Source organism: Sphaerisporangium perillae (assembly GCF_023276435.1).
GTDB classification, from domain to species: domain Bacteria; phylum Actinomycetota; class Actinomycetes; order Streptosporangiales; family Streptosporangiaceae; genus Sphaerisporangium; species Sphaerisporangium perillae.
The window spans coordinates 1-56510 of record NZ_JALLPO010000049.1; the positions used below are offsets into that span (position 1 = coordinate 1).

51 protein-coding genes and 2 pseudogenes (1 of these 53 running past the window's edge) are annotated in these 56510 nt (G+C 71.2%); 31 read left to right on the forward strand and 22 right to left on the reverse strand.

The window, feature by feature from the left end:
• The first annotated feature begins 235 nt into the window (after positions 1 to 235).
• Positions 236 to 760 (forward strand): hypothetical protein, encoded by a 525-nt coding sequence (locus tag MYF83_RS35420; RefSeq protein ID WP_248965122.1) that lies wholly within the window; start codon positions 236 to 238, stop codon positions 758 to 760.
• On the opposite strand, the gene MYF83_RS35425 is transcribed toward MYF83_RS35420, so the two are convergent.
• Entirely contained in the window at positions 728 to 1273 is a 546-nt protein-coding gene (locus tag MYF83_RS35425) for a hypothetical protein (protein WP_248965124.1), read from the reverse strand. The genes MYF83_RS35420 and MYF83_RS35425 overlap by 33 nt on opposite strands.
• An 803-nt stretch (positions 1274 to 2076) precedes the next feature.
• On the opposite strand from MYF83_RS35425, the gene MYF83_RS35430 reads away from it, so the two are divergent.
• Positions 2077 to 2298 (forward strand): Rossmann-fold NAD(P)-binding domain-containing protein, encoded by a 222-nt coding sequence (locus MYF83_RS35430; RefSeq protein WP_248965125.1) that lies wholly within the window; start codon positions 2077 to 2079, stop codon positions 2296 to 2298.
• 1427 nt (positions 2299 to 3725) lie between these two features.
• Here the strand turns inward: MYF83_RS35430 and MYF83_RS35435 are convergent.
• From MYF83_RS35435 to MYF83_RS35455, 5 genes are all read right to left on the reverse strand, one after another.
• A complete protein-coding gene (locus MYF83_RS35435; RefSeq protein WP_248965126.1) occupies positions 3726 to 4004 on the reverse strand; it encodes a MoaD/ThiS family protein in 279 nt (92 codons plus the stop codon).
• Between the two features lie 4 nt (positions 4005 to 4008).
• Positions 4009 to 5094 (reverse strand): WD40/YVTN/BNR-like repeat-containing protein, encoded by a 1086-nt coding sequence (locus MYF83_RS35440; protein ID WP_248965127.1) that lies wholly within the window; start codon positions 5092 to 5094, stop codon positions 4009 to 4011.
• 109 nt (positions 5095 to 5203) lie between these two features.
• Positions 5204 to 5512 carry a DUF6510 family protein gene (locus MYF83_RS35445; RefSeq protein ID WP_248965129.1) on the reverse strand — a complete coding sequence of 103 codons (309 nt, stop codon included), beginning with the start codon at positions 5510 to 5512 and terminating at the stop codon, positions 5204 to 5206.
• Between the two features lies 1 nt (position 5513).
• Positions 5514 to 6254 (reverse strand): ferredoxin reductase, encoded by a 741-nt coding sequence (locus MYF83_RS35450; protein WP_248965131.1) that lies wholly within the window; start codon positions 6252 to 6254, stop codon positions 5514 to 5516.
• A complete protein-coding gene (locus tag MYF83_RS35455; protein ID WP_248965133.1) occupies positions 6251 to 6850 on the reverse strand; it encodes a sulfite oxidase-like oxidoreductase in 600 nt (199 codons plus the stop codon). Before MYF83_RS35455 ends, MYF83_RS35450 begins: the two co-directional genes overlap by 4 nt.
• Before the next feature lie 424 nt (positions 6851 to 7274).
• Here MYF83_RS35455 and MYF83_RS35460 point away from each other — a divergent pair, with 424 nt between their 5' ends.
• The gene (locus MYF83_RS35460) at positions 7275 to 10463 is read left to right on the forward strand and encodes a glycosyl hydrolase 115 family protein (protein WP_248965134.1); all 3189 of its coding nucleotides are present in this window, start codon (positions 7275 to 7277) and stop codon (positions 10461 to 10463) included.
• Positions 10464 to 10686: 223 nt separating this feature from the next.
• Here MYF83_RS35460 and MYF83_RS35465 read toward each other — a convergent pair whose 3' ends face one another.
• Positions 10687 to 11868 (reverse strand): WD40/YVTN/BNR-like repeat-containing protein, encoded by a 1182-nt coding sequence (locus tag MYF83_RS35465; protein ID WP_248965136.1) that lies wholly within the window; start codon positions 11866 to 11868, stop codon positions 10687 to 10689.
• A 311-nt stretch (positions 11869 to 12179) separates the two neighbouring features.
• Between MYF83_RS35465 and MYF83_RS35470 the strand changes: the two genes are divergently transcribed.
• The 3 genes from MYF83_RS35470 (at position 12180) to MYF83_RS43335 (ending at position 13877) form a co-directional block, all read left to right on the forward strand.
• The gene (locus MYF83_RS35470) at positions 12180 to 12647 is read left to right on the forward strand and encodes a hypothetical protein (protein WP_248965138.1); all 468 of its coding nucleotides are present in this window, start codon (positions 12180 to 12182) and stop codon (positions 12645 to 12647) included.
• A gap of 280 nt (positions 12648 to 12927) precedes the next feature.
• A complete protein-coding gene (locus MYF83_RS35475) occupies positions 12928 to 13275 on the forward strand; it encodes an SPW repeat domain-containing protein (RefSeq protein ID WP_248965139.1) in 348 nt (115 codons plus the stop codon).
• On the forward strand, positions 13272 to 13877 hold the full coding sequence (locus tag MYF83_RS43335) for a TetR/AcrR family transcriptional regulator (protein WP_308201559.1): 606 nt from the start codon (positions 13272 to 13274) through the stop codon (positions 13875 to 13877). Before MYF83_RS35475 ends, MYF83_RS43335 begins: the two co-directional genes overlap by 4 nt.
• 37 nt (positions 13878 to 13914) lie before the next feature.
• On the opposite strand, the gene MYF83_RS35485 is transcribed toward MYF83_RS43335, so the two are convergent.
• A complete protein-coding gene (locus MYF83_RS35485; protein WP_248965141.1) occupies positions 13915 to 14079 on the reverse strand; it encodes a hypothetical protein in 165 nt (54 codons plus the stop codon).
• Positions 14080 to 14269: 190 nt separating this feature from the next.
• A complete protein-coding gene (locus MYF83_RS35490) occupies positions 14270 to 14734 on the reverse strand; it encodes a MarR family winged helix-turn-helix transcriptional regulator (RefSeq protein ID WP_248965142.1) in 465 nt (154 codons plus the stop codon).
• A 381-nt stretch (positions 14735 to 15115) separates the two neighbouring features.
• Here MYF83_RS35490 and MYF83_RS35495 point away from each other — a divergent pair, with 381 nt between their 5' ends.
• From MYF83_RS35495 to MYF83_RS35510, 4 genes are all read left to right on the forward strand, one after another.
• Complete coding sequence (locus tag MYF83_RS35495; RefSeq protein ID WP_248965143.1) at positions 15116 to 16663, forward strand: TIGR02677 family protein; 1548 nt, start codon at positions 15116 to 15118, stop codon at positions 16661 to 16663.
• Complete coding sequence (locus MYF83_RS35500) at positions 16663 to 18060, forward strand: DUF2398 family protein (protein ID WP_248965144.1); 1398 nt, start codon at positions 16663 to 16665, stop codon at positions 18058 to 18060. The genes MYF83_RS35495 and MYF83_RS35500 overlap by 1 nt, the downstream gene beginning before the upstream one ends.
• Complete coding sequence (locus MYF83_RS35505) at positions 18057 to 22472, forward strand: TIGR02680 family protein (RefSeq protein WP_248965145.1); 4416 nt, start codon at positions 18057 to 18059, stop codon at positions 22470 to 22472. Before MYF83_RS35500 ends, MYF83_RS35505 begins: the two co-directional genes overlap by 4 nt.
• Positions 22473 to 22630: 158 nt before the next feature.
• Positions 22631 to 22912: a WhiB family transcriptional regulator gene (locus MYF83_RS35510; RefSeq protein WP_248965147.1), complete on the forward strand. Its 282-nt coding sequence runs from the start codon at positions 22631 to 22633 to the stop codon at positions 22910 to 22912.
• A 37-nt stretch (positions 22913 to 22949) separates the two neighbouring features.
• On the opposite strand, the gene MYF83_RS35515 is transcribed toward MYF83_RS35510, so the two are convergent.
• From MYF83_RS35515 to MYF83_RS35540, 6 genes are all read right to left on the reverse strand, one after another.
• The gene (locus MYF83_RS35515; protein WP_248965148.1) at positions 22950 to 23870 is read right to left on the reverse strand and encodes a carbohydrate ABC transporter permease; all 921 of its coding nucleotides are present in this window, start codon (positions 23868 to 23870) and stop codon (positions 22950 to 22952) included.
• A 13-nt stretch (positions 23871 to 23883) separates the two neighbouring features.
• Positions 23884 to 24888 (reverse strand): carbohydrate ABC transporter permease, encoded by a 1005-nt coding sequence (locus MYF83_RS35520; RefSeq protein WP_248965149.1) that lies wholly within the window; start codon positions 24886 to 24888, stop codon positions 23884 to 23886.
• A 70-nt stretch (positions 24889 to 24958) separates the two neighbouring features.
• Positions 24959 to 26383, reverse strand: coding sequence for an N-acetylglucosamine/diacetylchitobiose ABC transporter substrate-binding protein (gene ngcE, locus MYF83_RS35525; protein WP_248965150.1), 1425 nt, complete (start codon positions 26381 to 26383; stop codon positions 24959 to 24961).
• A 141-nt stretch (positions 26384 to 26524) separates the two neighbouring features.
• Entirely contained in the window at positions 26525 to 27277 is a 753-nt protein-coding gene (locus MYF83_RS35530; protein ID WP_248965152.1) for a sugar isomerase domain-containing protein, read from the reverse strand.
• A gap of 5 nt (positions 27278 to 27282) precedes the next feature.
• Positions 27283 to 28158, reverse strand: coding sequence for a MurR/RpiR family transcriptional regulator (locus tag MYF83_RS35535; protein WP_248965193.1), 876 nt, complete (start codon positions 28156 to 28158; stop codon positions 27283 to 27285).
• Positions 28159 to 28769: 611 nt separating this feature from the next.
• Positions 28770 to 29117, reverse strand: a complete 348-nt coding sequence (locus tag MYF83_RS35540; RefSeq protein ID WP_248965153.1) for an ArsR/SmtB family transcription factor — start codon at positions 29115 to 29117, stop codon at positions 28770 to 28772.
• Positions 29118 to 29247: 130 nt separating this feature from the next.
• Here MYF83_RS35540 and MYF83_RS35545 point away from each other — a divergent pair, with 130 nt between their 5' ends.
• Together MYF83_RS35545 and MYF83_RS35550 are read left to right on the forward strand one after the other, a co-directional pair.
• Positions 29248 to 30345 (forward strand): NADH:flavin oxidoreductase/NADH oxidase, encoded by a 1098-nt coding sequence (locus tag MYF83_RS35545; RefSeq protein WP_248965154.1) that lies wholly within the window; start codon positions 29248 to 29250, stop codon positions 30343 to 30345.
• A gap of 143 nt (positions 30346 to 30488) precedes the next feature.
• Positions 30489 to 31004 (forward strand): DUF2087 domain-containing protein, encoded by a 516-nt coding sequence (locus MYF83_RS35550; RefSeq protein WP_248965155.1) that lies wholly within the window; start codon positions 30489 to 30491, stop codon positions 31002 to 31004.
• Here the strand turns inward: MYF83_RS35550 and MYF83_RS35555 are convergent.
• On the reverse strand, positions 30971 to 32491 hold the full coding sequence (locus MYF83_RS35555; RefSeq protein ID WP_248965156.1) for a purine-cytosine permease family protein: 1521 nt from the start codon (positions 32489 to 32491) through the stop codon (positions 30971 to 30973). The two genes, MYF83_RS35550 and MYF83_RS35555, sit on opposite strands and share 34 nt — an antisense overlap.
• A 138-nt stretch (positions 32492 to 32629) precedes the next feature.
• Positions 32630 to 34267 (reverse strand): NAD(P)/FAD-dependent oxidoreductase, encoded by a 1638-nt coding sequence (locus MYF83_RS35560; protein ID WP_248965158.1) that lies wholly within the window; start codon positions 34265 to 34267, stop codon positions 32630 to 32632.
• Between the two features lie 242 nt (positions 34268 to 34509).
• Here MYF83_RS35560 and MYF83_RS35565 point away from each other — a divergent pair, with 242 nt between their 5' ends.
• The 3 genes from MYF83_RS35565 to MYF83_RS35575 are packed head-to-tail and all read left to right on the forward strand — an operon-like array spanning position 34510 to position 37581.
• Positions 34510 to 35814 carry an ABC transporter substrate-binding protein gene (locus tag MYF83_RS35565; protein ID WP_248965159.1) on the forward strand — a complete coding sequence of 435 codons (1305 nt, stop codon included), beginning with the start codon at positions 34510 to 34512 and terminating at the stop codon, positions 35812 to 35814.
• Positions 35814 to 36767 (forward strand): carbohydrate ABC transporter permease, encoded by a 954-nt coding sequence (locus MYF83_RS35570; protein ID WP_248965160.1) that lies wholly within the window; start codon positions 35814 to 35816, stop codon positions 36765 to 36767. The genes MYF83_RS35565 and MYF83_RS35570 overlap by 1 nt, the downstream gene beginning before the upstream one ends.
• Entirely contained in the window at positions 36757 to 37581 is an 825-nt protein-coding gene (locus tag MYF83_RS35575; RefSeq protein WP_248965161.1) for a carbohydrate ABC transporter permease, read from the forward strand. Before MYF83_RS35570 ends, MYF83_RS35575 begins: the two co-directional genes overlap by 11 nt.
• A 31-nt stretch (positions 37582 to 37612) precedes the next feature.
• Here the strand turns inward: MYF83_RS35575 and MYF83_RS35580 are convergent, their stop codons facing one another.
• Complete coding sequence (locus MYF83_RS35580) at positions 37613 to 38470, reverse strand: SDR family oxidoreductase (RefSeq protein WP_248965163.1); 858 nt, start codon at positions 38468 to 38470, stop codon at positions 37613 to 37615.
• Positions 38471 to 38581: 111 nt separating this feature from the next.
• Between MYF83_RS35580 and MYF83_RS35585 the strand changes: the two genes are divergently transcribed.
• From MYF83_RS35585 to MYF83_RS35620, 9 genes and pseudogenes are all read left to right on the forward strand, one after another.
• The gene (locus MYF83_RS35585) at positions 38582 to 38986 is read left to right on the forward strand and encodes a winged helix-turn-helix transcriptional regulator (protein ID WP_248965164.1); all 405 of its coding nucleotides are present in this window, start codon (positions 38582 to 38584) and stop codon (positions 38984 to 38986) included.
• Between the two features lie 88 nt (positions 38987 to 39074).
• Positions 39075 to 40712 carry an amidohydrolase gene (locus MYF83_RS35590; protein ID WP_248965165.1) on the forward strand — a complete coding sequence of 546 codons (1638 nt, stop codon included), beginning with the start codon at positions 39075 to 39077 and terminating at the stop codon, positions 40710 to 40712.
• A gap of 40 nt (positions 40713 to 40752) precedes the next feature.
• Positions 40753 to 41142, forward strand: coding sequence for a DUF1801 domain-containing protein (locus MYF83_RS35595; RefSeq protein WP_248965167.1), 390 nt, complete (start codon positions 40753 to 40755; stop codon positions 41140 to 41142).
• Between the two features lie 885 nt (positions 41143 to 42027).
• Positions 42028 to 43659, forward strand: coding sequence for an MFS transporter (locus MYF83_RS35600; RefSeq protein ID WP_248965169.1), 1632 nt, complete (start codon positions 42028 to 42030; stop codon positions 43657 to 43659).
• Positions 43660 to 44065: 406 nt separating this feature from the next.
• A pseudogene (locus MYF83_RS43340) lies at positions 44066 to 44629 on the forward strand (SNF2-related protein); the annotation flags it as partial.
• An 85-nt stretch (positions 44630 to 44714) separates the two neighbouring features.
• A pseudogene (locus tag MYF83_RS44030) lies at positions 44715 to 44861 on the forward strand (hypothetical protein); the annotation flags it as partial.
• 9 nt (positions 44862 to 44870) lie between these two features.
• Positions 44871 to 45485, forward strand: a complete 615-nt coding sequence (locus tag MYF83_RS35610; protein WP_248965195.1) for a DEAD/DEAH box helicase — start codon at positions 44871 to 44873, stop codon at positions 45483 to 45485.
• 2 nt (positions 45486 to 45487) lie between these two features.
• Positions 45488 to 46048, forward strand: a complete 561-nt coding sequence (locus MYF83_RS35615) for a hypothetical protein (protein ID WP_248965170.1) — start codon at positions 45488 to 45490, stop codon at positions 46046 to 46048.
• Positions 46049 to 46553: 505 nt separating this feature from the next.
• Complete coding sequence (locus MYF83_RS35620) at positions 46554 to 46721, forward strand: hypothetical protein (RefSeq protein ID WP_248965172.1); 168 nt, start codon at positions 46554 to 46556, stop codon at positions 46719 to 46721.
• A gap of 269 nt (positions 46722 to 46990) precedes the next feature.
• Here the strand turns inward: MYF83_RS35620 and MYF83_RS35625 are convergent, their stop codons facing one another.
• Positions 46991 to 48274 carry an NsdA family TPR-like regulatory protein gene (locus MYF83_RS35625; protein WP_248965173.1) on the reverse strand — a complete coding sequence of 428 codons (1284 nt, stop codon included), beginning with the start codon at positions 48272 to 48274 and terminating at the stop codon, positions 46991 to 46993.
• A 166-nt stretch (positions 48275 to 48440) separates the two neighbouring features.
• Between MYF83_RS35625 and MYF83_RS35630 the strand changes: the two genes are divergently transcribed.
• From MYF83_RS35630 to MYF83_RS35650, 5 genes are all read left to right on the forward strand, one after another.
• On the forward strand, positions 48441 to 48920 hold the full coding sequence (locus MYF83_RS35630; protein ID WP_279340510.1) for an ATP-binding protein: 480 nt from the start codon (positions 48441 to 48443) through the stop codon (positions 48918 to 48920).
• 159 nt (positions 48921 to 49079) lie between these two features.
• Positions 49080 to 49607, forward strand: coding sequence for a hypothetical protein (locus tag MYF83_RS35635; protein WP_248965175.1), 528 nt, complete (start codon positions 49080 to 49082; stop codon positions 49605 to 49607).
• Between the two features lie 82 nt (positions 49608 to 49689).
• The gene (locus MYF83_RS35640) at positions 49690 to 50526 is read left to right on the forward strand and encodes a DUF4097 family beta strand repeat-containing protein (protein WP_248965176.1); all 837 of its coding nucleotides are present in this window, start codon (positions 49690 to 49692) and stop codon (positions 50524 to 50526) included.
• A gap of 31 nt (positions 50527 to 50557) precedes the next feature.
• Positions 50558 to 51544: an ATP-binding cassette domain-containing protein gene (locus MYF83_RS35645; protein ID WP_248965177.1), complete on the forward strand. Its 987-nt coding sequence runs from the start codon at positions 50558 to 50560 to the stop codon at positions 51542 to 51544.
• Positions 51541 to 52332 (forward strand): ABC transporter permease, encoded by a 792-nt coding sequence (locus MYF83_RS35650; protein ID WP_248965178.1) that lies wholly within the window; start codon positions 51541 to 51543, stop codon positions 52330 to 52332. The genes MYF83_RS35645 and MYF83_RS35650 overlap by 4 nt, the downstream gene beginning before the upstream one ends.
• 139 nt (positions 52333 to 52471) lie before the next feature.
• Here MYF83_RS35650 and MYF83_RS35655 read toward each other — a convergent pair whose 3' ends face one another.
• The 3 genes from MYF83_RS35655 to MYF83_RS35665 form a co-directional block, all read right to left on the reverse strand.
• A complete protein-coding gene (locus MYF83_RS35655; RefSeq protein WP_248965179.1) occupies positions 52472 to 52864 on the reverse strand; it encodes a hypothetical protein in 393 nt (130 codons plus the stop codon).
• A gap of 241 nt (positions 52865 to 53105) precedes the next feature.
• Entirely contained in the window at positions 53106 to 53654 is a 549-nt protein-coding gene (locus MYF83_RS35660; RefSeq protein ID WP_248965181.1) for a hypothetical protein, read from the reverse strand.
• A 326-nt stretch (positions 53655 to 53980) separates the two neighbouring features.
• Complete coding sequence (locus MYF83_RS35665) at positions 53981 to 54913, reverse strand: PfkB family carbohydrate kinase (protein WP_248965182.1); 933 nt, start codon at positions 54911 to 54913, stop codon at positions 53981 to 53983.
• Positions 54914 to 55240: 327 nt separating this feature from the next.
• On the opposite strand from MYF83_RS35665, the gene MYF83_RS35670 reads away from it, so the two are divergent.
• On the forward strand, positions 55241 to 56188 hold the full coding sequence (locus MYF83_RS35670; protein ID WP_248965183.1) for an alpha/beta fold hydrolase: 948 nt from the start codon (positions 55241 to 55243) through the stop codon (positions 56186 to 56188).
• Positions 56189 to 56285: 97 nt separating this feature from the next.
• Positions 56286 to 56510 carry the beginning of a hypothetical protein gene (locus MYF83_RS35675; protein ID WP_248965184.1) on the forward strand. 348 nt of this gene lie beyond the right edge of the window, so the window shows 225 of its 573 coding nt (coding positions 1-225); its start codon is at positions 56286 to 56288; the stop codon falls past the right edge of the window.

A 56510-nucleotide genomic window follows, 5' to 3' on the forward strand; every position in this document is an offset into this window, starting at 1 on the left:
GGGGTGCGGACCGGTGATGGGTTGTACCGGTTCATCCTGGGTCAGAACGACACGCTGGTGGTCGGGCACCACATCTTCGCCGACAAGGCCGACCCCAAGGCGCTGGAGCAGGCGTGGCAGGACTGGCTGGCCAAGCTCTTCGCCTGAAGACCATCCCGCGTGACGTGAACACGATCAGCACAAGCCGACCCCCAGATCAACGAGAGAAGCGCCGGTACCGAAGGTCACCATGGGCATGGACGAGAACAGGAACCACAGACACGTCGACGAGGGCCGGCGCGCCGACATCGACTCCCAGGCGGCCGAGCCGCGCGGCCGCCTGGGCCGGCACCCCGATACCCCCGAAAACGGCACCTCAGCGAACGATGCTGCAGCGAACGGCACCTCAGGGAACGACACCCCCGCGGCCGGCACCGTCCAGCAGGGCGCCGACAACGCCGGCGACCCCGAAGAAGGCGCCACGACCCACCCCGATGCCAAGCCGGACGCCGGAGACGACCGTGATGGCGAACAGGGTGCCGGCAAGGAGGACGCCGGAGACGACTGTGACAGCGAACACGCTGCCGGAAACGACCAGGCCGGCAAGGAGGACGCCATAGAAGCCATAGAAGCCACAGAAGCCGGCGAAAAGAACGGGCTGGCCGCTCCGTCCTCCGGGGACGATCCGAACGACGACGCGCAACCGGACAAGGGTGACGACGGCGAAGGTCCCCCCGATTCCGGTAAATCATTCCTCCTGGGCCTCGCCTGGTGGCCCTAAACCACCGACCAGTCTCACCCCGGCTGCCCATCCAACTCCTACGCGGTGAGGATGACCATGTTTCCACGCGACGACCACAGCGCTCACCCCGATGACCACAGCACCCCGGCAGGCGAGCACGACGTTCCACGCCACAACAACGACGCACCCCAAGATGCCGACGCCCTCCCTCGAGACCAGTCCCTCACCCCCCAAGCAGACGCTCCCAACCGCGAACAGGAGGATGTCCTGGGCCGGTGGGATGGTCGGCTCTCCCCAGGGAAGCCGGATGCCACTCTTGAGGCAGACGCTCTCAAGCCTGAGAAGGGGGATGTCCTGGGCCGATGGGATGGCCGGCCCGAGCCTGACAAGGAAGAGGATCTCCTCGGCCGGTGGGCTGGTGCGGAATCTCTGAGGGAGGAGGGTCTCTTTCCTGGGGGAGATGCTCGCGGGGCTGAGGAGGAGGATCTCCTCGCTCAATGGGATGCGCACGTCTCCCTGTGGGAGGAAGAGATCGCTCAGTCGGCGGGCCATGTCCCTTCCCAACGCGGGCAGGTGTCTCAGCCGAGGAGTGCGTGCCTACGGGAGATGGCCTGCGCCGGATGTCCCGGTGCCGCCTCCGTCGCCGGCGGTCAGCTTTCCTCCCCGCAGCCGACCTGCTGGTGCTCCCGGCGCCGATACGGCGATTAGGGGTACGGCGAAGCCGGCGCCGCCGTGCGGCGGGAAGGCCGGTGAGTCTCCGGTCCTCCGCCGTGCGGCGGGAAGGCCGGTGAGTCTCCGGTCCTCCGCCGTGCGGCGGGAAGGCCGGTGAGTCTCCGGTCCTCCGCCGTGCGGCGGGAAGGCCGGTGAGTCTCCGGTCCTCCGCCGTGCGGCGGGAAGGCCGGTGAGAGCCCCCCGGTCCTTGGCCTAGGCTCACGTTTCCATTGCCGAGGGACCTCTGAACTGCCAGTCCGAGCATCATCGCGTGGCGGCCTCCCGGAAACGGGTCGGCCGGTGTCGTGGGCTCGTGGTTGGTGTGTGCCCCGGCGAGCTGGTGCCTGCCGCAGGTGCGGTCGGTGGGTACCGGCTCGTCGGCCTTTCCTCGGTGCTGCTGAGGGATGCCGGCCGGGGGCTCGCCGTATGGTGGCGCCGGTTTCACCGTATCCCCGGCTCGCCGTATCGGCGCCGTGGAGCGGAGCCGTGATGGGCCGGGGAGAGGTGCCGGTTCCATCGGGCTGGGCCGGTTGCCGCGGGGGGAGGTGTGGGTTCCATCGGGCTGGGCCGCGGCGCGCCTGTTCCGGCTGGCTTTGGAAGCAGCGCCGGCGGGCGCACGACTGCACGGGGTCGGCGATGAGGGGGTGGCACTCCGTGACATCGCCGGCGTCATCGGTCGCCACCTGAACCTGCCGGTCGTCAGCATCTCCCGCGAAGAGGCCGACGCCCACTTCGGCTGGTTCGCCGCCATCGCGTCGCTCGACATCCCGGCGTCGAGCACCTTGACCCAGAAGCAGCTGGGTTGGCATCCCGTGCACCCCGCGCTCATCTCGGACCTCGCAGAAGGTCATTACTTCAACGACTAGAGACGAGTAAGTCCTGAAGTGCCTCGATGGTCGCCGGGTATGGCGAAGGGTGTCGGTGATCCGTTTGTGACGACAGACCTCAGCACCCTCCTTACCGCCCTGTAGGTGACGATCGGTGACCGGCTGAGGAGACCGCGCAAGGTGGGGCGTCCGCCGAAGCCATCCGACGCAGAGCAGGAGGCTGGGCTGGTCGGTGGGAGGGGTGGGTGGGCGGTGGGTGATTGGGGCTCGGGTGGGGCTCGGGGGAGTCTTTGGTCACAGGGTTTGAGGGGGCCCTTGGTTAATCGAGGACTATTTCGGGGTGTTATCGGCTTGGCCTGAAATGGTATGTCGGAGGGCCCGATCTGGGGCGGTAAACGGTGTCGTTGATCGGATGTGGGCAGATCATTATTTGTCGAAGTCCTTGAATGCGCTGGTAATCCTGCATGAGAAGCGTACCGATAACGACTGAATAGTGGCCCCGAATAGCTTCGCTATTACGACGGCGGGACGGCAGGACGCGAGCCACCGCCACAGACGAGGGGTCAGCTGAAATGAGCGATCACGTCAAGGCCATCGCCGTACCGACCACCGTAGATTTCCCCTTCGATGCCACGGTGAGCGTGAGTCTGACCCCGGCCAAGAACGGCAACACACCCTGGGGGTGATCACCCCGGGAAGAGTCGCGAACCTCATTGCGGCCGGAGCCGTCGGCTCCGGCCGCATCGTTGTTTCCGCAGGACATCCCGGGCTTCCGCAGGACATGCCGGGTCCGGTTTCACAGGACATGCCGAATCCGGGTGCGGCTCGAAGGGAACGGTGGGAAGCGGAGTCCCAGGTGGTGCCGGTGATGGCGGAGGTGCGGCAGGCCGGGGCGCCGTCCAATTGATCGTGACGGTGCGTGGCCGAGATGATGGTGCCGGACCCTTTTCTCGCGAGGTTCCGTGTGACGGGAAAAACAGTCTGGTCCAACATTCTTTCCGGCTCTCTGTCAATGCTGCGTATTGTTCTCCGCAGAAGGATCTGCGGCATTTACGGCCCCGCGAACCGGGCGGCCTGACAGCGGTAGGTTCATGCCGTTGCCCCTTCCGGCCGGCCCGGTCTGCGCGGGTGTCCGTTCATGCCCACCAGGCACAGCCGGCGCACTACAGGCCATCGGCCCGCCGCGCCGGCACGGTACCCGGCGAGGACACCTACTGCCCTTTCACGACTACGCGAATCACCGCCGCCACGACATAGCAAGCTGGAAGCACACAAGCTGGAAACAGGCATGTCGGAACAGGCATGTCGGAAGAGTCGAGTTCGGAGAGCACCCGGGTTGGAACGGACGGCCGCCAAGCCGTCCGTTCCGTGGTGCCCGGGCGTGTTGAGATGGGCGCCGGGGTGTGGTGAGGCGGGCGCCGGGGTGTGGTGAGGCGGGTGCCCGGGTGTGGTGAGGTGGGTGCCGGTCAGCCGCCTGCGACGCTGGGGAGGAGGTGGAGTTCGGCGTCGCCCGGAACGGGGGCGTCGGACCCGCCGATGGACCGGCAGTCGACCCCGTCGATGTAGACGTTCATGTAACGCCTGAGGGCGCCGCGCTCGTCACGCACCCGCCGTTCGAGCCGTGGCCATTGCCGGCCGAGCTCGTCGAGCACGATGCCGAGCGTGCCCGAGGCGTCGACGCTGAGCGATTTGACGCCGCCCACCTCGCCGCGCAGCGTGGAGGGGACGAGGACGGTCACCGCCACGGCGTCACACCTCCGCCGCGCGGACGCAGAGCACGTCGGGAAGGTGGGTGGCCACCTGCGACCAGGAGTCTCCCTCGTCGCGGCTGGCGTAGACCTCCCCGGAGCGGGTGCCGAAGTAGACGCCGGCCGGGTCGGCGTCGTCGGCGCACATGGCGTCGCGCAGCACGGCGGGGTAGAACGGCTCGGCCGGCAGGCCGTCGGACAGGGCCTCCCAGCTCTTGCCGGCGTCCTGCGAGCGGTAGACACGGCAGCGCGCGTCGGGTGGGAACCGCATCGCGTCGGCGGCGAGCGGGAAGTTGTAGACGACGTCGGGGCGTCGCGGGTGGGCGACGATGGTGAACCCGAAGTCGCTCGGCAACCCTTCGGCGATCGACTCCCAGCGGACCCCGCCGTCGTCGGAGCGGTAGACGCCGTGGTGGTTCTGCGCGTACAGCCGGTCGGGGTCGCCGGCGTCCCGGCTGACCTTGTGCACGCACTGCCCGAACTCGGGGAAGCGGTCAGGCATGAACGTGGCCTGGATGCCGGAGTTGCCGGGCTTCCAGGAGGCGCCGCCGTCGGCGCTGTGGTAGACGCCTCCGGTGGACATGGCCACCACCAGCGAGGACGGGTCGTCGGGGTGGGGGAGGATCGTGTGGATCGCCTGCCCGCCGAAGCCTGCCGCCCACTGCGGGCGGTGGGGGTGGTCCCACAGGGAACGCACCAGCTCGAAGGTGACGCCGCCGTCGTCGGAGACGAACAGGGCCGAGGGCTGCGTGCCCGCGTAGACACGGTCGGGGTTTCCGGCCGGGTCGGTCGCCAGTTGCCAGACCCGCTCCAGCGCGGTGCCGGTGTCCTGCGGGAAGGCGACCGGCGGGTGGTCGGGCTCCTGCCAGGTGGCGCCGAGGTCGTCGCTGTAGGCCACGCTCGGCCCGAAGTGGGAGCTCGTCACCCCGGCGAGCAGGCGTGGCACCGCGCGCCGCTTGTCGATGCACACCCCGTAGACGCCTGTCATCGGGAAATGGGGACCGCTGACGTCCCACGACTTACGGTCGTCGTCGCTGCGGGCCAGGAACAGCCCCTTCGCGGTTCCGAGGGCCAGGAGGACGGTCATCGCGGTCCTTTCAATGCGGTGGCATGGTGACTGTCGGTCAGTATCCACCCGCACAACCTCTTCGGGAAGGGTTGGCACCAACTTTTTTAGAACAGGTGTTTGGCTCCGGCTACGGGCGGCCTTCCTCATGGCGCAGCGAGATGCGCAGGCTGACGGTGCCGCGCAGGTCGAGCCAGGCGGCGTCGGGGCCGCGGACCAGGCGCATCACCACTTCCTCGCACCCCGGGCAGCGGGCCACGTAGCCCGGCTCGGGCCCGTAGACCCGAAGGGAGGCGATGGGGCCGGTGAGCCCGCAGCTCGCGCACCGGCCGCCCGCCGCGGTCACGTCGACCGCGAAGATCTCGCTGAGCGGGCCGGCCAGGGCGTTGCCGTCCTGGTAGTCCTGGTCCTGATAGGTGTCTTCTCGTGGTGATGTCATGTCAGCCTCCGGTGGGGCCGAAGCGTTCGGTCCTGATGCGGCGTGCGTCGTGGCCGAGGGCGAGCAGGATGTCGGCGGCGGCCTCGACGAAGCCCGTGGGTCCGCAGACGTAGCAGTCGGGGGCGAGGTCTGGAGACCAGCCGTGGGTGTCGAGGTCGGCCACGGTGAGCCGGCCCGGCGGGCGGGGCCAGCCGTCGGGGACGGCCCGGGTGTAGAGATGGGTGACGTCCAGGCCGGCGTCGCCGGCGGCGAGGTGGCGCAGCTCGTCGGTGTAAAGACCGGCGCCGGGTTCGCGTACCGAGTAGACCAGGCGGAACGGCGTGCGGCTTCCCGCCTGCTCACGGGCGCGGATCATGGCCATCAGCGGCACGATGCCCGAACCGCCGGCCACCAGCAGCACGGGTGCGGTGGCGGTGGGCCGCCACACGAACCAGCCGCCGACCGGCCCGCGGATCTCCACCTCGTCACCGATCTCGAGCACCTCGGCGAGGTACGGCGAGACCTCGCCGTCGGCGACGTTCTGGACGGTCAGCTCGAGGAGGTCGCCGTCCGCCGCGGAGGCCACCGAGTAGCTGCGCTGGGTGCTGTAGCCGTCCTCGGCGGTCAGCCGCACGTCCACGTGCTGGCCGGGAAGGTGACCCGGCCAGCCGGGGACGCGGAACACCAGCGTGCGGGCGGAGCCGGTCTCGTCACGGGCCTTCACCAGCCGCGCGACCCGCCAGACCGGAGTGCGGGCGTTCAATCGCCCTGGTAGCGCTGCTCGCGCCACGGGTCGCCGTAGTTGTGGTAGCCCGCCGTCTCCCAGAAGCCCGGCCAGTCTTCGTTGAGCAGCCGGATGCCGCGCACCCACTTGGCCGATTTCCAGAGGTAAAGGTGCGGCACGAGCAGCCGCGCGGGGCCGCCGTGCGCGGGGGCGAGCTCCTCCCCGTCGTATCGGTAGGCGATCCACGCCTTCCCGTCCAGCAGGTCCTCGAGCGGCAGGTTGGTGGTGTAGCCGCCGTAGGAGTAGGCCAGCGCGTACTCGGCGGCGGTCTCGACGTCCTCCATCAGGACGTCGAGCGAGACGCCTCGCCAGGTGGTGCCGAACTTGGACCACTTGGTGACGCAGTGCAGGTCGACGGTCGGCGTCTCGCTCGGCAGGGCGAGCAGCTCCTGCCAGGACCAGCGGTGGGTCTGCCCCGCCTCGGTGTCGATGGTGAACTCCCACCGGTCCAGCGGGACGCGCGGGGTGGGGCCGGCGGACAACACCGGGAAGTCGTGTGTGAGGTACTGGCCGGGCGGGAGCTGGACGCCCTCGTCCCTCGGCCGGCCTCGGAAACCACGCGAGATGATGCCCATCGGTCCCTTTCTCTCCCACCGCCGACGGCTGTTCCGATGATCTTCCCAGAGGAAGACGGCCTGCCTGGTTACCTGCGGACTGAACCTACGTGAACCAGGTCACACAGGCCCACAATAGCGAGCCCTGTCGGAAGCGAAACGTGGCATCCCTCCACCCCATACGTGGCATCCCTCCACGCGGGGCGCGCCTGCTTCGTGTCCGAGGCCGGCCGGGTCCGCTGGACGTGCCCTTCGTCCGGGCGGTCATGAAAGTCTCATCGGCTTCCGCTTGATCGGGCCGTGCGGCCTCGCCTACGCATTCGAGCTGTTGACCGCCTGTATCGAGCTGGCTAGCATCCGGGTAATTTACGCTGCCACCGAAACTTTCGTAACTCAATAGAAAATTTCAGCCCCGTGCCCTTCCGTTCCCCAGGGAGATCGCAGAATGAGAAGGTACGTCGCCGCGTCGCCGGCACCTCCCCATCCGCGCAGGCGAGCACCGCGGAGGCCGCTTCGGGTGCTGCTCTCGCTGGCGGTCGTCGCCGCCGCGGCCGCGGTGACCTCGCCCGCCCCTGCGACGGCCGTCACCACCCACCACGAGCCCGCCGACTCCGGCGCCTACATCGCCACCACCGGCGGATCAGGCCGCTTCCCCCTTGTGTCGGCCGGGAAGGCCGCGCCGCTCGTCGTCAGCGCCGCCGACCACGCGGGGGTCATCCGCGTGGTCGGCGACCTGCGGGCCGACCTCGAGCGGGTCACCGGCGTCAAGCCCGCCGTCTCCCTCGACCGCGTCCCGCAGGGCGACGTGGTGCTCGTCGGCACCATCGGCAAGAGCCCGATCATCGACGACCTCGTCAAGCGCGGAAAGCTCGACGTGACCGGGATCGCGGGCAAGTGGGAGACCTCCCTGGAGCAGGTCGTCGCGAACCCGCTCCCGGGCGTGCGCCGCGCGTTCGTCATCGCCGGCAGCGACCAGCGCGGAACCATCTACGGCGCCTACGACGTCTCCAAGCAGATCGGCGTGTCCCCCTGGTACTGGTGGGACGACGTTCCTCCCCGCCACCGCGACGCGCTGTACGTGCTGCCCGGCCGGCACACCCAGGGCACGCCGAAGGTGAAGTACCGCGGCTTCTTCATCAACGACGAGAACCCCGCCCTCGGCACCTGGGCGCCCCGCTACTTCGGCCCCGGCCTCGCCGAGGGCTACCCGGGCGGCTTCAACAAGAAGTTCTTCGCCAAGGTCTTCGAGGTCATGCTCCGGCTGAAGGCCAACTACCTGTGGCCGGCGGTCTGGGGCCGGGCGTTCGCCGAGGACGACCCCGAGAACCACAAGACGGCCACCGAGTACGGCGTCGTCATGGGCACCTCGCACGAGGCGCCCATGATGCGCGGCATCGAGGAGTGGAACAGGCACGCCGTGGCCGCGCAGCGCGACAGCGCCGGCAACATCGTCACGCCGGGCCATGACCCGTACGGCGGCACCGGCGAATGGAGCTTCCGCCGCAACGGCGAGGCCATCAAGAAGTACTGGGCCGACGGCGTCCGCCGGATGAAGGAGCAGGACTTCGAGGGCGTCGTGACCCTGGGCATGCGCGGCAACGGCGACGTCGGCCTGCCCGACGGCGACGGCATCGAACTGATGGAGAGCATCCTCGCCGCCCAGCGGGAGATCCTGGCCAAGGAGAGCGGCGAGCCCCTGGAGTCGATCCCGCAGGTGCAGACGCTCTACAAGGAGGTCCAGCGTTACTGGGACAAGGGCCTGCGCCCGCCGGACGACGTGACCGTCGTCTTCTGCGACGACAACTGGGGCAACATGCGCAAGCTGCCCGACCAGGCGCTGCCCAAGCGCAGCGGCGGCTACGGCATGTACTACCACTTCGACTACGTCGGCGGCGGCCGCAACTACAAGTGGGCCGACACCGTCAACCTGGCCAACACCTGGGAGCAACTGCACCTCACCTACGACTACGGCGTGGACCGGCTCTGGGTGGTCAACGTGGGCGACATGAAGAACGAGGAGGAGCCGCTGCAGTTCTTCCTCGACTACGCCTGGGACCCCGGCCGCCGGCCGCTGGACCGGCTCGACGAGTGGGAGAAGCAGTACGCGGCGCAGAACTTCGGGCCCGAGCAGGCCTCGGCGATCGCCGACGTGCTCAGCGCCTACGGCCACCTGCAGTCGCGCCGCAAGCCGGAACTGCTGAACCGCCGGATCAGCCTCGACCCGGCCAAGGACCCCGCCACCGACTCCTCGGCCGTCGTCTACGACGACAAGGGCACCCCGTTCAGCCTGACCGCCTACCAGGAGATGGACCGGGTCACCGACGAGTGGCAGAGCCTGGCGGCCAAGGCCGAGAAGATCCGCGAGGCGCTGCCGTCCGGGTACGACGACGCCTACTACCAGCTGGTCTACTACCAGGTGAAGGCGACGGCGAACCTGTACGCGCTGCGCAGGGCGCAGTTCACCGACATCCTGTACGCCAAGCAGGGACGCGCCGCCACCAACGATCTGGCCGACCTGGCGCAGGCCCGGTTCGACGAGGACCAGGCGATGTCGGCGTACTACAACAAGACCCTGGCAGCCGGGAAGTGGGACGGCTTCCAGTCGCAGCCGAAGATCGGCTACGGGGACGTGGAGCGGTACGGCCCGAACGCCCCCTGGCAGCAGCCCGAGAAGGACAACGTCGCCCTGCCGGACGCCTTCTACCCCCACCTGCAGCGCATCGAGGTCCCCGTCGCGGCGGAACTCGGCGTCGCGATCGACGGCTCCGACGAGTGGTGGCCGGCGGAGACGTCCCCGGCGGTGCTGCCGGCCTTCAGCCCGTACCAGTCCCAGCCGCAGCAGTACATCGAGGTGTTCAACCGCGGCACGACCGCGTTCGACTACACCCTCAAGCCGTCCGTGCCCTGGGTGAGCGTCACGCCGAAGGCCGGACGCGTCGGCGAGCAGGTGCGCGCCACCGTGCGCGTCGACTGGTCGCGCGCCCCGAAGGGCAGGACGGAGGTGCCCATCACCGTCACCGGAGCCGGCGCGAGCGTGGTGGTCAAGGCCGTCGTGGACAACCCCGTCACGCCGCCCTCGCAGGTCAAGGGATTCGTGGAGGCCGGCGGGCACGTCGCGGCCGAGGCGGCCCACCCGACCAGGACGGTCGGCGGCTCCGGCGTCACCTGGACGCGCATTCCGGGCATCGGCAAGACTGGTGACGGCATGACGCCCAGCCCGGTCACGGCGGCGAGCCGGACGCCGGGCGGCGACGGCCCGCGCCTTGAGTACACGATGACGCTGTTCACCACCGGGCCGGTCAAGGTGTCGGCGGTCCTGTCGCCGAGGAACAACGTCCTGCCCGGCGACGGGCTGAAGTACGCCGTGTCGTTCGACGACCAGGCGCCGCAGACGGTGAACGTCACGGCCGTCACCGGAGCCAACGACACCACGATGAACCGCCAATGGGAGCGCAACACCTCCGACAACGTCAACGTGACCACCACCACGCACACGATCAGCACGCCGGGCGTCCACGTCCTGAAGTTCTGGATGGTCGACCCGACGGTGGTGGTGCAGCGGCTGGTGGTGGACACCGGCGGCGTCCTGCCGAGCTACCTCGGCCCACCGGAGAGCAGGCGGGCCGGGCGCTAGCCCGGGTGGCACAGGCGCCCCGCGACCTCGTCCGGTCGCGGGGCGCCCGCACGCCGTCCCGGCCGTCAGGGGCCCGCCCGGGCGCCGCCTCCCAGGACCGACCGGCGGAGCAGGACAAAGACGGAGACCGCCGGAGGTCACCGGGTTGATGGAGACGGGATCAGCGGCTTGAGGCGGTGGCGGTCACCGCGTTGACGGCGGTCACCGGGTCACGGTCGGCGGGTCAAGGGCGGCGGAGCGTCAGCCGGGCGACCCGGCCCTGCTCTCCGGCGGCCCAGCAGGCGAGGTCCGGGGTACAGGCCACGGTGTCGAACGAGCCGCCGTCGAAGGCCTGCCACCGCTCCCCGCCGGAGAACGTCACGTCGCTGCCGGTGGGACCGACCGCGATGGCCGCCGAGGCCAGGTACGGCAGCCAGGTGACGCCCGACCGGTAGGCCTGCGGCGGCGTGGCGGCCTTGGCCCACGTCGCGCCGCCGTCCAGGGTCACTGCGGCGGCGTCGGGCGAGGGACGATCCGGCTGGAAGTCGCCGCCCACGGCGATCCCGTGCCGGGGGTCGCGGAACGCGAGCGCGAAGACGCCCCGAGCCGAATCCGCGGCGGGCAGGGGAGTGTCGGCGACCGTCCAGGTGAGACCGCGGTCCCGGGAGTGGAACACGCGTGAGCGCTCGCCCCCTCCGCTCGCCAGCCACACGTCACGCCCTCCCGCGGTGACCAGGCACTGGCCGCTCGCCGCGAAGCCTGCCTCGCCGGGCAGCGCGTCCGGCATGCCCGTGGAGGGCAGGACCCGCCAGCTGCGGCCGCCGTCGTCGGTGGACAGGATGCGGAACTTCCCGTCGACGGGGTCGCTCATCGCCAGCCCGTGCTTGCGGTCGAAGAAGGCCATGCAGTCGTAGAAGGCCTTGGGGTCGGCGTTGCGGAAGGTCTCCGCCCAGGTGCGCCCGCCGTCCTCGGTCCGGTAGACGCGGGAGGCGTCGCCCTCGCCGATCGACAGTGCGAGGGCGGTGCGGGCGTCGAAGGCCTCGATGTCGCGGAACTGCAGATCGGCGGTGCCCGGCGGGGGGACGGCGTTCCAGCTCTGCCCGCCGTCGTCGGTACGGAGCACGGTGCCGAGGCTGCCGGACGCCCAGGCGACGCGGCGACTCACCGGGGACAGCCCGCGAAGGCGCGCGGTGACGCCGGTCGGCTTGAGCTCCCAGGCGAGGGCCGGCACCGGAACCGTCGTACCAGCCGATCCCGCGGCGGCCGCGGCGGGCACGGTCGGCGCCGATCCGGCAGGCAGGGGCCGCGCCGCATCGGCGGGCGTCTCCTGGGCCGGGTCGGCGGGCGCCGCCTGCGCGGACGCGGGAGTCGCGATGACGAGCGCGGTCACGGCCGAGATCATCCCGAGCGCGGATCGAAGCATCATGTCCGGCAAGTTAGCCCAAAACGATCTATTTCGTCCACGACCCCGCTACCGGCACGGGGATCCGGGCGCCGGCGTGCCGTCGGCGGCTCGTCCGAACCCGCGTGCCGTCGGCCCTATCGACGTCGCGTGGCGTGGCCGGCTTGCTGACACCGAACCGAGGCTTTGGGGTATCTGGGGTGACCGCCCAGATTCCCTTCATCTAGCGTGGTTTCCAGGTAAGACGTCGTCTCGACATCTTCCCGGGAACCGATACGGCGCTCCGTCAGCCCGAGCAGCACGCCGGGCGTAACCCTTCGACACGGAGTGATCTCATGCTCAAGCACGCTCTGGCCGCCGGCGCGGTAGTGGCCTCCAGCCTCATCGGCCCGGCCGCGATGCCGGCCCAGCCCGCGAGCGCAAGCGCCGCCATGACACAGCAGGTGGCCGCCACGCCGGGCCTGTCGGTCATCGTGACCGACGACTGCTATTACCGGCCATGCCGCCATGGCAAGCATAAGAAACGGGACTCCAGTTCCAGCAGCTCCAGTAGCTCGAGCTCCAGCAGTTCCAGCGGTGGCGGCGGCGGTTCGAGCGGGTCCAGCAGCGGATCCAGCAGCGGTTCGAGCAGTGGCTCGGGCGACGGCTGGGACGACGGCTGGGGCGGCGGGTCCAGCTCCAGCAGCTCCAGCAGTTCGAGTTCCAGCAGTTCCAGCGGTGGCCGTGGCGGCGGTGGCAGCGGTGGCTCGAGCAGTTCCAGCAGCAGCTCGAGCAGCAGCAGCTCCAGCAGCAGCGGCGATTAGGCGCGCAACCTCCGCCGGTCGCCCGCCGTACACCGGCGCCGGCATCGCCGCACCACTCCTCGCCGCCACGGCGCCCGCGGGTCCCCCGGCCGTCACATCGAACGGCCGGGTGGGGCCGTCGCGGTGAGGTTCGCACGGGCCGACGGGCGTGGCGGACCGAGTGTCGCACTAGGGGCAGGGACGGAAGGTGAGCAGGACGTAACGTTCGGGTACATTGACCGGGCGGTCAATCAAGACGATCGTCGGGGTCCACGACACCTTTCTCACGATGGAGGCATGGATGGACCTCACGAAATCGTGGGCGGACGTCGTCGCGTTCCTCGCGGGCGCGGCCGCGGTCCTCGCACCGTTCTTCTGGGCGAGCGCCGCCTCGGACGCCACCCAGCCACTGCTCCTGCTCGGCGCCCTGCTGCTGGTGTCCGCCCTCTGGTCGCTGCTCGGGGCCGGCGGCGCCAGTTCCTGGGTCACCGCGGCGTTCGGCGCCCTGCTGGTCGTGTCACCCTGGGCCTTCGGCTTCGACGGTTCGGCCGCCGCGGCCTGGACGGCATGGATCGCCGGTGCCGTGACGGTTATCGTCGGGCTGTGGACGGCGACCCAGACGCGCAGCCGCGTTCTCACGAACGCGTGATCAAGCCCTCCGTGTGGTCCCGGACCGCCCGCCGGCGCTCCGGGACCGCCGGGGGCGAGCCGGACGCGCGCACGCGCATCTTGGACGCGGCCGAGGAACTGTTCGCCGGCGCCGGCTACGACGCGACCGCCACAGCGGAGATCGCCAAGCAGGCCGACGTGCCGAAAGGGCTGGTCTTCCACTACTTCCCGCGCAAGATCGACGTGCTGATAACGCTGGTCGACGAGCGCACCGGCATCGAGGAGCTGGGCGACCGGGCGGTCGAGGCCGTCCCCGGCGACCCGGCCGGCACGCTCGCCGGGCTGGCGCGCCGGGTCCCGCTGCACGCGTCCCCGGCGATGCGGCGCATCCTGTTCCGCGAGGCCGACACGCACGGCTCGGTGCGCGACCGGCTCCGCCACCTGAACGCCGAGATCATCCGCCGTGCCAGCTTCGCCCTGGAGCTGACCCTGCCCGGCAGCCGCGGCGACGCCGCGCGCCTGGAGGCGGCCGCGGCCATGTTCGCCGCCGTGCTCCTCTACCAGGAGAACCTCTGCCTGCTGACCGGCCACCACATCGATCCCGACACGGTGGCCGACCTCATCGTCAGATCCCTCGCCTGACGGCCGACTCATCGTGAGGTGCCTTGCCTGAGGGCCGTCATCGTCGCTCGTGGCCCTCGGCGAACGGCGGCTGGAAGCCGGCCGCCTGGAACTGCCCGGTCGCCTGGTCGTAGACGTCGGCGCCCACTTCGAAGTCCCAGCCGATGATGCCCCGGTTGAACCAGTGCTCGTCGGCGCTGTTCCCGGCGGCCGAGTACAGCACGTCAGGGACCGGCCGGTGCGGCCGGGCCAGATCGCCGTGCCGCGCCAGGCCTGCACCCAGGACAGGATGTGGGCGGAGGCGTCCCAGAAGTAGTTCTCCGTGCCGAAGTCCACCCGGGGGAGCAGTTCGCGGCCGGCGGCCTTGTACGCGCCGGGAGGCCACATGAAGTAGCCGCCGTAGGAGTGGGTGTTCAGCCCGCAGGCGAGGGGGACGCGGCCGGAAGGCGGTGCAGCGCCTCGACCAAGGGGGCGAGCTCGGGGATGGCCTCCGCCTCCGCCAGGGCCCTGACCAGGACCGCGTCGTGGGCCGGGCGGGCCCTGCTCAGCAGATCCCACCCCTCGGCGGTGAGCTCGGTGTAGATGCCCCGCCGGTCGTCCTGGCACAGGATGCGCGTCAGCAGCCCGCGATCTTGCAACCGGTTGACCAGCCGCGTGGTCGCGCTGCTGGACAGGGCCGCGGCGCGGGCGAGCTGCTGCATGCGCATGTGCCAGCCGTCCTGCCTCGACAGGGCGTCCAGCACGGTGTACTCGACGACGGACAGGTCGTGGCCGGACTGCAGCTCGCGTTCGAGGGCGGTCTCGATGAGGCCGTGCAGCGCCGCGAGGGTTCGCCAGCCCTGCGCGCGGACCTCCACCGCGTCGTCGCCGATTCCCATGACCGCTCCCATCGAGGCCCTCCGCGTGGGACGGCCGCTGATTCGCCCAAGGCAGCTTACCAGGCACAGAGCAAATAGGTGCGTGTGCAAATATCTTGTCTCCCGTGCCACCGGGACGGCACGCACGGCCGCCGCCGTCCCGCCGGGCGTCGCCGCGCATGCCCGTCACGCGGAGGCGGATCTTCGTGTATCCATGTGTGTGATCGATCCTGTGTTCGCACGCAAGGCTCACGGAAGGCGTACGGAAGGCGCACGGACGGTCGCCACCCATGTGGTGGGTTTGCCGGGGGAGAGGACGGGCCGCTTCCTCCGCGATGGGCGCTGATCGCCGCTGGAAGGCCGTTCCCGCGAACGGCCTCCCGCCGGCCGGGGGAGTGGGGAATGAAGGACAGAGCCGTCACGGGCGGGTCGCGCGCGTTCGAGCTGGACGCGCTCGCGGTGAGCGACCGGTTCCGGTTGTTCAACTTCACCCGGCGCGACGACCACCTGGTGTACCTGTGGGTGCTGCGCGCGATGGACCGCCTCCGGGCCGTCCACCAGCTCCAGGCCCACCCCGACGACGTCGCCCGCGTGCTCGCCGAGTTGGGCCGGGCCTACGGCGACGCCCCTTCGGCCGACGACAACCTCCGCGCGCGGCTGGACGCCCTCGCCGACGACGGGGTCGTCCACCGCCTCGAGGACGCCTCCCGGGCCGGCAGCCTCGTCAGATACCGCAACCGCCAGTCGGTGTACCAGTTCAGCGAGCTGGGCTACCAGGCGTTCGCGGCCGTCGAGGAGGTCCTGGCCGCGCGGCCCGAGGACGCCAACCTCTCGCGGCTGGTGTTCTCCGACATCCTCGAAGACCTCAAGGCGCTGGCCGAGGCCAACCGCTCGGGCCACGGCGAGCAGGTCTGGCGCAGGCTGTCGCGCCTGGACGCGGTCATGGAGGACATGGCCCGCCGCTCCGCGCGCTTCCACCTCACCCTCGGCGAGATCACCAGGTCCACCGACGCTTCGCCCGAGACGTTCCTGCGCTACAAGAACACCCTGCTCACGCACATGACCGACTTCATGGCCGAGCTCGACCGCTACCTGCCCCGGCTCGACAAGGCCGTCCGCGACGTCGAACGGACCGGCGTCGCCACGATGCTGGGCCGGGCCGCCGCGGCCGACGAGCGGCCGTTCATGGACCACGGGGAGCGGCTCTCCGACTGGCGCCGCCGCTGGATGGTGCTGCGCGCCTGGTTCGCCGCCGACGGCGGCGAGTCCTCGCGGGCGGCCGAGCTGCGCGCCGCGACCAGGACCGGCGTGTCCGGCGTCATCGCGCTGCTCCGGCAGATCGCCGAGGCGCAGCGCGGCGGGGTCAACCGGTCGACCCAGCTCCGGCACCTGGCCGAGTGGGTGTTCAACGCGCCCGACGAGGGCGCCGCGCACGCCCTGATGACCGCCGCGTTCAACGCGCGCACCGCACGCCATCTGGGCGGCGCGCACGACGACGCCGAGGACATCTCGGTCCGCTCCACCTGGTGGGACGCGCCCGGCGTGGAGATCTCCGTGCCGCTGTTCCGCCGGGGCAAGGCCCCGGCGCCGGGTGTCCCGCAGCCCGTCCGGGGACGGGCCGGCATCCGCGGTGAGCTGCGACGCCGCCAGGCGTCCCACCGCGCCGCCGAGCGGGAGGCCGCCGGCGGCCTGGTGGAGGCCGGGGTCCACGGGCGCGTCCTGGACGAGGCCGAGACCAAGGTGGTCCTGCGGCTGCTGACCCGGGCGCTGGAGGCCCGCACGGTCGTCGCCGGCCGGCTGCGCGCCGCGTCCGGAGGGAACGAGGTGATGACGGTCCGCCTGGTCCCGGCGCCGGAGGGCAGCGCGGTCCGCACGGTCCACGGCGTCCTGCACCTGCCCGGCCTGCGGCTGGACCTCGTCCCCGCCACCCACGCCAAGGGGACGCCGTGATGAGCGCGCGCGGCGTCGCGGCGGGCGTCCTGCCGAGCGACCTCGGCTCCTACCAGCAGGCCGTGCGGCTGGCCCTGACCAGCGACCTGATCACCGCGACACGCCCGCGGCCGGGCGCGCTCGACCACGTGCTGCACTGGGCCGACCAGCTCACCCGCGACCTGCGCGAGCTGTTCGGCTACACGGTGATCGCGACCACCCGGCAGGTCCGGGTGGTGCGCCGCCTGGACGCGCTGGACGACACCCAGCGGCACCTGTTCGCGAAGAAGGGCAAGCCGTTCGACCGCCGCCGCCTGGCCTACCTGTGCCTGGTGCTGGCGCTGTTCCAGCGCTCGCGGGTGGAGATCAGCCTCGCCGACCTGGTACGGGCCTTCGCCCCCGCCGCGAACGCGATCGAGGGGCTCGGGTTCGACCCGACCATCGGCGCGCACAAGGCCGCGGTCGTCGACTGCCTCGACTGGCTGGTCGAGCGGGGCGCGCTGCGGCTCTCGGACGGGTCGCTGGACTCCTGGGCGCACGACACCGAGCGGGGTGACGCCCTGTTCGACATCGACCACGACATCTGCGCGATCCTGTTCAAGCCCGCGCGCCCGGTGCAGCACCTCACGAGCGCGGCGGGCCTGCTGGAGGGCTCGGGCGGGGCCGGGCGGGCGCGTCCCGACGAGGCGGCCCGCCGCGCCCGGCGCCTGCTGGTGGAGTATCCGGTCGTCTACCTGGACCAGGTGGAGCCCGAGGTCGCCGAGGCCCTCCGCCACCCCGGCCTCGCCGACGGGCTGGCACGGCTCACCGGGCTGGCCGTGGAGCGCCGCGCGGAGGGTCTCATGCTGGCCGACCCCGGCGGGCGCTTCACCGACAAGCCGTTCCCCGGCCGGGGCGGAGCGGTCAACCGGGCGGCGGGCCTCCTCCTCGCCAAGATGGCCGACCTGCTGGAGGATCCAGGGGAGCGGCGGGCGCTGAGGTTCGTCGAGCCGCCCGCCGGCGCCGACGACCAGCGTGACCTGCTGGCGCGCGTCGATTCGGCGCTGCCGCACGCCGGGGTCGTCCACGAGCTGGCCTGGGCGCCGCCGCCCGCCCCTGACCCCGGCGCGGGCGGCGCGCCGCCGGCCGAGGTCGCGCTGGTGGAGCGGGCCAGGCTGTCGGCCATGGTCGCCGAGCTGTACGAGGAGCTGGGCGCGGCCTCCTTCTCCGCCGCGTGGCAGCACGACCAGGAGGGCCTGCTCGAGGCCGCGGTGACGCTCCTGGCCGAGCTGCGCCTGGTGCGGCGGCATCCCGGCGGGGTGCTGCTGCTCCCGGCGTTCGCCCGCTACCGCAACATCACCCTTGCGCTGCCCGCTAGCGGCAACGAGCAGGACGCCCTGCCGTTCCCGACGTCTCTCCCGGAGGACTCCGCTTCATGACCCCCGTTCGCGGCCGCTTCAAGCCGTCCCGCGCAGGTGTGATCAACATCTGGGACTACATCGACGAGGAGTTCGTCTTCGCCGACGGCCGGCTGGTGCTGCGCGGGCACAACGGCTCGGGGAAGACCAAGGCCCTTGAGGTGCTGTTCCCGTTCGTCCTCGACGGGGTGAGCGACGCGCGGCGCCTGGACCCTTTCAGCGGCGAGAACCGCACGATGAAGTCCAACCTCCTCTACCGGGGCCAGGAGGCCGAGTACGGCTACGTGTGGATGGAGTTCACCCACGAGGACCCCGAAGAGCGGGACGCCGCCTCCTCTGACGGCGACGGCGACGGTGGCCCCGGCCCAGGCCCAGGCGCCGGGCCGGGCGGGGAGGAGGCCGTGACGCTGATCATCGGCCTGCGGGCCCACCGGCACCGCGACGGGGTCACGCCGTCGTTCTTCGTGACCGGCAGGCGCGTCGGCGTGGACTTCGGCCTGCTCTCCGCCGACTCCCGGCCGCTCACCGAGAAGCAGCTCAAGGCCGCCCTGGAGCCCGGGGCCCGCTACAGGACCGCCACCGACTACCGCGCCGCCGTGGACGCCCGCCTGTTCGGGCTCGGCAAGGAGCGGTACGCGCAGCTCCTGGACCTGCTGCTGGCGCTGCGCCGGCCGCTGCTCGCCAAGGACCTCGACCCGGTGAAGGTGTCGGAGACCCTCAGCGCGGGGCTCAGCCCCGTCGACCAGGTCCTCGTCGAGCAGGCCGCGCGGGACTTCGAGAACCTCGCCGCCGTCCAGAGGCTCTTCGACGACCTCACCCTGGCCGACGGGGCGGTCAAGGAGTTCCTGGTCCACTACACCGCCTACCTCCGCACCCACGTCCGCCACCGGCTCGACCGCGTCGGGGAGCGGCTGGAGGGCACGGCCGGCGGCGCCGCGCGCATCGCGCAGGCCGCGTCCGAGCTGCGCCGCGCCGGCACGGCCCGCGCCGAGGCCATGGCCGGGCGGGAGGCCGCGGAGGCCGAGCTGGCCAGGTACGACGCCAGGCTCGCCGCGCTGAAGCAGCACGAGGCCTACCAGGCAAGGGGAGAGCTGGACGGGCTTCGCCGCCGGATCGCCGACGAGGGCGCGGCCATCGGCAAGGAGCGGCGGCGCCTGGGGCAGGCGCGCGAGCACGTCGCCAAACTCGGCGCCGAGGCGGCCAAGGTCGCCGCGCGGCTCGGCGACGCGCGTGCCAAGGCCGACCGGCACCTCAACGAGCTGGTCGAGGCCGCCGGGAGGGCCGGCATCGCGGGAGGCGGCGAGATCGCCGAGGCCGCGCCCGAGGAGGGCCTGGCCCTGGCCAGGGCGCGCGCCGCCGCGAGGCGCGGCGACGTCGAGACCGTACGCGGGCACCTGGCCGCGCTGGAGGCCGCCGAAGCCGGGCGGAAGGGCGCGGAGAGGTCGGCCGAGGAGGTCGACCAGGCGGTCTCCGACGGGCAGGAGCGGCTGTCGGCCGCGCAGGAGGGGGTCGACCAGGCCCGCCGGACGGCGCGCGCCGCCCTGGCCCGCTGGGCGGAGCGATGGGTCACCGCCCCCGATCCGGCCATGGCGACCGCCGCCGATCCGGTCGTGGCGACCGCCGCCGATCCGGTCGTGGCGACCGCCGCCGATCCGGCCGTGGCGACCGCCGCCGACCTCGCGGCGCTGGAGGAGACCCTCGACGCGATCGGTGAGCCGGGCGCGCGGCGGCTGCCGGAGGTCTTCGGCGAGCTGGCGGAGGAGCGCCGCGGCCAGATGATCGAGGCCAGGGCCCGCGCGGGCGCCGAACAGGCGCGGGTCACGGCGCTCGTGCGCGATCTGCGCGCCGAGCGCGAGGCGGTGGCCGCCGAGCGCGACGACGCCCCGCCCGGCGACGACCTGCGCACCGCCGACCGTGAGGGGCGGCCGGGCGCGCCGCTGTGGCGGCTGGTCCGCTTCGCCGGCGCGGTCGGCGACGGCGATGCCGCGGGCATCGAGGGCGCCCTGTACGGGGCGGGGCTGCTGACCGCCTGGGTCCATCCCGATCCCGAGCTGACCCTGGCGGAGCTGGCGGCCGGGCAGGCCGACGGGTACCTGGTCGCCCTGCCCGAGGATCGGCGGCCGGCGGGGCGGACCCTCGCCGACGTCCTGGTAGCCGAGGAGCAGGACATGGTCCCCGCCGGGGTCGTGGCAGCCGTCCTGCGCTCGATCGCCGTCGACGACGATCTCGCGCGGTCCTTCCCCGCCACCCCCGCGGTCAGCGCGCGGGCCACGTTCGGCTTCGGCCCCCATCTCGGCGGCCGGCCCAAGGCGGCGGCGGAGTACATCGGGGCGACCAACCGGGCCGCCCGCCGTCTGGCCCGCCTCGCCGAGTACGACCGGCTCATCGCGGCGCACCAGGCGACCCTGGAAGGCCTGGCCGAGGAGTCCGAACGCCTCGGCGGGCTCGCGGCCGACTTCGGCCGCGCCAGGAAGGAGCTCCCCGAGACCGGGCCGATCCTCACGGCGGCGCGCGGCGTCGCCGACCGGGCCACCCGGCTGGCGGTGGCGCGGGGACGGCTGGCGGAGGCCGCCAAGGAGCTCGACGGCGCGGTCGCGGAGGTCGGCGCGGCGGGCCGCAGGCTGCGTCAGGCCGCCGCCGAGCTGTCGATGCCCCGCGACCCCCGCGAGGTGGACGCCGTCGCCCAGGCGCTGGACGATCTCACCCGCGAGGCCGAGGGGTTGCGCGCCGAACGCGAGAAGGCCGCCACGGCCGAGGGGGACCTCGCCGAGCGCGAGGAGACCATCGAGCGGCTCGGCCGGGAGCACGCCGAGGCGGCCGCCGCGCTCGGCGACCGCGAGGGGGCGCACGCCGTGCTGGTCGAGCGGCTGGAGACGCTGGAACGCACCTTCGACGCCGACCTGACGGAGGTGCTCAGGCAGATCGGCGAGACCGAGGGCCTGATCGCCGCGGCCCGCGCGACCAGGGGCGAGCACGACCGGGCCGCGGCGGCCGAGCGGGAGGCCGAGGTGCTCGCCGGGGCCGAGCTCGAGCACGGCCGCGAGTCCCTCGCGGCCGCCTTCGCGGCGCTCGCCGGGGAGGTCGCCGAGTTCGTCCCCTACACCCAGGCCGATCTGCGCCCGCTGGCCGGTGTCACCGATCCCCGGCCCTGGCCGCTGGAGAACCACCCCCAGGTCCCGGAGCAGGCGGCCAAGGGCGTCGCCGACCTGATGCTCGCCGACCCGCCGCCCGACCCGCTGGAGGCGGTGCGGGCGACCCTGCCCTCCGACGCGCTTGTGCTGATCGACGCCTACGACGCGGCGACGCGGGGAGGTCGGGCCGTGACGAGCGCGGCGCTGAAGAGCAGCTTGGACCGCGTCTCCAACGCGCTGCGCGACTTCCAGGCGGCGCTGGAGGGGTGCCAGGAGGACTACCGGCTCGACTGGGAGCCCGGCGCGGTGCTGGCCGTCCACGTCATCGACGCCGACGGCCGGATGCCGGTGTCGGCGTTCGCCCGCGCCGTCGCCGAACGCGCCGGGGAGCAGGGCGTCCTGCTGGAGGACCGCGAGCGCACGGTCCTTGAGGACGAGCTGCTCACGAGCCTCGCCCAGCAGATCCACTCGCGGGTGGTCGCCGCCAAGGACCTGGTGCGCGGCATGAACGCCGACACCCGTTCCAAGCCCATGTCCTCGGGGACCACGATCGGCATCCGGTGGGTGCAGTCGGACAAGATCGACGACCGGCGGCGCGCCGTGGCGGCGCTGCTGGTGCGCGACGCCGCGGGCGCCGGCCACCAGGGGCTCTCGGCGCTGCGCGGGCACCTCAGGCAGATGATCAGGGACTACCGGGGCCGCAACTCCCGCGCCACCTACAAGGAGGCGCTCGCCGCCGTCCTGGACTACCGCTCGTGGTACACCTTCGAGCTGCTGATGGCCCGGCGCGGCGAGCCCGAGGTCCGGCTGACCCGGGCCAGGCACTCACAGATGTCGGGCGGGGAGAAGTCCGCCTCGATCCACCTGCCGCTGTTCGCGGCGGCCAACGCGCTGTACTCCTCGGGCCGGGCGTCGTGCCCCCGGGTGATCGCGCTGGACGAGGCGTTCGCCGGCATCGACGACAACTACAAGCCCGAGCTGCTCGGGCTGACGGTGCGGTTCGACCTCGACCTGTTCATGACCGGCCACGACCTGTGGTGCACCTATCCGACGGTCCCCATGATCGCCCATTACGATCTGCTGCACGACAGCGAGCTGCGGACGGTGTCGACCATCCTCGCGCTCTGGGACGGGGCCCAGGTCTTCGACGCGGACGCCGGGTACGCCGGCAACGACGAGCTGGTCAAGGAGCTGCTCGGCTTCACCCCGCGCCGTCACGTTCCCCCCGGCTCCCCGCAGGCCACCCTCTACGACGGTGAGGACGACGAGGAGGACTCCAGTGACCCGGACGCAACGGCCTGACCTGCGGGTCCTCTCCGCCCCGTCTCCGTGGGGCTGGACCGGAACCGCCAAAACGGACACCTTAAAGTAATTCCACAAAGACGTGTCAACCCCATCAGAACGGGCACGCGACTCCTCGGCAGAGACCGCATCAGGCCACTCACTCTCATGGGATCGCTATGGTCATCCAGGACACCGTCATACCGGCCGTTTCGTGGCTACGTCGTGCCGCCTGCCGCGGTGAGGACCCCGAGTTGTTCTTCCCGATCTCGGCGAAGGGCCCCGGCCACGCCCAGCACGAGCGGGCCAAGGCCGTCTGCCGTCGATGCCCCGTGCAGAACCCGTGCCTTGAGTACGCGCTGAGGACCGGCCAGGAGCACGGCATCTGGGGAGGCACCGACCCCGACGAGCGCAGGGTGAGCGCCGCGAGGGGGCAGGACCGGCACGTGCGCATCGGATAGCGGCCGGCTCTCGGGTGTGCCGTGGCGCGGGGAGAGGTCACTTCAGCGCGCCCGCGGTGAGGCCCGCCTGGATCTGGCGCTGGAAGATCGTGTACACGACCAGCATGGGGAGGATGGCCATGCTGAGCGCGGCGAACAGGGCCGACCAGTCGGCGTCGTAGCCGGCCGCGGTGGAGATGTCCGCGATGCCCTGGGTCAGCACCCACTTGTCCTTGGCCTGCCCGCTGAGCAGGACCAGCGGGATCTGGTACTGGTTCCACTGGCCGAGCACGTTGAAGATCGTGATGCTCACGATGCCCGGCCGCGCCATGGGAAGCATGATCTGGAAGAACACCCTGCTGTGCGAGGCGCCGTCCACGAACGCCGCCTCGGCGACGGCCTGGGGCAGCGTGCGGAAGAACGCCGACAGGAAGAAGACCGTGAACGGCAGCGAGTAGGCGATGTACACCAGCACCAGCCCGCCACGGGAGTCCAGGCCGATGAACTGGCCGATCAGCGGGACGCTCCCCATGTTCTGCACCACGAAGAACAGCGGGGTCAGCGCCAGATAGACGGGGAAGGCCAGCCCCGAGACGAACAGCAGGTAGATCGCCCGGTTGCCGCGGAACTGATAACGCGCGAGCACGTAGGCCGCCATGGAGCCGAACAGCATCGTGCCGAACGTGCCGAACGCCACGACGACGACGCTGTTCAGCATGTACTGGCCGATGTGGGCGTGGTCCCAGGCGCGGGCCCAGTTGTCCCAGCGCAGCGACGCGGGCAGCGACCAGGCGCTGCCGAAGATCTCGTCCTCGCTCTTGACCGAGGCCAGGAACGTCCACAGGATCGGCACCGCCACGAGCACGGTCCACACGACCAGCGCCAGGTGGGACAGCCCCGACAGCGGGCCGAGCCGGGCCCTGCGCCGCTCGCGCGCCGCGCTGCGGCTGAGCCGTACCTTTCCTGCCTGCGAAACCATCGCCGGGCCCTTTCTAGAACTCGATGCGGTCGCGCCGCGACAGGCGCATGGCCAGTACCGCGAAGGCGACCGTGAAGAAGAACAGCACCACGCCCAGGGCGCTCGCGTAGCCGAACCTGAAGTACTGGAAGGCGTTGCGGTAGATCTCGGCGGCCATCACGGTCGTGGAGTGGTCGGGCCCGCCGTGCTCGGCGGTCATGACCCACACGATGGCGAAGACGTCCAGCGCGGCGATGCCGAGGTAGATCAGCCCGACCTGCACCGTGTCCCACAGCAGCGGCAGCGTGACCTGGAAGAAGAGCTGGACCCGCCCGGCGCCGTCGATCCGCGCGGCCTCGAACATCTCGCGCGGGATGGAGGCCATGCCCGCGGAGAACAGCACCACGTAGAACCCGACGGCCTGCCAGACCAGGACGCCCAGGATCGACCAGAACGCGACGTCGGGGTTGGACAGGAAGCCGACCGGCTCCAGCCCGAGCGCCATCAGCGGCGCGTTCAGCATGCCGCTCTTGTCGGGCCGGAACACCTGCTGGAACAGCACGGCGACGATCGCGACCGCGAGCACCTGGGGGAAGAAGAACACCACCCGGTAGAACCTGGCCCCCCAGATGCCCGACACGCCGCCGGACTCGCCGGCCACGTTGAGCAGGAAGGCGAAGAACAGGGCGATGGCGATCGTCAGCAGCGGCAGCAGGACCAGCAGCAGGGCGTTGTGGCCGACCGCCGTCCAGAAGACGCCGTCGCCGAGGAGCCGCTGGAAGTTCTCCAGCCCGACGAACTGCGGCGTGGCGCTCACGCCCCGCCAGTTGGTCATCGCGATGTAGAAGGCCTGCGCGTACGGCGAGATCACGTAGATCAGGTAGAGCAGCACCGGTACCGCCAGGAAGCCGGCGATGAACCGTGCCCTGGTGTAGTCGGTCCTGTGCGTCATGGCGAACCGTCCGAGCGCTGCCCGGAAGCCGAGCGGGACATAGGACATCTGCTTTCTGTCGGTGACGGCGCGGGCACGGATGGCCATGCTCGCGCGTGGCGGTTCCCTGCCGCCCGGGAGAGGCCGCCGGTCGCGGCCCTCCCGGGCGGGCCCCCGATCAGCGGGTGAACTTCTTCACGGAGGAGTCGTTCTTGATCTCGTCGGCCTTCTTCTGGCACCGGTCGGCCCACTCCGCGACCTTCAGGCGGCCCGACATGAGCTGGCCGGTGGCGGCGGCCACCTCGTCGTGCAGCGGCTGGTACCACTGCCGGAACCGGAAGTAGGTGGTGTTGGTCCCGGCGTTCTGCAGGGCCGTCGACGCGGAGGCCAGGCCCGAGGAGAGCGTGCGGCCCTCCGCGGCGCCCTTGACCACGGTGAGCGTGCTGAGCAGCTCGCTGAACTTGCCCGCGCCCTCCTTGGACAGCATGGCGCGCATGTACTCCATGCCGGCGCGCGGGTTGGCCGACTTGGCGGCGACGAAGTACTCCTCGCCCGGCCGGGAGTGCACGGTGCCGTACGGCAGGGCGTCCGCGTCGGTGAAGGAGGGCAGCGGGAACATCGAGTAGCCGAAGTCGGACGGAGTCGAGTCCTTCTGCTCGTTCTCCAGCCACGACCCGCAGGGCAGCATGGCGACCTTGTACTTGTTGTGCGCCGTCTGGGTCTGGATGTGGTCCAGTCCCTCGGTGCCCTGGAGCAGGTACTTGGCGCCGAGGTCGGCGAACGCGCCGGCGGCCTTCGCGATCGGCTCGGCCTTCCACGCTCCGTCCGCCAGGTTGTCGATGTTCTTCAGGACATCGACGCCCCCGATCTTGGCGGCGAGGGTGAGGATCGTCTCGTAGATGTAGAACGGGTGCTTGCCGGCGTAGGTGAACGGGGCGCACTTGCCGGACTTCTTGATCGTCTCGCACAGCGCGGTGAACTCGTCCCAGGTCTTCGGCACCTGCCAGCCGTTGTCGTCGAAGAGCTTCTTGGAGTACCAGATGCCCCAGACCGTGTTGGCGTACTCGAGCACGCAGTACTTGCCGTCGAGGGTGCCGAGCTCGATGGCCGCGGGCAGGATGGTGTCCCGCACCTTCACGTTCGGGTCGTCCCAGCTCGGGGCGTCGAGCAGCTCGGTGAGGTCCTGCAGCTGGCCGTCCTGGGCGAGGGCGCCGAAGTCCATCGAGTTGTCGCCGGAGTTGTTGATGAACTCCGGCGGGTTCCCGCCGGCGAACCGCGGCTGCAGCGTCTTGGCGATCTCCTTGGTGGCCGTGTGCTTGATCTGCACCTTGGCGTGCTTGGTGTTGAACAGCGGCTCGTGGATGTTCTTGGCGTAGGCGTCGCCGTACCCGCCGTCGAAGATCACCACCTCGAACGGCTTGTCCTCGGCGATGCCGAGGGGGTTGGCCGCGCTCTTGGCCCCGGTGGCCTGGGTCGCCGGGGTGGATCCACCACCGCCCGCCGGGGTCGCGCACGCCGACAGCGTGCCCGCCGCCGGGAGCAGCAGGCCCGCGAGAGCCGCGCTTCGCAGCAGTTCACGCCGGGAAAAAGAGTTATCCGCCATCAGTCCTCCTGGGGGGCTGGAGCTCCGCCACGCCGCGGCCCTCGGGGGAGGGCCTGTACGGGCGGGGCGGTTCTCGGGTAGAACCTGGTTGGTCTTCGTTCGGATTCGAAGGTCACCTGCGGCCGTGCGGCCCGGACGTGGTCATCCGCCGCGGCGGATGCGCCCGGCGTAGCGGCTTTCCAGTGCCCTGTTGTGCTCGTCACCGCCGACGACGTTGGCCGACCGGTAGATCGGCGGCACCTCGCCGGCCTCCAGCAGTTCCCTGACCACCTCGGCGACGACCATCTGCGCGAGCAGGGCCGAGGTGATCGTCGACACCGCGCCGAACGTCCCGCCCTCCGGGAGCGGGATGACCGCGTCGCCGTACGGGGCGCCGTTGTCCAGCACCACGTCGGCGAGGTCGAGGAGCTTGAGTCCGGAGGGGTGGCGGGACTTCATCTCGTTGCTGTGCCGCACCGACGTCAGCGCGACCAGCCCGTGGCCGCGTTCCTTGACGATCGAGGCCAGCTCCACCACCGAGCCGTTCACCCCCGAACTGGAGATCATGACGAAGGCGTCCTGGGGCCGGATCGGCGCCAGGTCGTAGATGCGGCGGGCGATCGAGGGGTCGCGCTCCAGCTCGGCGGAGCGCAGCACGCTCGGCGGCTCCCCGCCGTACAGCACCAGATCGCGCAGGGCCAGCCGGTTGGTGGGCACGAGCCCGCCGGCGCGGCCGGCGATCTCCATCGCGATCGCCTCGGAGTGCCCGGAGCCGAACGCCTGGATCACCCCGTCGCCGCGCAGGGACGCGCCCAGCAGGGCCGCGGCGTCGCGCACCGCCCGCTCCTGGCTCGTGGCGACCTCGTGCACCAGCCTCTCGACCTTCTGGACGTAGGCGGCGGCACTGATGTCCAATCGTCTCAGCTCCTTTCGACGCGGTGGCCTTCGACGGCCCTGATCGTCAGCTCGAACGCGTGGTTGGCGCGCTCGAAGGTGCGCTGGGCGACCGCGACGTAGACCACGTCGAGGACGAGCAGCTGCGAGTGGACGGCGGCCAGGCCGCCGGGTCGGAAGGTGGTCGCCCTGCTGGCGGTGGTCAGCACGAGGTCGGCCGCCTCGGCGAGCGGCGAGCGGGCGAAGGAGGTCACGGCCACGGTGGTCGCGCCGTGCGCCCCGGCCTCGGCGAGTGACTCGAGGACCTCGCGGGTGCGCCCTCGGTGGGAGATGCCGATGGCGACGTCGCCCGGGGTGAGCAGCGCGGCGTCGGCGAGCGCGTCGTGCGGGTCGGTGAAGCTCCAGCACGGCACCCGGATGCGGCGCAGCCGCCCTTCGAGCATGCTGGCGACGGCGCCGCTGGCCGACACGCCGAACAGCAGCACCCGGCTCGCACCGAGGACGGCGTCGGCGACCTTGCCGACCACGCCGAGGTCGAGCTGGGCGGCGGTCTCCTGGATGAGGCGGGTGTCGCTGGCGGCCATGACCTCGACCACGGAGTCCAGCGGGTCGGTGGGGCCGATCTCGCGGCCGACGCCCGCTCCCCAGTGGGCCTGGGCGGCCCGGCCGGTCTCGGTGGCGATGGCGACCCGCAGCTCGGCGTACCCGGCGAAGCCGAAGAACCTGCAGAACCTGGTGACGGTGGCGGGGGAGCTGCCGCTGCGCTGGGCGAGCGCGGTGATCGTGGACCGTGCGGCCACCGCCGGATCCGCCATGATCGCCTCGCCGACGCGCCGCAGGGCCTCGGGCAGACCGGGCAGTTCGGTCTGGATCCGGCCCAGCGCGCCTCCGGCCACAATCATTCCTTTCACGAACGGACGATTGGATGAAAATAATTGCCCACGACGGTCCGCTTAGCAATCACGGCCGCGTCACATTTCGGCCCGCCGCTTCCAACGGGCGGGTGGCGCCCGCGCGGCCGTCACGGAGGCCGATCCGGTATTGAGCACGGGCGCGCTTTGCGCGACGGTGAGGTGACGCGACGGACCCAGGTGCGGGGAGGACGTCATGAGTGATCAGTCGGCGGTCGGCGGCTACGGCCTGGTCGCCGCCCGGCGCCGGTTGGACCGCGGCGCACTGTCGGAGCCGGGGCCGGGCCGGATCATGGTGAGGGTGGCCGCCGACACCGGCCGGGCGCTCGCGAGGCAGGCGCTGTGGGAGCCGGCGAGAGTGTGGCTGCTCGCGGCCGCGGAGGCCGGTGATCGTGGCGCGAGGCTCGAGCTCGGCTGCCTGCTGGTCGACATAGGCGAGCTGGAGGAGAGCGAGTCGTGGTTACGGCACGGAGCCGAGGAGGGCCATCCCGCGTCCATGTTCCACCTCGGCCGGCTGCTGCTCTTCCTCGAGCGCGCCCGCATCGCATTCAGGGGAGCCGCCGGCGCCCGTACCGCCTTCATGACGGTACGGCGGGCGGTGGTCAGGCGAGGCGCCTTCGCTGGGCGGCGTCGGCGTCCAGGATGGTGTCGAGCAGGCGCGGGAAGAGGGCGTCGAGGTCGTCGCGGCGGAGCTTGTTCATTTTGGCCGTGCCCCGGTAGATCTGGCTGATCACCCCGGCCTCACGCAGCACGCGGAAGTGGTGGGTGGTCGTCGACTTGCTGACCGCGAGCTCGATGGCCGAGCAGGGGGCCTCGTCGTGGTCGTCGAGCACGGACAGATAGCGCACCACCCGCAGTCGCATCGGGTCGGAGAGCGCGTGCAGCACCGCTTCGAGCCGGATCTCCTCGCGCTGAGGATGCTCCAGGGGCCTGGCGGATGTGGACGTCACGGTGTTCCCTCCCGGCGGATCTTCTCCATTGTACGAAGACCTTCGTAGTTTGACATCCACCGTAGTACGGTGGGTATCGTACAAGGCGTCCGCCCGGGCGCGGGCCCCCACCACACGAAGGAGCCAAGTCGTGAGCACGTTGTTCGAGCCCCTGACGCTACGGGGACTGACCATCCCGAACCGGGTCTGGATGGCCCCGATGTGCCAGTACAGCGCCGCTTGCGAGGGGCCCGGCCAGGGCGTTCCCACCGACTGGCACCTCGCCCACCAGGCCGCGCGCGCCGTCGGCGGGGCCGGCCTGATCCTGACCGAGGCGACCGCGGTGACGCCGGAGGGCCGCATCAGCCCCGCCGACCTCGGGCTCTGGAACGACCGCCAGGAGCAGGCGTTCACCCGCATCACCGCCCTCCTGCGCGAGCACGGCACCGTGCCGGGCATCCAGCTCGCCCACGCCGGCCGCAAGGCGTCCACCGACAGGCCCTGGCGCGGCGGCCGCCCCCTCGGTCCCGGCGACGGGGGCTGGCGGCCGGTCGCGCCGAGCCCGATCCCCTTCGCCGAGCACCACCCCACGCCCGCCGAGCTGAGCATCGAGGGGATCCAGGAGATCGTGACGAGCTTCGCCGCGGCGGCGCGGCGGGCGCTGGCCGCCGGGTTCGAAGTGGTGGAGGTGCACGGCGCGCACGGTTACCTGATCAACGAGTTCCTCTCGCCGCACAGCAACCACCGCACCGACGCCTACGGCGGCAGCCACGAAAACCGCGTCCGCTTCGCCCTGGAGGTCGTGGACGCCGTGCGCGCGGTGTGGCCCGAGCACCTGCCGGTCCTGTTCCGCGTCTCCGCGACCGACTGGCTCGACGAGAACCCCGAGGACGGCCGCGAGGGCTGGACGGCCGACGACACCGTGCGCTTCGCCAAGGAGCTCCACGCCCACGGCGTCGACCTGCTGGACACCTCGACCGGCGGCAACGCCTCCGGCGCGCGCATCCCCGTCGGCCCGGGGTACCAGGTGCCGTTCGCCGCGCGGGTGAAGGCCGAGACCGACCTGCCCGTGGGCGCCGTCGGCCTGATCACCGAGCCCGGGCAGGCGGAGGAGATCGTGGCGTCGGGGCAGGCCGACGCCGTGCTGCTCGGCCGCGAGCTCCTGCGCGACCCGTATTGGCCGAACCGCGCCGCCCGCGAGCTCGGCGCCGAGCCCCGCTGGCCCGACCAGTACCATCGCGCCGTCTGACAGGACGGCCGGGCGGCGGCCGTCCGCACGGCCCGGCCGAGGAACGCACACGGCCCTCCTCGAATCGATGCGAGGATCGACCATACGGGGTGGGACCGGGGAAGACCAGACCCCGAGGTCATGACATCGATCGGCTGGAGATCATGAGCGAGGAAGAGATCAGACGCGTCCTCGGGCTGCTCTATCAGGACGACACCCTGCGCGTGCTGTCCGCCCTGGTCCTGAACGGCGACGCGAAGGGCAGCGGCCTCGAGCCCGACGCCGTGCGCAGAGCGCTGGACCGGCTCGAACGCGGCGGCCTGGTCGCCCGGGCCGAGGACGGCTGGCGGGTGCGCAGGGAGCGGTTCCGCGAGCTGCTGCACGCCACCGCCAGGCCCGCCGCCGCACCGGTCTCCGCCGAGGAGAAGGTGGTGGGGAACTTCCTGGTCGAGGGACGGCTGCGGGCGATCCCGTCACGGCGCGAGAAGCGGCTCGCCGTGCTGAACTACATCGCCCGGACGTTCGAGCCCGGCGTCCGCTACCCGGAGAAGGACGTCGACGTGATCCTGCGCGCCTTCCACGACGACTACCCCGCCCTGCGGCGCTATCTGATCGACGAGGGCCTGCTCAGCAGGGAGAACAACATCTACTGGCGCAGCGGCGGCTCCGTCGACATCTGATCGGGCGAGGGCAGGCTCTCCTGGGCGCGGACCCGGGACCCGCGGGCCGGCCAGGTGACCGCGAAGCCGAGGAAGAGCGCCACCAGCACGCCCAGGTTGGCGTAGGCCCAGGAGCCGGACGTGCCGCCGAGCCCGAGCGGGCCGAGCAGGTAGCCCTGCCAGCCGAGCCAGCTCGCGGAGGTGTTGGTCACCAGACCCCATCCGATGGCCGTGCTGACGACGATCACCGTGACGGGCAGCCACGGGACGTCCCCGTAGCGGCCCGAAGGGCGGTACAGGTCGGTCTCGTCGTAGTCGCGGCGGCGCAGCGCCACGTCGGCCAGCATGACGCCGCACCACGCCGCGATCGGGACGCCGAGCGTGGTCAGGAAGCCGATGAACTGGCCGAGGAACGTGCCGCCGAAGAAGACGATGTACACCGTCCCGGCCACCATGAGCACCCCGTCGAACAGTGCGGCGACATAGCGAGGGGCCCGGAGGCCGGTGGCCAGCAGGGCCAGGCCGGAGGAGTAGATGTCGAGCACCGCGCCGCCGACCAGGCCGAGGACGGCCACGGCGGCGAAGGGGATGAGGAACCAGGTGGGCAGCACGGTCGTCAGCGCCCCGATCGGGTCGGCGGCGATCGCCTCGTTGAGGCCCTTGGAGGACCCGGCCAGCAGCAGGCCGAACACCAGCAGCACCACCGGCGCCAGCGACGCCCCGAAGGTCGTCCAGCCGACCACGCCCGCGCCGGACGACCGGCGGGGCAGGTAGCGGGAGTAGTCGGCCGCCGCGTTCACCCATCCAAGGCCGAACCCGGTCATCATGAAGACCAGCGCGCCGATGAACTCCTGCGCCGACCCGGCCGGGATCGCGGCGACCGCGTCCCAGTGGATGTGCCCGACGATCAGGAAGATGTACACCACCGTCAGCACGCCCGTTACCACGGTGATGACCGTCTGCATGCGCATGATCAGGTCGAACCCCATGACGCCGCCGGCGATGATCAGCAGCGTCACGACGATCAGCGCGGCGACCTTGGTGGGGGTGCCGCCTCCCCAGCCGAGCCGGTCGAACACGGTCGCGGTGGCGAGGGTCGCGAGCGCGGTGAGCACCGTCTCCCAGCCGACCGTCAGCACCCACGAGATCGCCGACGGCAGGCGGTTGCCCCGCACGCCGAACGCCGCCCGGCTCAGCACCATCGTCGGCGCCGACCCGCGCTTGCCCGCCAGGGCCACGAAGCCGCACAGCAGGAAGGAGAACAGGATCCCGATCAGGCCGGCCGAGAGCGCCTGCCCGAAGGAGATGCCGAAGCCGAGGGCGAAGGAGCCGTAGCTCAGCCCGAGGATCGAGACGTTGGCCCCGAACCACGGCCAGAACAGCTGCCGCGGCCGTCCCTTGCGCTCGGCGTCCCCGATCACGTCGAGCCCGTGCACCTCGACCTTGAGCCGCCGGTCACTCCCGCCCCCGGACGGCGCGTCGGCCTGCCCGCCCTGTACATCGGCCATGGAACCCACCCGTCTCGATTTGTCCGGGGGAATGTACGGTCCGTCCTCGCGCAGCGTCAAGACCGGCGCAGCCCAGGTCGGCCTCGCCAGGGTGTCCCTGCCCGCGCCACCCCCCCGCCCGCCGGCGGAGGCGGGTGTTCAGTCGCCTGGGCCGTGGGGGTGTTCCGGGGTGGTGCAGGCGAGCGGCACCGACGAGCCGCGCACAAGGTCGAGCTGTACGGTCTGCCGGGGCAGGAGGGCGTCCAGGAGCCAGTTGCCCGCGATACGGGCGCGGCCGCCGTGGACGGCCAGCAGGTGGTAGCCGCGTGTCACCGCCTTGGCGGCCACGCCGGACAGCGGGACGCCGAGCGGGTTGGCGGCGGCCTTCGCCCCTCCCAGGTCCACCAGGAACCCCAGGTCGCTGTGCCGGTACGGGCGGCGCTCGCGCCGGCCGTACGTGGCGGCGATGTTGTCGGCCGCCTGCTTGCCCTGGCGGGTGGCGTGCTGCGCGGTCATGGCGGTGTACTCGCCGGGGCGGGTGAGGTCGGGCACCGCCGCCCCGTCGCCGCAGGCGAAGATCTCCGGATGGCCGGGCACGGTCAGGTACTCGTCGACGATCAGCCTGCCCTTCTCGGTCGGCAGGCCGAGCGACTCGATCAGCGGGTCGGGGCGGACGCCGACGCACCAGACCAGCGAGCGGGTGGGCACGAACTCCCCGTCGGACAGTTTGACCCCCTCGGAAGTGGCCTCGGCGACGGTCGTCCTGGTGCGGATCTCGACCCCTCGGCCGGCGAGGGTGCGGTGCGCGGTGCGCGACAGCCGCTCGTCCAGCTCGGGCAGGATGCGCGGCGCCTGGTCGACCAGCAGCCAGCGGGCGGGCTGGTCGCGCAGGCCTGGACGGCGCCGCTTGGCGTCCAGGGTGAGGAGCTGGCCCTGCGCCGCCACTTCGGTGCCGGTGTAGCCGGCGCCGACCACGACGAACGTGCAGCGCGCCTCCCGCTCCTTGGCGTCGTCGGTGGCGTCGGCGAGCTCGATCTGGCGGATCAGGTGGTCGCGCAGGTACAGCGCCTCGGCGATGCTGCGGAAGCCGTGGGCGTGCTCGGCGACCCCGGGGATGGGCAGCAGCTTGTTGACGCTGCCGACCGCGATGAGCAGCCGGTCGTAGCCGAGGTCACGGCGCCCGCCCTCGGCGTCGGTGCACTCGACCCGGCGCGCTTCGAGGTCCACCCGGTCGACGGCGGCCAGCAGGTGGCGGACGCCGGGGCAGTTGCCGGCCAGCGGTATGGCGACCTTGCGGGGGTCCAGGATCCCCGCCGCCACCTCCGGAAGCAGAGGCAGGTACAGGAAGTAGTCGGTCGGGTTGATCAAAACGATCTCGATCGCGCCTTTGGCGAGGCGGGAGAGGCGCCGCGCCGCGGTGAATCCCGCGAAGCCCGCACCGGCGATGACGACACGCTGGCGATCGGCCATGGACGGTTTCCTTTCAACTCTGCATGGGGTGTTGAAGGCGGAAATGCCCAGGCTTGCCGCGTACCCGCCCTCGCAGCCCGAAACCCCTTCCAGCCCTCGAACGGCGAAGCGCCCCAGCGCGGGGTCGTCCGGGGCGATCGGCACCGCGGGGTCGCCGGCGTCCTCGTGGCCCAGCAGGGCGGCGAACGGCTCCCAGTCCTCCTGCGCCTCCTCCTCCCCGTACACGACCAGGGTCCGCAGGTGGGCGGAGGACTTGGCGGCGTCCCGGGCCACGGGAAGCAGCGCCGAACAGACGAAACTTCTGGACAGCGTAGTGTCGCTCGCCACCCGTGTGGATGCGCCGGGGCGGGGCCGGTACCCGGGCCGGTGCCGCCGCACCTGCCGGCCGGCGCATCCCTGAACCACCGGGGCCCGCTGAACAGGTCATATCCGAGGATGGGCCCGGCCGCCATTTACCCACTACTTCGCTGGGTTACCATGACCTCGGACTCGGAGTGCTCGAGAACGTCAGGGGTTTCGGTCAGGCGCATTCCATGTGCCGTGTGGCAGCGCCAGGGAGCGGCGAGAACATGATGATCAGCAGAAAGGCCGCCGCGGGCGCCATCGCCTTCGGCCTCGTCCTGACCACCGCCGCGTGCGGCGGCTCGAACGGGACGGGCGGCCGCGGCGGCGGGGGCGGTTCCGGCGCCTCGGGCGGCACGTTCACCTACTGGACGAGCGGCTGGCAGCCCGAGCAGATCGCCGAGATCGACGCGGCGTTCGACAAGGCCCACCCCGGGATGCACGCCAAGGGCGAGTACATCGCGAGCTCCGACCAGTACCTCCCCAAGGTCATCTCGGCGCTGAAGAACGGCACCCAGCCCACGGTGCTCCTCACGCAGAACCCCTCCGACCTGCCGGTCATCGCCCAAAGCGGCAAGCTCGTCCCGCTGGACGGCAAGCTCGCCGCCGAGACCGACGCCCTCTACCCGGGCATCAAGGAGTCCCTGTTCTACAAGGGGCACCAGCTCGGCATCGCGCTGGCCGGCGTGGGCGACATCGTGCTCTTCTACAACAAGAAGGCCTTCGCCGGCGCCGGGATCAAGAACCCGCCCGAGACGTGGGACGAGCTGGCCGCCGACGCCAAGAAGCTGTCGGACCCGGTCAAGAACAAGTACGGCTTCTACGTGCCGCTCGGTGAGGCGGAGTGGATCTCCTTCGCCTGGGCGCCGATGCTGCATGCCGAAGGAGGGTCGTTCCTCAACGCCGACGGCACGGCCACCGCCTTCAACAGCCCCGCCGGGGTCAAGGCGCTCACCAGATGGGTCGACCTGATCAAGAGCGGGTCCGCGCCGAGCACCAGCTACGCCCAGGCCGGCAGCTTCGACGGGGCGCCCGCGTTCGCCAGCGGCACGGTCGCCATGATCGTGAACGGCCAATGGGCGGTGCCGACGTTCGAGAAGGCGGGCGTCGACTTCGGCGTCGCCCCGATGCCCAAGGGCGCGGCGGGCACCTCGACCAGCCTGGGCATCGGCGTGGCGGCGCTGCTGAAGACCGACGCCGCCGCCGAGAAGGCCGGCCTTGAGTTCCTGAAGTTCCTGACCACCCCCGAGCGGGGCGCCTACCTGGCGGTCAAGAGCGGTGGCCTGCCGTCGGACCCGGCGCAGCTCCAGCAGCCGGCGCTGAAGGACCACATCGCCGGCGATCCCACCTACGCGGTGTTCGCCGAGGCGGAGAAGACCGGCAAGGTCCGCCCGATCACCCCCGCCTACAACGCCATCTCCCAGAGCCTCTGGACCGAGATCAACGCGGCGCTGAAGGGACGCAAGACGCCGGCCGAGGCGCTCGCCAAGGCGGCGAGCGACGGGGACGCGGCGCTGAAGAAACTCGGCTGATGCGCCTCCGGCACCCGATGGAACGCGGCGTCGCGGAACTCGTGCTCGCGGGAGCCCCCGCCCGGGGACCGCGGCCGGCGCGGCGGCCGTACCGCACCTGGGCGCTCGCCTACGCCTTCGTGGCCCCCACCGTCGTGCTCACGGTGCTGTTCTCGCTCGTGCCGCTCGCGATGCTCCTCTGGCGCAGCCTGTACAGCGGCGGGGTGTTCGACCTCGCGCCGGAGTTCGTGGGCCTGGACAACTACGCGCGGATGCTCGCCGAGGGAGGCGGCCACGCGCTCGGCGTCACCGGGGTCTACACCGCCGGGTTCATCGTGCTGACCATGGGCGCGGGGCTGGTGCTCGCGCTGCTGCTGAACTCCGGGGCGCCCGGCGTGGCCCGGCTGCGGGCGCCGTTCGTCATCCCCCTGGTCGTGCCCGTCGTCGCCACCGCGCTGATCTGGGCGAACATGTTCGCGCCCCAGTTCGGGCTGGTCAACCGGCTGCTCAGCGCCGTCCACCTGCCGCAGGCCGACTTCCTGTCCTCGCCGGGCCTCGCGCTGGTCGCGGTGCTGACGTTCGGCGCCTGGCAGTTCTTCGGGCAGAACGTCGTCCTGTACGTGGCGGCCCTGAAGTCGGTGCCGCGCGACGTGCTGGACGCGGCCAGCGTGGACGGCGCCGGAGCCTGGCGCAGGTTCGCGCACGTCCAGTGGCCCATGATGCGCCGGCACACCCTGCTGATCTGGGTGGTCACCACGCTGACCGGCCTGCAGACGTTCACCCAGATCTACGTGCTGACCCAGGGCGGCCCGGACGGGGCCACGCAGACCGCCCTCTACTACGTGTACAACGAGGGGTTCGTCCAGTTCGACACCGGCCGCGCCAACGCCATGGGGGTCGCGCTGTTCCTGCTCTCCCTGCTCATCACCGTCACGCAGATCTGGCTCCTCGGGCGGGTGGACCGTGCGCGCTAGCCTGATCGCCCGCCGCTCGGTGGTCTACCTGCTGCTCGGCCTGGCCGTCCTCATCGTGGCGTTCCCGCTGGTCTGGATGGCGGTGAGCGCGCTGAAGACCGATGCCGAGATCATCAACCCGGCGGCGCCGCTGTGGCCGCGGGATCCCCAGTGGTCCAACATCGGCCGGGCCCTCGCGCAGGCCCCGTTCGGCCGGTGGTTCCTCAACACCGCGATCTTCGGCGTGGCGGCCACCGCCGGGCAACTCGCCAGCGGGCTGCTCGCCGGCTACGCCTTCGCCCTGCTCGACTTCCCGGCCAAGCGGTTGCTGTTCATGGTGGCGCTGAGCGGGCTGATGGTGCCGTTCAGCGCGATCATCGTCCCCATGTCGCAGCTCCTCGGCGACCTCGGCTGGCTGAACACCTACCAGGGCCTGATCGTGCCGAACATCGCCTCGGCGCTGGGCGCCTTCCTGTTCCGGCAGTTCTTCCTCGGCACGCCGCGCGAGCTGGGGGAGGCGGCCCGCATCGACGGGGCCTCGGAGCTGCGGGTGTTCTTCGAGGTGTACGCCCCGCTCGCCCGGCCGGTCGTCGCCGCGCTCGCCATCATCCTGTTCCTGCAGAACTGGAACAACTTCCTGTTCCCGCTGATCGTGGTGAACACCACCGAGATGGCCGTCCTGTCGCAAGGGCTCTCGGTGTTCCAGAGCCAGTTCACCACCCAGTACAACCTGATCATGGCGGCGTCGCTCATCACGATCGTCCCGGTGCTGCTGGTCGCCGTCGCGGCCCAGCGCCACATCATCGAGGGCATCACTCTCGGCGCCCTCGACTGACGGCGCCCGGCCGCCGGCGGCGTCCGGCCGGTCAGGCTGTGGCCAGGATGGCCGCCACCGCGTCGCGCAGGGGAGTGGTGGGGCGGCCGATGAGCCTGCTCAGATCGCCCGGGGTGTCGGCCAGCTCGCCGTCGGCGATGGCGACGTCGAAGCCGGCGTACGCGGCGGCGGTCGGCTCGGGCAGTCCCGCGCCGACCAGGACCCGCGTGTACTCCTCGACCGGGAGGTCCTGGTAGGCGACCGGCCTGCCCGATACGGCGGAGACCTCCGCGGCGAGCTCCGGCATGCTCCAGGCGGTGTCGCCGGTCAGCTCGTAGATCGTGTTCTCGTGGCCTTGCGCGGTCAGCACGGCCGCCGCGGCGCCCGCGTAGTCGCCGCGCGTGGCGCTCGCGACGCGGCCGTCCCGGGCGCTGCCGGCGATCGTGCCGCTCGCCGCGCCCTGCGTGACGGCCGCGACGTAGTTCTCGGTGTACCACCCGTTGCGCAGGAACGTGAAGGGCAGGCCGGAGGCACGGATGTGCTCCTCGGTGCCCTTGTGCTCCGCCGCGAGCTCGAGTTTCGAGGTGTCGGCGTGCAGGATGCTGGTGTACGCGATCCGCGCCACCCCTGCCGCGACGGCGGCGTCCACGACGGCCTTGTGCTGCGGCAGGCGGGATCCCACGACGTTGCCGGAGATCAGCAGGACCACGTCACCCGCCGCGAACCCAGCCTTCAGCGTCTCGGGCCTGTCGTAGTCCGCCTCGCGGATCTCCACCCCGCGCGCGGCGAGGTCGGCGGCCTTCGCCGGGCTCCGTACGGCCGCCGCGATCTGGCCTGCGGGCACGCTCTCCAGCAGGGCTTCCACGACAAGGCGTCCGAGCTGCCCGGTCGCACCGGTGACGACGATCATCTTCACTCCTCTGGTCGGTGGTTCACCGTCAAGGTAGTACTAACTTCTAGAAAGTGCAATCTCGCAGAAAGTACAATCCCGCATGCAGCGGCGACAGCGTAAGCTTGGGGCATGGAAGATCAGGCCGTGATCCCACGCGACGAGCACGCGCGGATCATCTTCGACGTCTTCGCACGTGGATGCCCCTCGCGGGAAACGCTGGAGCACATCACCGGCCGCTGGGGCGTCCTTGCCCTGGTCGCGCTCAGCGAGGGCGCCTACCGCTTCAACGCGCTGCGCCGCCGGGTCGAGGGCGTGAGCGAGAAGATGCTCGCGCAGACCCTCCAGGCCCTGGAGCATGACGGCCTGGTCCACCGCGAGGCCCAGCACACCATCCCGCCCAAGGTCGAATACAGCCTCACCCCGCTCGGCCAGGAGGCGGCACGCCGCCTCCTCGACCTGATCGAATGGCTCGAAGGCCGGATGCCCCAGGTCATCGAGGCCCGCGACCGGCACGACAAGATCAAGAACGGCTGAGCGCGCGCCGTCCTCGGCCCTGCGATGGCGTGTATGGCGGTGCGGCGACGCCACCGGGCAATAGATCCCGCCGGAGAAAGAAGTCCGTATGCGACTGGATGTGCTGTTCGTCAACGGCCGGTTCGCCACCCTGGACCCGGACAGGCCCGCGGCCGGGCGGCTCGGCGTGTTCGCCGGGCGGGTCGCCGGCCTCGACGAGGAACTGGACGGCCTCACCGCCGAGGCCGTGATCGACCTCGGCGGGGCGAGCGTGGTACCGGGGTTCAACGACGCCCACCACCACCTCAGCATGCGCGGCCAGCGGCTGATAGAGCTGGACCTGCGAGAGGCCCGGGTCGCCACCCTAGGGGAGCTGTACGCGAAGGTCGCCGAGCGTGCCGCGGCCCTCCCTCCGGACGCCTGGATCACGGGAGGCGGCTACGACCAGAACAAGCTCGGCGGGCGCCACCCGACGCGCGAGGCGCTGGACAGGGCGGCGGGCGGCAGGCCGGTCTGGCTCCAGCACACCTCCTGCCACATGGGCGTGGCCAACACCGCGGCCCTGGCCCGCATGGGCTTCGCCCACGTGGAGGACGTTCCGGCCGAGATCCCCGGCGGCACCATCGGGCGCGACGCCGCCGGGCTGCCCGACGGGCTGCTCACCGAGCAGGCACAAGGGCTCGCCCTCCGCGTGCTGCGCCCGGTCGCCGTCGAGGACTTCATCGACGGCATCGCACTGGCGAGCCGGGCCGCGGCGTCGGAAGGGCTGACCAGCTTCACCGAGCCCGGCGTCGGCCAGGGCCTGGCGGGCAACGGCGCATGGGACGTCGCCGCCTTCCAGGAGGCGGTACGGCGGGGCGCGCTGCTCCAGCGGGCCACCGTGATGCCGGGCTCGCCCAACCTCCACTACGTGGACGACGGCTGGTTCGGGCTCGACCTCGGCGTCGGCACCGGCCTCGGGGACGACCGGCTGCGGATCGGACCGGTCAAGTTGTTCTCGGACGGCTCGCTCATCGGCCGTACGGCCGCGATGTGCTGCGACTACGAGGGCGAGCCGGGCAACCACGGGCTGCTGCAAGAGGACGAGGAGACGCTGCACGGCTTCATCGTGCGGGCCCACGCCGCAGGATGGCAGATCGCCACCCACGCCATCGGCGACCACGCCATCGACGTGGTGCTGGACGCCTACGAGGACGCCCAGGCCCGCATCCCCCGGGCAGACCCCCGCCATCGCGTAGAACACTGCGCGGTCACCAGTGACGCCCAGGTGGCGAAGGTCGCCCGGCTCGGCGTGATCCCGGTGCCCCAGGGCCGGTTCATCTCCGAACTCGGCGACGGCTTGCTCGCGGCCCTCGGTCCCGAACGCTCTCTCGGGTGCTACCGGCAGCGGTCGTTCCTCGCGGCCGGCATCGTGCTCCCCGGCAGCTCCGACTGCCCGGTGGTCGAAGGGGCGCCACTGCTCGGCATCCACGACCTGGTCAACCGGCGCACGGCGAGCGGCGCGCTCTTCAACCCGGCCGAGGCGCTCACCGCCGAACAGGCGCTCCGCGCGTACACCGTCGGTTCGGCGTACGCGGTCAAGGAGGAGCGGTACAAGGGCACCCTGTCCCGCGGCATGCTCGCCGACTTCGTGGTCCTCACCGACGACCTGCTCACCGTCGCCCCCGAACGCATCCGGGACATCGGCGTCCTCGCCACGGCCGTCGGCGGCACCTTCATCCACGATTCGGCGGGCTTCGGGAGATGAGAAGCTTGTCCGGTACCGGGGGAGGATCGCGAGGCGGGCCATGCCGGATGCCGAGCTGGACGCACTTCTGACGGCATTCGAGCCTGAAGGGCGAGAGGTCGCCCGCCGTGCCTGCGAGCTGGTGCTGAGCGTGCTCCCCGGCGCCGTGCGGACGGTCGGCGGCGGGGACGTGGGGTACGGGGGGCCCGGGTACGAGGGCGGCTACAAGGGCCTCCTCTTCGTGGTGACCCCGCTACGGTCGGCCGTCAGGCTGGGAATCGCCGGCGGCGCCTCCCTGGCCGACCCGGATGGACTGATGCGCGGCACCGGCAAGGTCCACCGCCACATACGGCTGGAGTCCCGAGAGGACGTCGCACGCCCCGAACTCAGGACAATCCTCGAATCAGCGGCCGAGCGCGGGGCGACACCTCCCGTCAAGCCGTGTCCCTGAAATGGCGCCTTCGGCGCTGTCTTCTCAAGGCGGCCCTCGCCGAGCCTGCGACGCACCGTTGCGCAGGCGACAGTCCGGTCAGGGATGGGTCAAGCCCTACCGAGTACGGGGCGGCAAGATCAGCTTCCTCCTCTGCGAGGAATGCGACGCCACCTGGACGCCTGAACAGCAACCCGAGCGCGGCACCTTTCGCGATCTCAGCAACCGACTGAACGAAGCCTTCGGGACCACCGGTCAGAACATCAATTGGTGGGCGCGAATAGAAGAACCGCCAGAGCAAACCTGATCCAGGGCGCGCCTCTCCTCTCCCTGCGGACGAGCAACACCCTAGCGAGAATGCGGTCAGCTCTGTCCCCTGCCTCTCCATGCATACCCCGGCGACTTCCGTTCCACGGACCCGGGTGAATTCCAATCCTCCTATTCCAAAAATACGCGGAGAAGAACGTTCGGCCTGCTGAACCGGCAGGCCGAAAGGACCGCCCGCACGGGGTGGCCGTCTGGGTACTCGGCCGCTCCCGGCGGCCCCAGGACGGGCCCCGGGAGCGGCCGCACCGGCGCTGGCGCCCACCCCCTTCCTACTTCCGGTGCAGCGCACGGGGCGGGACAGGGTGCGGAGCAGAGGCAGAATACGGGGTGGGGCACGGAATTCACGCGAAGTCAAACAACAGGATCAGAAATTGACAGAGCGCTTGGCGGCATGCCCACGGGAGCGCACTAAACCGCCGGCCCGCTCACATCTTCAAGAATTGACAGAACACTTGGCGGCATGCCCTCGGGGGCGCCGGAAAATCGCCGACCGTTACCGGCCGCCCGGGAATTGACACACGCCCGATGGTTGCCTACGGTCCGCTCGTCAGCTTTTCCAGACCGCATCCGAAGGTATTCATGACTACATCCACGTTGCCGAAGTCCAGGCAGCAGTTGATTCTTGCCGTTCTCATGGTGTGTTCACTGCTGATCTGGCTGGACAACACCGTCCTGAGTACCACCCTGGAGACCCTCGCGGACCCGGTCCGTGGGCTGAACGCCAGCCCGGCCGAGCTGCAGTGGGCCACCGGCTCGTACACGCTGGCCTTCGCCACCTTGATGTTCACCGCGGGTGCGCTGGGCGACCGCTTCGGCCACCGGGCCGTGCTCGCGACGGGCCTGGTGGTCTTCGCCGCGTCCTCGGTGTGGGCAGCGTACGCGGGGGACGCGGGGCAGCTCATCGCCGCGCGGGCGGCGATGGGCGTCGGCAGCGCGCTGATCATGCCGGCCAACCTGGCCATCCTCATATGGACGTTCACCGGCCCGGCGCGGTCGACCGCGATCGCCATCTCCTCGACCTCCGCCGGTGTCGGCATGGCCGTGGGCCCGGTGCTCGCCGGTGTGCTGCTCGACCACTTCTGGTGGGGCTCGGTCTTCCTGGTCAACGTCCCGGTCGTGGTCCTCGCGCTGATCGGCATCGCCCTGCTGGTCCCGAACTTCCGCAGCCCCGTCGTGCGACCGCTGGACCCGGCCGGGATGCTGCTGTCCATCACCGGCCTCGCGGCGCTCGCCTACGGACTGATCCGCGCGGGTCAGGCGGCGGCCTGGGGCCGTACGGACGTCTGGGCGCCGATCGTCGTCGGACTGATCCTGCTGACCGTGTTCGTCCGCGTCGAACTGCGCAGCAAGATGCCGAGCTTTGATCCCCGGCTGCTCGCCCAGCGCGCGTTCGGCGGCGGCAACGCGGCGCTCGGCCTGCTCCTGTTCGCCATATCCGCAGTCACCTTCTACAACGCGTTCTACCTGCAGGGCGCGCGCGGCTACTCGCCGATCGAGGCGGGCCTGGCCAGCCTCCCGACCGCGCTCGGCGCGATCTTCGGCGCGCCCGTCGGCGCCCGCCTGGTGCACCGCTGGTCGCTGCGGCTCGTCGCCGTGCCGGCGCTGATCGTCGCGGCGCTGACCATGGGCGCGTACGGGCTCTTCGGACTGGGCACGCCCCTCGCCTGGATCGAGGTCGTGCTGCTGGTCCAGGGCCTGTCCATCGGCATGGTGCTCGGCCCGGTGACCGCGGCGCTGATCAGCACGCTGCCGCTGGAGCGGGCCGGTGCCGGGTCGGCCGTCACCAACACCGTGCGCCAGACCGGCAGTGTGATCGGTATCGCCGTCGGCGGCACGATCATGTCGATCGTGTACCGACGCGCGATCCAGCCGTCGCTGGACGGTGTCCCCGGACCGGTACGGGAGCAGGCGCGGGTCTCCGCCGAACAGGCGCGGCACGTCGCCACCACGTCCCACCTGCCCGCGCTCGGGCACGCCGCCGACGACGCGTTCGTCCACGCCATGCATGTCGGCGCGGTCTGGATCATGTTCATCGCGCTCTTCGGCGCGGCCGTGCTGCTGCTCGCCCTGCGCGCGATCCGCAAGCCCGCGGCTGCCGGGGGCGAGCCGGAGCCCGCGCGGGACGGCAGCCCGACCGCGGACGAGACGGCCCCCCGGGCTGGGGCCGAGGACCTGACCGCCCGCGAAGGCGACGACGTGGGCACCCGCTGACGCCATGGGAACCAGGCAGAAACTCCCCGAGGCGCGGTCGGACAGTCAGGCCACGTACCTGCCCGACCGGCACATGTTCGCCCTGTGGACCTGGGCCGACGGCGCCGTGGGGCCGGCCCCGCCGGTCGGTGACGTCCAGACCGTCCCCCTGGTCGTCCCGACGCCGGACCTCGGCAGGCTCAAGGTGTCCGACGTCGACTGCGTGCTGATCGAGCCGGACCGGCTCGTGGCCGTGCCCCTCGACTCGCCCGGCCGGTCGGTGGACGTCTGGCGGTCGTGGATCGCGGGCGGCGAGTCGGCTCTGCCTATCGCCGCGCACGCGGTCCCCGACGCCACAGGTGTCGCCGTCACGACGCCGGAGCACGCGAGCGGCGTCTTCCGCCGCACCACCGCGGTGGGGGCCGAGATGCGCACGGCGCTCAACGCCAAGCTGCGCCCGTATCAGGTACGCGGGGTGAGCTGGCTGCGCGAGACCATCGAGACGCACAGCGGCGCGGTGCTGGCCGACGAGATGGGACTCGGCAAGACGCTGCAGACCATCGGCTGTGTCGCCGGACGGGCCGAAAAGGGGCCGCAACTGGTGCTCTGTCCCACGTCGTTGGTGGGGAACTGGGCACACGAGATCGCGCGGTTCGCACCTGACCTGCGGGCCACGATCTGGCGCGGCGGGCCGCTGCCCGCGGTGGACAGCGGCACGGTGGCGCTCACCGGCTACCCCACGCTGCGCACGCACAGCCCGGCCCTGGCGGGGATCCAGTGGAGCACCGCGGTCTTCGACGAGGCGCAGGTCCTGAAGAACCCCCGTACGCAGGTGTCGAAGGCCGCGCGCACCATCGCGGCCGACGCGCGGATCGCCCTGACCGGGACGCCCGTCGAGAATCACCTCGACGAGCTGTGGGCCCTGCTCAATCTGGTCGCACCGCACCTGTTCGGGAACCGGGCGCAGTTCCGCCATCGTTTCGTGCGGCCGATCGCGGACGGCTCCCCGGCCGCTTCCGCCCGGCTCCCCGGCCGCTTCCGCCCGGCTGCGCGGGGCCATCGAGCCGGTCGTGCTGATGCGGAAGAAGTCCCAAGTCGCGGGGTCGCTCCCGCCGAAGATCCACGCCGATCTCATCTGCGACCTCACCGAGGAGCAGGAGAGGCTGTACGACCGGCTGCTGGAGCAGGTCATCGACGACGGCTTCGGCAGTGGCGCCCAACGGCAGACCAAGGTGCTCGCGGTCCTGACCTCGCTCAAGCAGGTCTGCAACCATCCGGGCCTGATCACGGACGACCTCGGTGAGCTGTCGGGCAGGTCGGGAAAGCTCGACCTGTGCACCGATATCGTAGCCAACAACCTGGAGCACGACTCTCCGACCCTCGTCTTCACCCAGTACCGGCAGACCGGTGAGCTGCTGGTCCGGCACTTCGCCGAACAGTTCGGGGTGAGTACGCCTTTCTTCCACGGCGGCCTGAACCAGGAGCAACGGGCCGACATCGTCCGCCGGTTCCAGTCCGACGACGGTCCGAAGGTGCTCGTCCTCAGCCTGAAGGCCGGGGGCACCGGGCTCACGCTCACGCGCGCCGCCGATGTCATCCACTTCGACCGATGGTGGAACCCGGCCGTGGAGGCCCAGGCATCCGACCGGGTCCACCGGATCGGTCAGACCCGCACGGTCACCGTCACCACCCTGACCACCGGGACCACCGTCGAGGAGCACATCGCGGCCATGCACAACCGCAAGTCCGCGCTGTCGGACACCGCCGACATTTCCAGCGTCGCCGAGCTGACCCGCCTGGACGACGACCCTCTCATCGAGATCCTGCGCCGGAAGCGAGTCAACTGACCATGGCCGACCACGACTACGGTTACACGAAGTGGGGCAAGGACTGGGTCCGGTTCGCCGAGTTGTTGCGCCAGACCCGTCCCGATCCCCAGCTGCCGAGCGCGCGGCGCATGGCACGCGACGGGAAGGTGCAGATCACGTTCGACGGCCGGACCGTGCGCGCCGTCGTGCACCGAGGTCGCGGCACCTCGGTGGTCACGATCGAGGTCGCGCCGATGTCCGCGGGGGCGACGGCCGAGATCTCCCGTCAGCTGAGCGGCATCCAGCCCCTGCTCACCGACGATTTGTACCGCGCGATCGCTGACGCGGGCCATCCGCCCGCGCCGGTCCTCGACAGCGTCGACTGCTCCTGCCCGGCCGCCACCCCGCGGTGCGTCCATGAGCTGGCCGTCTACTACGACATGGCGCGGCGCATCGACGACGATCCCCGCATCGCTCTCGACGTGCAGGACTTCTTCCTCGCTTCGGCGGGCGGCGGCCAAGCGCCCGCCGAAGCGACGGCGCAGCGCTGGATCGCACTCAACTCCCTTGATCCGGTCGTCTACTTCACGGTGGCCGAGTGACCCGGCCGGCCTGAGAAGCGGTGCGTGCCCACCCGGAGGGCACGCACCCTCACCACCCGCTGAGCCCGCGGATGCCCCCGCATCCTCCGGCCGTGACGGCCCCGCTCGCCCGCTCCGCCCGCGCCGTGGCGTCGATCGGAAGTCCTTCGAGAAAGGGACATGATCTCGCCGTAGACCGGCATGTTGCAGGTGGCAGAAATGGTCTCCATGTACACGTGACCTGAGCTGGCCGTGTGTCAACGGGGAAGGAAGCGTGTCATGCCCGCACCGCATCCGATCGAGTTCCGGCAGCGTGCCGCGACCCCGGGACCCGCACCCCCAAAGCCCAACCGCCCAGCTCAAAAGGTCCCCGAGAACGAGCTACACCCTTCTGGGATAACCACTACGGCGCGCGTACGTATTCGATCGTCGCAGGCGTACCCGGTCCGCCAGGGGACGCCGCCCACTCAGGTCCCAGGGACCCCTGGGGGGAGCTTGGTGCAGCGATTGCGCACTGCGCGAACTCGTGGACACGGCCGTGTCGATCGGTTCCGGCATCGGCGGAAAGTCGGCATTGCTGGAGGTCGCCGGAACCTCGGTCTTCGTCAAGCGGGTGCCCCTCACCGATCCGGAGAGGCAGCCGGAGAACGCCCATTCCACGGCGAACTTATTCGCGCTGCCGGCCTTCCGCTGAAGGAGATTCGCCAGGTCGGCGGGACATACAGCTCGTCCACCGGCTGACCCCGGCGATCCCCGAGTCGGCCGCCGAAGCGTACCGATCCGTGGGCCTTACCCCGGCCTCCCCTTTCCGCTCAGAGTGGTGCTCGCACATCCGGCGCCGCGACGGCGGGAAGCGGTACGGCGATGTCGGCGCAACGAACCTGAACAAGCCCGGCGGCTGGGACGCATGCGGTGAGCTGGACGAGGACATGCCCGCGCTCTTCCGGACCGGGCGGCGCATGCTCAGTTCAAGTGGTGTGTCAGAGCATCGACGGCCTCGCGGGCGCTGGCCGTGTCCATGGAGGCGAGCGCGTTGCGGACCTCGACCATGCGATTGCGCACTCTGCCGGATGCGACCTCCTGGAGGTGGCCGAGTCCGGCCACGGCCGTGGCGGCGCCTTCGTCGACCTCGCCCGCAAGGACCAGGCTGTGCGCGAGAAGGACCTGTCTGGCCGCGTAGTTGCGACCGTAAGAGGCACCGGTGTGGGTCAAAGACGACCGGAAGTAGGGGACGGCCGCTCTGTGCCGACCAGCCTCGCTGTAGAGCATTCCCTGGGCCTGCTCAAGCTCGCCGTGATCGTGGAACGTCGCCCATGCGGGAGTGGGGCGGCCTCGTTCAGGGCGCTCCAGCAGGCGCATCGCCCGAGCGTGTTCGCCCCGCGCTGTGGAATGGTCGCCCAGAAGGGACAGCGCACGTGCCTCCCGGCTGGCGATGATGGAAAGCAGAACAGGCGATCCGATGGCCTCGGCGTGCTGCCGCGCCGCGCCGAGCAGGTCACGGGCGTGCCGTGGGCGGTTCTCGTAATTGGCCTGCAATCCCAGCATCGCCAGCGCCTGTGATTTCAACTCGCCATCGTCCAGTGTGGTGCCGATGGTGAGCGCTTCTCCCCAGTAGTGCCGGGCTCTCTCCTGATCGCAGGCGTCGAAGTGAAGGTACGCGCAACCGTTCGCGGTCTGCCCGGCCAGGAGACGGAGCCGGCGTCCGATCGAGTCGGGATAACGGCTGGTCTCGATGATCCGGCGGATGCGGTTGAGATGCCGGACGGCGAGCGGACGCACATCGCTGCCGCCGTGCGCGTCACCCAATGCCTGAAGGGAACGCAGCCCTGCGCGCAACTCCTGGAGGTGGGGTATGCCGACGGTCTGCGGGGGCGTGAGGGAGCCGAGGGCCGCGCCGGCGGCTGCTCCTACAGTGGTTGTCACGAATGCTCGCCGGTTCACATCCGTTTCTTCTGTCATGTCGGCTATTAGAAACGTACATGGGCTTATTTCGCCGTACGCGGCGGATGGGAAACCCAATTCAATCGGATTGATGCCGAACATGGCGTGCAGGACGCGCCATGCCCGGGGGCGTGGGCGGGGAGGGTCGGGGAGGCACCAGCGGCGGAACTGGCGGGCGGTCAGAGTGACCGGCTCGCCGAGCATGTGCGCCGCCTGCGCGAACACGGTGAGAAACACCGAGGGCCGTTCCCAGCCACGCTCGACGCATGCCCGCTCGAACTCCGTCCACTGCCGGACCACGGTCACCTCCGGTACACCGACCTTCGACCGAGAGTAGTCGGCGACCGGAAAAACGGAAGTCCGTTCCCTGGGGAATGTCAGGCCGAATGTCCCGGTGCGCACGCGCCCGGAACGACCGCCGAACGGTTCTCTTGTGGCGACAGGATTCCCCCACAGAAGGACGCCCGGCCGAATGAGAATCTATTCTTATGACGGACGCCAGGAAAGCGGCGTTTTTCCAGGTACAGAGAGCTCCGTCGGCGAGGCCCGGCGGTGGTTGCGAAAGGTCCTCGACGCCCATCCCCGCCGCGACGATGCCACCTTGCTGCTCTCCGAGGTCTTCACCAACGCGGTGACCCACGCGGGCTCGTCCGAGGTCCGCGTCGTCGTCCTCGTGGAATGGGACGGAACCGTTCAGGTCAAGGTCGCCGATCAGGGGGCGGCGACGGTGCCGTGCGTCTGCGCGTGCCGGAGGCACGATGACGACCTGGCCGAGTGCGGGCGCGGGATCCATCTGGTCCGAAGCCTGTCTCGGCGCTGGGGCTTCCTCAAGGACGCCGGCGGCCGCGTGGTCTGGTTCACCCTCGATCCCCGCGAAGCCATGCAAGGCCGCGAGCCGGCCGGCTCCTCCATCAGGCGGCGCCGCGCCTACCAGGAGGAACAGGACGGGTGAGTCCCGGCGTCCGGTGCCTCCCTGTGGAGCCGGCCGGGTCGGCCAGGTCGGCTGTGGAGGTGTCGTACTGTCCAATGGCTTCCTGGCTGATGCCATTATGGCGCACCTGTGGTGCCACGAGGGGTTGAAATGGCGCCACATATGCGCCATGGTGGTGCCATGGACCTCACGCCGTACGTCGAGAACCTCCGGCACGAGCTCGCGGTCGCCGCAGGCGCGGGCGGAGACGAAGCCCGGGCCCTGGCCGAGCGGCTCACCGCACCCCTGGAGTCGGCCGCCCGGCTCACGCTGCTGAACGCGCTGTCCGCCGCCATGAGCGAGGTCACCAGCCAGCTGGCACCGGGCTCGGTGGACGTGCGGTTGCGCGGGCTCGATCCCGAGTTCGTGGTGACACCATCGCCGGCCCAGGAGTCGTACGGGGAGGACGAGCGGCAGCCGAGCGGGGCACGGGCGGCCGTGCCGCCCGTCCCGTCCGACGGCGACGAGGGCGGTACGGCCCGCATCAACTTCCGCCTTCCCGCTCACCTCAAGACCCGGGTCGAGGACGTCGCGGGAGAAGAGGGCCTCTCGGTCAATGCCTGGCTGGTACGGGCCGTCGCCCTCGCCCTGGAACCCGGCGAGCAGGGCCGCGCGCCCGGTCACCGGCGCCACCACGGCCAGCAGGGCTACACGGGCTGGGTCCGCTAGCTCGAACCGGCCTACGGCACCACTTTCCTCCACCCGCTCCACCAGCGGGAACGCACACCACAGCCATGAGGACGGCGCAGCCATGCCTAGTTTCGACACGCCCGAACCGATCTCCGTCACCCTCGAATTCGACATCGGATCCGCCCGGATCACCGCGAGCCGGCGCACGGACACGGTCGTCGAGGTGCTGCCGGCCGACGGCGCCCTTGATGCCGACGTGCGCGCCGCGCAGCAGACCCGAGTCACGTACTCAGGTGGCAAGCTGCTGGTCAAGGGCCCCAAGAATCGCTCCCTGTTCGGCAGGAGCGGGTCGCTCGACGTGAGCATCGAGCTGCCCGCCGGCTCGGACGTCCAGGGCAACGCGCCTCTGGCGGACTTCATCTGTGAAGGACCCCTCGGTGAGTGCAGGCTCACGACCTCCGTCGGCGACATCCAGGTCGACGAAGCGCGAACCGTGCGTCTGAAGTCCGGCCACGGCGACATCCGCCTGGACCGCGTGGCGGGGGACGCCGAGATCACCGCGGCGGGCCGGGTCGACGTCGGCACGATCGCGGGCGCGGCGACGGTCAAGAACCTCAACGGCGAGACCACGATCGGCGAGGTCACCGGCGACCTGCGCGCCAACGCCTCCAACGGCCGGATCTCCGTCGGCGTCGCGCACGCCGGAGTCGAGGCCAAGTCGGCCAACGGCGGCATCCGGATCGGCGAGGTGGCGCGCGGCCAGGTCGTGCTCCAGACCGCCACCGGTGATCTGGAGGTCGGCATTCGTGAGTCCACCGCCGCCTGGCTCGACGTGAACACCCGCCTCGGCAGCGTGCGCAACTCCCTCGGCTCGGCCGAGGGCCCTGAAGCCTCCGACGAGACCGTCGAGGTGCGCGCCCGCACCGGGCTCGGCGACATCGTCATCCGCCGCTCCTGAACACCCCCCACTCAGAGGAGACAAGACCGCAATGACCGCTTCCTCCGCGACCGCCCTCTCGCCGGCGATCACAGCCGCCGGGTTGCGCAAGTCCTACGGCGACAAGGTCGTGCTCGACGGCATCGACCTGAGCATCCCCGAAGGCACGGTCTTCGCGCTGCTCGGGCCGAACGGCGCCGGCAAGACCACCACCGTGCAGATCCTGTCCACGCTCATCCCCGCGAACGCCGGCGAGGCGCACGTCGCGGGCCACCATGTGACCCGCGACGCCGACGCCGTACGCGCCGCCATCGGCGTCACCGGCCAGTTCTCGGCGGTGGACAACCTGCTCACCGCCCAGGAGAACCTGATCCTCATGGCGGACCTCCACCATCTGGACCGCCGCGAAGGCCGGCGGCGCGCCGCCGAGCTGCTGCGCCGCTTCGACCTGACCGAGGTGGCCGCGAAGTCCGCCGCGACCTTCTCGGGCGGTATGCGGCGCAAGCTCGACCTGGCGATGACCCTGGTCGGCGATCCGCGCGTCATCTTCCTCGACGAGCCGACCACCGGACTGGACCCGCGCAGCCGCCGCATCATGTGGGACATCATCCGCGGCCTGGTCGCCGACGGCGTCACGATCTTCCTGACGACGCAGTACCTGGAGGAGGCCGACCAGCTCGCCGACCGCATCGCCGTCCTGGACCACGGGAAACTGGTCGCCGAAGGCACCGCGGAAGAGCTGAAGCGTCGCATCCCCGGTGGCCACATCCGCCTCCAGTTCGCCGACCTGAACGGGCTCGAATCGGCGGCCGCCCTCTTCGGGTCCGTCACGCGCGACACCGAAGCGCTCACCTTGCACATCCCGGGCGACGGCGGCATCCCCGCCCTGCGAGCCGTCCTCGACGTCCTGGACGACGCGTCGGTCGAGGCCGAGTCGCTCACGGTGCACATCCCCGATCTCGACGACGTCTTCCTCACCCTCACCGGTCACCCCCGGTCCGGCGACCAGGCCGGCCTGCAGAAGGAGAACGCCCGATGACCACCCTGTCCTACGCCGTCAGCGACTCGGCGACGATGCTGCGGCGCAACCTGAAGCACGCGCTGCGCTACCCCTCCATGACGGTCTCGGTCGTCGCGGTGCCCGTCTTGATTCTTCTCCTCTTCAATTACGTCTTCGGCGGCGCCCTCGGTGCCGGCATCGGCGGCATGTCCACCGGCGGCACCCGGTACATCGACTACATCGCCCCCGGCGTCATCCTGATGGCCGCGACCTCCGGAGCCCTGGCCACCGCGGTCGGCGTCTGCGTCGACAAGACCGAGGGCATCGTCAACCGGTTCCGCACGATGGGGATCTCCCGCGGGTCGTTCCTGACCGGGCATGTCGTCGGCGGCGTCATCCAGACGATGATCAGCGTCGCGCTGGTCATCGGCATCGCGCTGCTCATGGGCTTCCGGCCCAGCGCCACGCCCATCGAGTGGCTCGCGGCCACCGGCATCCTCGCCCTGCTCGCCCTGGCGCTCACCTGGCTGTCGGCCGCGCTCGGCCTGGTCGCCAAGACCCCCGAGACCGCCAGCAACACGCCCATGCCGCTGCAGTTCCTCCCCTTCCTCGGCAGCGCCATCGTCCCGCCGGAGTCCATGCCCACCGGGCTGCGCTGGTTCGCCGAGTACCAGCCCTTCACCCCGATCATCGAGACGCTGCGCGGCCTGCTGATGGGCACTCCGATCGGCAACAGTGCCATCGCCGCCCTTGCCTGGTGCCTCGGCCTCAGCCTGGCCGGCTACCTGTGGGCCCGCACGGCCTTCAACCGCGGCGCCAAGGTGTAGACCGCACGGCCGCACGACCCGGCCGAGCCAATCGTCGCTCGCCGTGCCCGGGGGGCACGGCGAGTACCGGCTTTCCGGCGGCTGTCGCGCGGGGCGTGGTGTGTTCGAGGGACCGGTAACCCGCCGCCATGGCGGTCCTTCAGCGCCCTGTCTCGCGGAAGGTGGCGACGATGGCGCGCAGTCGCCGGCTGTTGGCCTGGACGCGCGAGGCCGTCGTCGTCACCACGATGTTGTGATAGTGGGCGGCGCCGTCGATCGAGGTGAGCACCCATCCCACGCGCCCTCCCTCGACGTCGCCCTGCATGTCGTACTGGAGCCCGGGCATGCCGCCGATCGTCACGCGGCGCGGCTTGGACTTGCGTACCCTGCGGGCCTCACCGGCGATCGCCTCCACCCAGTCCTCGGCGTATTCACCTATGTCCTCGGTGAACTGACGCTTGTCCTCGCTCATCACGATCACGTACTCGGCGTACCGATCGGTGCCGACCTCGACCACGGCGCTGTCGCTGAGCTCCATACGCGACCATGTCACGGGTATCGCCATCCGGCTGTGCCGGTCCGTGGCCGTGACGACCTTCATGCCCGGCGGCACGGGCACCCGGGTCGGCCTGACCGAGGGTCGAGGGGATGGGCTCACGCTCGGCTTCGGCGTGCTCGGCCGCGAGGCCGGCGCGGACGAGGCGGCGGCGGCCCCCGGGGGATCCGCCGTCTCGGTGGGAGCGCCGCAGGCAGTGAGCAGCGCGGCGCAGAGCACGGCCCCCACTCGGCGTGAGTTAGGAATAGTCATTCTCGTCGTATTCCTCCAGCTGGAGCAGGCGGCGGATCTTGGCCGCCGCTTTCGCTCCGTCATGCCGCGAGGCCTTGAGCACCTCTTGGATCAGCGCGGCCGGCGTCCGCGCCCGCGCGGCCCGGAGCCAGTACGGCTGCGCCTTGAGCGATTCGGCGCCCAGCTCCTTGATCGGCGCGCGCACGGCCGCGGGCCAGGCGGTGTTCTGGAGGTGGCGGATCTGCGCCCTGTTCGCGGCGGCGACCTTCGCCGCCGATGACCGCAGCGAGGCCACGGGCAGGCCGCCGTTGATCGCCTTCTCCAGCCGTTCGAGCCCGACGTCGTAGGGCTTGACGATGGCGAGGTAGCGAAGGGCCGCCTGCTTCCGGGTGAGCGGTGCCGGACTCGGGGTGGGTGGTGCCGGACTCGTGGTCACCGTCTTGGCCGGAGTCGCCACCGCCGAAGCCCGGTCGGCCGCCGTGGCGGTGACGGGCCCGCTCGAGCATCCGGCGACCGTGATGCCGGCGGCGACGAGGGCCGGGAAAAGGGTGCGCACAAATCCGGCATTCAGCCGCACGATGACGCCATCGTCAACCTCACGCTCAGTGTCCGGCCGCCGACGTCACCCGGCGAGTTTCCAGGTCGCCGGGAACTGGCGCAAGTCTGACACCGCAGGCCACAAGCGCTGAAGCGTGACCGGAATGAGATCAACTCATGGGCCGGATCGGGGTGACGGTGCCGACTCTCCATTCCAGCGGGTCGCCTGTCATGTCGGCCAATGCGCGTCGGTCGAACACCCCACGACCCGGTGCCCGCGCTGTGTCCCCCGCAAGTTCCACAGCGTGGTCTGCCCCGGACGCGACCCTGCCGGCAGCAGCCCGATCATGTCCTTCTCGTGCCGCGCTGTTGTCGTCGCATCCAGGAGCGAGTGCCGAAGGAGCGGCAGGACGCCGAGGCGACCGGGATGGCGAAGTCGAGGGCGGCGGCGAAGGTGTCGCCGGTGAGCCGGCCGGCGGGGGACACCGCGGCGGGGCCGCCGGCCAGGAGGCGGGAGAGGGCGAAGGTCAACGCCCCGTGCAGGACGTCCCCGGCCCCGAGGGTGTCCACGACGTCGACGGCGGGAACGGGCCGGAACCGTGCCTCGCCGGGGCCCTGCCACATCACAGGCGCGTCGCCACGGCTCACGGCGGCCCACGGCACGCCTGCCGCGCGCAGGTGGGCGAGGGTGTCCTCCGGTGTCCGCGTGCCCGGCGGGTGGAAGTCGGCCGAGGTGACGGCGACGTCGACGTACGGCAGGAGTTCGGCCGTGCCGGGCTTCCAGCTGCCGCCGTCGAGGACGGTGAGGCGGCCCTGCTCGCGGGCGAGCCGCGCCGCCGCCAGGGCCAGGTCCGGGTGGTGGCCGTCCAGGTGGACGACCTGGTGCGCCGCCACCAGTTCGGCGAGATCGGGTGGTGGCCGCAGGCGGCGGCCGGCCGCGTTGACCGACACGACCGCCCGGTCGCCGCTGCCGCGCGTCACCATGATCGTCGACATGGTGGGAGGGTCTGCGGCCTCGGGCGTGAGGTCGACCAGCCGCACGCCGTACTCGGCCAGGTCGGCCCGGATGCCGGCCGCCAGCGGGTGGGCGCCCACCGCGCTGAGCAGCGTCGCGCTGCCGCCCAGGAACGAGAACGCGACGGCGGCGTTGGTCGCCGGCCCGCCCGCCGCGACCGACTGCCGGAGCGCCGTGACCTTCTCGTTCGCCGACGGCATCCGCTCCACCGACTGGACCAGATCGAGCGTGCACAACCCGGCGAACAAGGCGCGAGGTGTCATGCTCCTCCTCCGGCCGCTCGAACGTCCCGCGGATTCCTCGAAGCCTCCACATTAGGTCGGGACGGCCGGGGTGGGGACGGCGGCGACCGCGACTGGCGGGGACCGCGGACCGGACCTCGTAGCAGGTCGCCGCCCCCCCTTCGCGGTCGCGAAAACGGCGAGACCGCGGCCGCCCCACCTGCGGTGCGCTCAGAGTGGTGAGGTGGGCGAGAACTGTCACGGTCAACTCTTTAGGGTGTAATTCAATGCCCATTGGATGATACTTTACGGCATAAGGAGTTGCCGCCGTCCGGTGGCCGGTTGTGTCGAGGCTGGAGATGATGTCGCGTGCTCGAGGCGAAACTGCACGATGGAACCATGATCGACGTGGAGGTGCACGGCCGCGGCCCTGCCGTGCTGCTGCCGGTGAATCCACGGCCGATCGAAGGACCGCAGGCCGACGAGATGCGGAAATGGGGCGCCGATCCGGCGCTGGGCCGTTCGCTCATCGAGGGGCTCCGCGACGCGTTCCAGGTGGTGGCGTTCGACTACGAGGGCCATGTGCTGGCCGCGCCCAAGCCGGAGACGCTGACCCCGGCCAACGTGGCGGCCGACCTGCTCGCCGTGGCGGACGCCGCGGGAGCCGAGCGGTTCGCCTATTACGGATATTCCTGGCTCGCACTGAGCGGGCTCCAGTTGGCCGTCCGTACCGACCGCCTGTCGGCCCTGGTCATGGGAGGGTTCCCGCCCCTGGGCGGGCCGTACGAGGAGATGCTGGCGGTGACCACCGCGACATACCAGATGTCGGTCCGGAACACCGCCGCCTCACCCGGGCCGGAGGAGGCCGGCCGGTCGGCGGGCGAGGCCGGCGAGGGCGGCCCGCCGACGAGCGCGACGGAGGGGGCCGAGTGGCCGGCGGGCGGGCCGGATGAGGGCCAGGAGCTCGACTGGTCGGCCGTGGAGGTGTCCATGACGGAGCCCCAGACCCGGCAGTTCGTCACGCTGTACCAGGCGTTGCGGGAGTTCGACGACCGGGCGGCCCAGACGCGGGTCGGCTGTCCCCGCCTGTGCTTCGTCGGCTCGGCGGACGAGATCGCCTACGGCGAGCGGTGGGGCGGGGTCCACGTGAGCATGGCGGGCGCCGTCACCAGGCACCGGGAGGAGCTGGAGGCCCTCGGCTGGGACGTGCGCGTCCTTCCCGGGCTCGACCACACCGGAGCCATGCAGGCCGCCCCCGTCCTGCCGGTCGTCCGCCCATGGCTGACCGCGAAGCTGGGCGCCCGCCCCTCGGCCTGACGCGGCCCCGGCCCGATGGTAAAGGTAGCGCCACCTGGAGCAACGGGTTTACCAAGGCGGAGTGGGGGAGCGCGTCCTGCGAGACAGTCGAGGCGTGATGCGACGCGTCGGCCTGCTCGTCATTCCAGGGTTCGCGCTGCTCTCGGGCTGCGGCGCGGCGGTGACGCTCGGCCCGGCCCAGTTCGACACGCTCAGGTCCCAGGGGGTGTCGCCCGATCTGGTGTACGTGGTCGACCTGCCGGGATACGAGCTCGCCAAGGAGTCGGTGAGCGTCTACAACGACGAGGGCTTCCAGACCTACTACATCTCGGCCGAGGGGCGG

Excerpts from the sequence above, each read along its gene's own strand:
- MYF83_RS35420 (WP_248965122.1), top strand. The coding sequence starts at position 236 with ATGGACGAGAACAGGAACCACAGACACGTCGACGAGGGCCGGCGCGCC.
- MYF83_RS35650 (WP_248965178.1), top strand. The coding sequence starts at position 51,541 with ATGACCACCCTGTCCTACGCCGTCAGCGACTCGGCGACGATGCTGCGG.
- MYF83_RS35550 (WP_248965155.1), top strand. The coding sequence starts at position 30,489 with ATGAGCGAGGAAGAGATCAGACGCGTCCTCGGGCTGCTCTATCAGGAC.
- MYF83_RS35595 (WP_248965167.1), top strand. The coding sequence starts at position 40,753 with ATGCCGGATGCCGAGCTGGACGCACTTCTGACGGCATTCGAGCCTGAA.
- MYF83_RS35580 (WP_248965163.1), bottom strand. The coding sequence starts at position 38,470 with ATGATCGTCGTCACCGGTGCGACCGGGCAGCTCGGACGCCTTGTCGTG.
- MYF83_RS35615 (WP_248965170.1), top strand. The coding sequence starts at position 45,488 with ATGGCCGACCACGACTACGGTTACACGAAGTGGGGCAAGGACTGGGTC.
- MYF83_RS35565 (WP_248965159.1), top strand. The coding sequence starts at position 34,510 with ATGATGATCAGCAGAAAGGCCGCCGCGGGCGCCATCGCCTTCGGCCTC.
- MYF83_RS35590 (WP_248965165.1), top strand. The coding sequence starts at position 39,075 with ATGCGACTGGATGTGCTGTTCGTCAACGGCCGGTTCGCCACCCTGGAC.
- MYF83_RS35465 (WP_248965136.1), bottom strand. The coding sequence starts at position 11,868 with ATGATGCTTCGATCCGCGCTCGGGATGATCTCGGCCGTGACCGCGCTC.
- MYF83_RS35440 (WP_248965127.1), bottom strand. The coding sequence starts at position 5,094 with ATGACCGTCCTCCTGGCCCTCGGAACCGCGAAGGGGCTGTTCCTGGCC.
- ngcE (WP_248965150.1), bottom strand. The coding sequence starts at position 26,383 with ATGGCGGATAACTCTTTTTCCCGGCGTGAACTGCTGCGAAGCGCGGCT.
- MYF83_RS35600 (WP_248965169.1), top strand. The coding sequence starts at position 42,028 with ATGACTACATCCACGTTGCCGAAGTCCAGGCAGCAGTTGATTCTTGCC.
- MYF83_RS35475 (WP_248965139.1), top strand. The coding sequence starts at position 12,928 with ATGGACCTCACGAAATCGTGGGCGGACGTCGTCGCGTTCCTCGCGGGC.
- MYF83_RS35505 (WP_248965145.1), top strand. The coding sequence starts at position 18,057 with ATGACCCCCGTTCGCGGCCGCTTCAAGCCGTCCCGCGCAGGTGTGATC.
- MYF83_RS35455 (WP_248965133.1), bottom strand. The coding sequence starts at position 6,850 with ATGGGCATCATCTCGCGTGGTTTCCGAGGCCGGCCGAGGGACGAGGGC.
- MYF83_RS35500 (WP_248965144.1), top strand. The coding sequence starts at position 16,663 with ATGAGCGCGCGCGGCGTCGCGGCGGGCGTCCTGCCGAGCGACCTCGGC.
- MYF83_RS35665 (WP_248965182.1), bottom strand. The coding sequence starts at position 54,913 with ATGACACCTCGCGCCTTGTTCGCCGGGTTGTGCACGCTCGATCTGGTC.
- MYF83_RS35555 (WP_248965156.1), bottom strand. The coding sequence starts at position 32,491 with ATGGCCGATGTACAGGGCGGGCAGGCCGACGCGCCGTCCGGGGGCGGG.
- MYF83_RS35585 (WP_248965164.1), top strand. The coding sequence starts at position 38,582 with ATGGAAGATCAGGCCGTGATCCCACGCGACGAGCACGCGCGGATCATC.
- MYF83_RS35645 (WP_248965177.1), top strand. The coding sequence starts at position 50,558 with ATGACCGCTTCCTCCGCGACCGCCCTCTCGCCGGCGATCACAGCCGCC.
- MYF83_RS35570 (WP_248965160.1), top strand. The coding sequence starts at position 35,814 with ATGCGCCTCCGGCACCCGATGGAACGCGGCGTCGCGGAACTCGTGCTC.
- MYF83_RS35490 (WP_248965142.1), bottom strand. The coding sequence starts at position 14,734 with ATGGGAATCGGCGACGACGCGGTGGAGGTCCGCGCGCAGGGCTGGCGA.
- MYF83_RS35425 (WP_248965124.1), bottom strand. The coding sequence starts at position 1,273 with ATGGCCCGCCGACTGAGCGATCTCTTCCTCCCACAGGGAGACGTGCGC.
- MYF83_RS35515 (WP_248965148.1), bottom strand. The coding sequence starts at position 23,870 with ATGGTTTCGCAGGCAGGAAAGGTACGGCTCAGCCGCAGCGCGGCGCGC.
- MYF83_RS35510 (WP_248965147.1), top strand. The coding sequence starts at position 22,631 with ATGGTCATCCAGGACACCGTCATACCGGCCGTTTCGTGGCTACGTCGT.
- MYF83_RS35445 (WP_248965129.1), bottom strand. The coding sequence starts at position 5,512 with ATGACATCACCACGAGAAGACACCTATCAGGACCAGGACTACCAGGAC.
- MYF83_RS35635 (WP_248965175.1), top strand. The coding sequence starts at position 49,080 with ATGGACCTCACGCCGTACGTCGAGAACCTCCGGCACGAGCTCGCGGTC.
- MYF83_RS35470 (WP_248965138.1), top strand. The coding sequence starts at position 12,180 with ATGCTCAAGCACGCTCTGGCCGCCGGCGCGGTAGTGGCCTCCAGCCTC.
- MYF83_RS35495 (WP_248965143.1), top strand. The coding sequence starts at position 15,116 with ATGAAGGACAGAGCCGTCACGGGCGGGTCGCGCGCGTTCGAGCTGGAC.
- MYF83_RS35640 (WP_248965176.1), top strand. The coding sequence starts at position 49,690 with ATGCCTAGTTTCGACACGCCCGAACCGATCTCCGTCACCCTCGAATTC.
- MYF83_RS35535 (WP_248965193.1), bottom strand. The coding sequence starts at position 28,158 with ATGATTGTGGCCGGAGGCGCGCTGGGCCGGATCCAGACCGAACTGCCC.
- MYF83_RS35520 (WP_248965149.1), bottom strand. The coding sequence starts at position 24,888 with ATGGCCATCCGTGCCCGCGCCGTCACCGACAGAAAGCAGATGTCCTAT.
- MYF83_RS35630 (WP_279340510.1), top strand. The coding sequence starts at position 48,441 with ATGAGAATCTATTCTTATGACGGACGCCAGGAAAGCGGCGTTTTTCCA.
- MYF83_RS35460 (WP_248965134.1), top strand. The coding sequence starts at position 7,275 with ATGAGAAGGTACGTCGCCGCGTCGCCGGCACCTCCCCATCCGCGCAGG.